The organism is Flintibacter faecis (assembly GCF_014287875.1).
GTDB classification, from domain to species: Bacteria; Bacillota; Clostridia; order Oscillospirales; family Oscillospiraceae; genus Lawsonibacter; species Lawsonibacter faecis_A.
On record NZ_JACOPN010000006.1, the window covers coordinates 1 to 57,085 of the forward strand.

Sequence of the window (57,085 nt, forward strand, 5' to 3'; positions counted from 1 at the left end):
AATAAGAAATACATGAACATGAAGCACTTGGAGGCGGTCATGGACGACGCCTCTATTGCCGGCTGACTTCATTCAGCCGGAGCCTGCAAACAATTTTGCGCATAAATCTTGACGGGACCAACAAAATTCATACTTTACTATATAATATCTTCATCTCCGTAAAGTTGCAAAGGAGTGTAAAGTATGTCAGTTTCTGTTGGGCAACGGGTCCAATCGATGATAGACCACATGTCAAAAGGTGAGATTGAATTGGCACTTTCTGATATTTGTATCGCAATAGATATAACATCTCAAAAGTATTACAACGAACCAAATTCTTCTGCCTCTTGTTACAAACGTTTTCTTAAAGAAAACATATGGATGATTGTTGTAACCGGAATGGGATCACTAATCACAGAAGCTGTTAAGCTTCCCTTTACGCATAAGGATATTAAATCTGATTACGAAGGGTATTGCACTTTGGAGCAGATTATTTATCATGTTATGCGTTGCGGTTTAATACACGGAACTGGTGAAGAAAGTAAAATTGTTTGGAACACTAATGTTCCGCTTGCCATAGATAAAGATCAAAATCTAAACATTTCTCCAAGCTTTATTTGGGGATTAGCCTTATGCGTTATTACATGCCCAGTTAATCTCCATGAACGGGTTGGGGACTATTGCTGGATATCTATGGCCACATTTAAGTATTTGATTAATGATCTGTGGGGAAAACGGGATAGCGTAAAAAATATGATCAAAAGTCAGTATGATGTAACAATCAAGGAATGCTAGGAAAAATAAAAGGACGAAACCTGCTATCAACCTGTATTGCATAATCTAAATGCAGAATGAATACCTCTTGCCGACTACCAGCAAACCATTGATATATTTGTATTTTCTGAGATCCTATAATTACACTCGGACCAAGGGTAGATCTTTATGGAATCTACCCTTTTCTTATATGCAAAATGCCGAATTTTCAAATTCGGCATTTTTTGTTGCATAGAAACGTGCAGCTATTGACCGTTTTCAGCCTATTAGCAGAAGGGCGTTTTGCTGATATGAGGAGGAAAACAATGTATATAAAGAAAACTTGCGGATATATTTTAGGCGAATCATCCGCAGAAATTACCACGCTCAAAGGCTATTAGACACATTTTTCCCGGCAACAACACAAAGTGTGATCTGGAAATACTGGCGGGCGATTCTTGACCCAAAACTGTGTGCAGACTGCCTGAGCCACCACGGCAAAATCTTTGCAATGGATGAAGTCCCGGAGATCGAACCACCGTTGCACGACAACTGCCGCTGTGCTATACTGCCGATGGATACGATCACACCCGGTGGAGCAACAAAAGACGAGGAAAACGGTGCGGATTTCTATCTTGCGAATTTTGGGAAACTTCCGGATTACGATATTTCAGATTCGGAGCTGCGGGCGCTGGGCTGGAAAAACGGAAAGCCGCCCAAGCGGTATGCTCCAGGGAAAATGTATACAAGGGATGTTTATGACAATGATGACGGGCATTTGCCCTCCGCGCCGGGACGCATTTGGTATGAACCGGACATCAATTACTATGAGGGGCGCCGCAACGGACATCGAATTCTGTATTCTGATGACGGCTTGATTTTTGTCACCTATGACCATTATCTGACTTTTTGCGAAATTCAAACTGGAGGTTGAACATGAACGAGCGAATTGCGGTCACACTTGATTTTACAGCCTGTAAATACATTCCCGAGCTGTACAAGGAAATGCGCACAAAGATGGAATGGGACGATGATTTCGGAGAAAACTTGAGTGCATTGTGGGATATTCTCACCGGAATGCCTTATAAGGGCGATGATTTTACGATCATCCGCCCGGTCAGATTTGAAAATATTCCCCATGGGCAAAATGACATCTTCACCGAATATGTGGACAAACTGTGTGCAATCTTCCAACGCGCACAGGATCGGTATGGGAATATTACGGCAACCATTCGTTATACTGACTCTGAGAAAAATAATTTATCAAATTATTTAATTTAACGGATAAAAGCTCTTGCTGACTGCCTGTGAACCATTGATATGACAGAACTTTTCCAAGTCCTATCATTACACAGCGACATTGAAAAGCTATCCCGCTACCGGGCCGTACTTTCCCCTGATTTCAGCATGTATCTGGAAATGGCTCCCGTGATGCAGCTTTACAATGTGTTTCGCAACCGCTGGTGCGGCGCATACTGGGCATCGAAAGGAATCCGTGTTGTTCCCACAGTCAACTGGGGTGATGACTCCACGTTTGATTTTTGCTTTGAGGGGATCGAAAAAGGCAGCGTTGTTGCTGTCTCCACCTATATGGCATCTGAGCATGATAACCGCTGCGACCAGAAAGAATGGTTCATGGCCGGCTACAATGAACTGCTGCGGCGGATTGAACCGGCGAGAATCATCTGCTACAACACGCCATTTCCCGAAATGCAAGGCAACATTATATACGTGGATCATGAGCGCAGTTCCTGGAAGTACATGAACTATGAGCGGAGTTTTCAAAAGGATGACTTGGAGGCATTCAAAATCGGTGGCGCATATCAAAAACCTTGTGATACAATAGAGCCGTACCTGATTGGAAAAGGCGGTGGAAGCGCCTATGGCGGAGAAATCAAACCGGCAAAACCAGAGGATGAGTGATTTTGGGGAGAGCCGGGCGAAACAAAATATTCTTATACAGCAAAAGGAGAGCTTATTGAAACGCTGATTGGTTCTGACGGAAAAGCATATATGGAAATTCACCATACAAACCACGGTTTCCCCAAGTACCATGAAGTTCCACACCAACATAGCATCATTTGGGACCAGTCAGGCTTTCACTTCGGCAAAGAACAGACTGCCAAAAGCATTTTGTGCGGGAGGAATAAGAATATGGCAACATGGGTTGGCACAAACAGCTTTGAAGATAATCGGTTTAAAACGATCAGCGATTTTAAGCAGTGTATGCGGCGTGGCGGTGAAGTCCAGTTCGAGTGGAAAGGCGTGATGTACTGCTGCTTTGGCTGCATTTCCTCCACAGCAGATACAGCGCCCAAAATGGTGATCTGTCAGGCTGGCTCTGTGGAAGTTAACACTCGTACAGAGAAGTGGTGTGATACTGCCGACGAAATTCTGGAGTACATGGTTGGGGAAGATCGTCTGCGCGATGTAATCACCAAAGTAAAGGTGTGGGAACGGACGATTTAAAGGATAAAACCTCTTGCCTGCTGCTTGTAAACCATTGATTTTACTGGATTTCTTCAGATCCTTTAATAACACTCCGACCATGGGTGAGTCCTTATGGGACTCACCCATTCAGCGTGTCGATAAACCCTTTTCTGTCATTCCGAGGAGCGCAGCGACGTGGGAATCCGTAACCAAAAAGTCGGGAATGTGCTGATACTCGTGAGTTTTAGGAACGGATTGCCACGTCGGCCCGTTGGGCCTCCTCGCAATGACAGGCTTTTTCGACAGTCTCTATGGGTGAGTCCTTATGGGACTCACCCATTAAAGTTGTACAGAAACGTACACCTTTCTTCCTTTTGTAGCCTATCTGTAGAAACCTAATTTTACATGATAGGAGGAAATATGATATACTACAAACGATATACGGGAAAGTTGCTGCCGCAGAAAACGGCAGAGCAGCCAAGGTGGGTCCAATGGACGCACCATTCAGAAGGCAAAACCCACTGTGAAGAGTGCTTGATGCTGGATGGATGTTTCTTTATGGCATCCAATCATCCACCTTATCCGCATCACCCATTCTGCCACTGTACTTTAGAGCCAGTTGATTATGCTGTAGTCCTGATAAATGCATCCGCATACAGTGACTATAGAAAATTTGATCCATATTTGTTTAACACAACCGGACTGCAAACACACAATAAAGAAAAACTCTTCAAAGAATGGGGATATACTATCGACGATGCAAGATGGCTGCAAGCAGAGATAGAACGGCAAGCGAGGGAACGTTATGTCTCTGGGCAATATGAGCTTGGAAAGCTAAATATGTTTGGACAAAGAATCAATATCAGAGTAACTATTCCAAAGAAAGATGGCTTTGGCGATGTTTCTTTTGTCACAGGTTGGATGGTAAAACCCAACGGGCAGATAAAACTGAATACGCCATACGGAGGTAAATAATATGACATACATGGACAATGTAGAAGTTATCATCGAAAAGGAAAAGTACACAAGAGATGGCGTTCATAAAGGTATGCAAGGGTGGATCACTGAACCAGAAAATATCAACGGATATTGGTTGGTTAATTTTCCTCAGTGCGGTGAAAAGAATGATATTGCTACAATTCCCGTCAGGGAAGAAGATATGAAAGTGGTGAAAATCCTTGATGCACGCATAAACGAGCAAATCAAGGCACAATTTGAAAAAGAAGCCGATCAGGCAAAAACATTTACCGAAAAGCTGGATGATCTTTCTAATTATCGTATCTAATGGGATAAAAACCTCTTGCTTGTCACTAGCAAACTATTGATATGACTGGATTTTTCCAAGTCCTATCATTACACTCCGACCATGGGAGAGTTCTACAAAGAGCTCTCCCATTTTTATTTATAGTTCCGATTTTTGATTTTTGCTGCACAAGAATATGCAGCTTTCTCTAATGGTGAAAATCATCTGCTACAACACGCCGCTTCCTGAAATGCGGGGAGACATCGTGTATGTGGACTATGAGCGCAGCTCGTGGAAATATATGAGCTATGAGAGAAATTATAAGGCAGAAGACCTCGACGCTTTCAAAATCGGCGAGACATATCGACCTGAACGTGATACAATAGAGCCATACCTGATCGACGGGGTATATAAGGGCGGCGGCAGCGCCTATGGTGGAAAGTGGCGTCCAAATCCAAATAAACCGCAAGATCAGCGTTTTTTAGGTAAACCGGGAGAAATAAAGACAACATATAAGAACGGGTACCGTGTTGACACCAAGATTGGTGAGGATGGACGTGCAGTAACAGAACGGCACTATACAGATCATAAGCAACCATGGGCACATACCAATCCGCACGATCATCCAATTTATTGGAATAATCCTGCGGGATATCCCGACCCACAGCCTGCAATCAATTATCCGAATGGAGCACCAGAATTTAAGCAATGGCGGGAGGCCTGCAATATGATCAAATACACAGTTTCTCCAGATAACACTTCAGAGCAGAATCGTTTTGTCAGCATCAGCGACTTCAAAACATGTATGAAATGGCATGGAGAGGTCGAATTCATGTGGAACGAAAATCTATATAGCATTACGCCTCGCAGCAACGGAAGAATCAGTATTTCCATGGCATACTGCGAAGATACTGAAAAACTCTGTGATACCTCCGATGAAGTTCTTGAATATATGGTTGGCCCTGACCGCCTGCGTGATGTGATCACACAGGTCACAGTGCTTGACCGTTCAATTTAGGAGGAATACCTCTTGCTGACCACCAGCAAACCATTGATATATCTGCATTTTCTGAAATCCTATCATTACACTCCCACCATCGGAGTATCCTTCGGGGTACTCCGATTTTTTATTTTCCAAATTGTTCTGTGATCGTTGCACGGAAACGTGCGACTGAGACTGTCGAAAAAGCCTGTCATTGCGAGGAGGCCCAACGGGCCGACGTGGCAATCCGTTCCTAAAACTCACGAGTATCAGCACATTCCCGACTTTTTGGTTACGGATTCCCACGTCGCTGCGCTCCTCGGAATGACAGAAAAGGGTTTATCGACACGCTGCGTGCAACTTTTTGCCTATTTCCCCTTATTTGTGAAGAATGTCTTTCTTGTACTTTCAAAAGGGGGAATAATTATTGTACTATAAGCAATGTTTCGGTACAATACAAAAGGGTGCCGGACTACCAAGTTGGGTCAAATGGACACATCATTCAGAAGGCAAAACTCACTGTGAAGCATGTCTGAAATTAGATGGTTGTTGGTTTCAGAAAGAAAAAGCCCCACCTTGCCCACATCATCCCTATTGCCATTGCACATTGGAGCCGATTGACTATGCTAATGGACTCTTGCAAATGACTACACCATATGGAGATGATTGATATGAAAGAATTGGATTGTGTTGAAGTTATTGTTGAGAAAAAAGTGTATGCCTGCGAAGGTGTACATATTGGTATGCAAGGGTGGATCTGCTTTGATGAAAGTGCCGATGGTTATTGGCTTGTAAACTTTCCACAGTATGGAGGGAAAAAAGATATTGCAACCATATCCGTGAAAGAAGTTGATATGAAGATAATCCCACGAATGGATGCACGAATCAACGAGAGAATTAAAGCTCAGTTCGATGAGACTGAAGATTCAGAAAAGAAATCTTTCGATGATAAGCCGGATGATCTTTCTGATTATATGATCTAAAAGGGCCGCTGCTTGTACCGCAGCGGCCCTTTTCTGATCTGATGCAGTTTTCTCAGCCCGGGGGCCAGGTCATATCCCGGCCGGACAGGACGTGGAAGTGCAGGTGGTGGACGCTCTGGCCCGCCTGCTCCCCGATGTTGGAGACCACACGGTAGCTGTCCAGGCCCAGCTGCTTTGTCACCTTGGCGATGACCTGGAAAATGTGGGCCACCACGGCGCTGTTGTCCCCGGTCACCTCGGCCACAGAACCGATGTGGGCCTTGGGGATGACCAGGAAGTGGGTGGGTGCCTGGGGATCGATGTCATAGAAGGCGTAGCACAGCTCGTCCTCATAGACCTTGTTGGAGGGGATCTCCCCGGCGCTGATCTTGCAGAACAGACAATCAGACATGAAATTCAGCTCCTTTCGGCTTCTTTGGTTTGGTTTGAGTATTTCCGGCGGTCAGACAAACTGATTCCGCTCCGGGTCGTAGTGATAATCGATGGCTGCCAGCTTGTTCGCCAGGGCCTGCCCGTCCGCCTGGAGGTCGTCGCACAGTGCGGCCAGGCTGGGATAGCAGTCCCGCAGCTTGGTGTTCACATAGCTGAGCAGGATCGCGGGGTCCTGAGGCAGCATCTTACACCCCCAGCTTCATGGACACCACGTTGTCCACCATGGCCAGGGCGTTGTCCACCATCAGGGGGTCCTTGCCGCCGCCCATGGCGGAGTCGGGCTTACCGCCGCCGGAGCCGCCGGCGATGGCGGACACCTGCTTGATGATGTCCCCGGCCTTCACGCCGGCCTTCACGGCATCCTTGCCGCACACGGCCAGGAAGGTGATCTTCTCCCCGTTGACGGCGGCCAGCACGGCCACCACCTTGGGCTCCTTGTCCCGCAGGAAGTCGCCCATCTTGCGCAGGCGGTTGGCATCGGCCTCGGGCACGGTGGCGGTGAGGACCTTCAGTCCGCCCACATCGTGGCCGGAGAACAGGAAGCGCTCGGCCTCGCTGACGGCCTCCCGGGCCTTGAACTTCTCCACGGACTGGCTGAGCTGGCGGACCTCGGCCATCACGGCCTCGGCCTTCTCCCGCAGCTCGCCGGGCTTGGCCTTCAGGATGGAGGCGGCCTGGAACAGCATCTCCTGGTTCCGGTTCATCACGGCCAGAGAGGCCTTGCCGGTGGTGGCCTCGATGCGGCGGACGCCGGAGGCCACGGAGAACTCGCTGGAGATGTGGAACACGCCCACCTTGGCGGTGTTGTCCAGGTGGGTGCCGCCGCAGAACTCCACGGAGTAGCCGCTGCCCATATCCACCACACGGACGGTGTCGCCATACTTCTCGCCGAACAGGGCGATGGCGCCCTTCTTCTTGGCCTCCTCGATGGGCAGCTCCTGGGTGACGATGTCATAGCCCTCCAGAACGGCCTCGTTGACGATGGCGCTCACCTTGCCAAGCTCCTGGGCGGTGAGGGCGGAGAAGTGGGTAAAGTCAAAGCGCAGGCGGTCGGGCTCCACCAGAGAACCGGCCTGATGGACGTGGTCGCCCAGCACGGTGCGCAGGGCCTTGTCCAGCAGGTGGGTGGCGGAGTGGGCGCGCATGATGGCCTTGCGGCGCTCCACGTCCAGGGCGGCGGTGACGGTGTCGCCCACCTTCAGGGTGCCCTGGGTCAGCTTGCCGTAGTGCATATACTTGCCGCCCTTGTTCTTCTGCACGTCGGTGACGGCGAAGGTCACGCCGTCGGCGGTGAGGGTGCCCTGGTCGCCGATCTGGCCGCCCATCTCGGCGTAGAAGGGGGTCTTATCCAGCACCACGATGGCCTCCACGCCGGGCATCAGCTCCTCGGCCTGCTCGTTCTCCACCACCAGGGCGACCACCTTGGCCCCCTCCACAGTGGTGTGATCATAGCCCACAAACTGGGTCTCGGGGATGTCCTTGCCGAACTCCACGCCGGCCCAGCCCAGATCGCCCAGGGCCTCACGGGCCTTGCGGGCCCGCTGGCGCTGCTCCTCCATCTGCTTGTGGAACTCCTCCTCGTCCAGGGTCATGCCCTGCTCCTCCACCATCTCCAGGGTCAGGTCGATGGGGAAGCCATAGGTGTCGTACAGCTTGAAGGCGTCGCCGCCGGAGAAGGTCTTCTCCCCCTTGGCCTTGTGGCCGGCGAGCATCTCGTTGAAGATCTTCAGGCCGCCGTCGATGGTCTTGGCGAAGTTCTCCTCCTCCACCCGGATGACCTTGGTGATATAGTCCTGGCGCTCCCGCAGCTCGGGGTAGTGGCCCTCGTTCTCATGGATGACGGTGTCGCACACCCGGTACAGGAAGGGCTCGTTCACGCCCAGCAGCTTGCCGTGGCGGGCGGCCCGGCGCAGCAGACGGCGCAGCACATAGCCCCGGCCCTCGTTGCTGGGCAGTACGCCGTCGCAGATCATAAAGGTGGCGGAGCGGATGTGGTCGGTGATGACACGCAGGGACACGTCGATGGCGTGGCTCTGGCCATACTTGGCCCCGGTGATCTCGGTGACCTTGTTGGTGATGTTCATCACGGTGTCCACGTCGAACAGGGAGTCCACGTTCTGGCACACCACGGCCAGACGCTCCAGGCCCATGCCGGTGTCGATGTTCTTCTGCTTCAGCTCGGTATAGTGGCCCTCGCCGTCGTTGTCGAACTGGGAGAACACCACGTTCCAGACCTCCATATACCGGTCGCAGTCGCAGCCCACGGTGCAGCCGGGCTTGCCGCAGCCATACTTGGGGCCCCGGTCATAGTAGATCTCAGAGCAGGGGCCGCAGGGGCCGGAGCCGTGCTCCCAGAAGTTGTCCTCCTTGCCGAACTTGAAGATGTGGTCGGCGGGGACGCCGATCTCCTCATTCCAGACGCGGAAGGCCTCGGTGTCGGCGGGGGTGGTCTCGTTGCCGGCAAAGACGGAGGGGAACAGGCGGTCGGGGTCCAGACCCACCCACTCCGGGCTGGTCAAAAACTCCCAGGCCCAGTGGATGGCCTCGTTCTTAAAGTAGTCGCCGAAGGAGAAGTTGCCCAGCATCTCGAAATAGGTGCCGTGGCGGGCGGTCTTGCCGATGTTCTCGATGTCGCCGGTGCGGATGCACTTCTGGCAGGTGGTCACCCGATGGCGGGGGGGCTCCTGCTCCCCGGTGAAGAAGGGCTTCATGGGGGCCATACCGCTGTTGATGAGCAGCAGGCTGGCGTCGTTCTGGGGGATCAGGGAGAAGCTGGGCAGGCGCAGATGTCCCTTGGTCTCAAAAAAGTGCAGGAACATCTCGCGCAGCTCGTTTACCCCAAAGGGCTTGGGATCTTTCATGGAAAATACCTCCGTTTATTGTTGCTTTCTTCTTTTTTATCGGATCTGTGCCGAAAAACCGATGAGCTGATAGCTGGGGTCGATGGAGAACTGATAGACCACTTTTTTCTTCTCGTGCTTGCAGTAGAGCACGGCCACGGCGTATTCGCCGTCGAAGCTCTCGTTCTCGCCGCCCACCACTGTGGAATCGGTGAGCTTGACATAGGCCCCCGCATCGGCCACGTTCTCCATGGCCTGGTCGATGGTGTCCGCCGTGATGTCATACTGCTCCCGCACGTCCTGGCGGAACTGGTCGGCCACTCCGGCATAGTCCCCGTCGGCCAGCAGGGCGAGGACCTCCTCGGCCTTGGCCTGGGCGGCGTCCTTGTCCATACCCTCGGGCAGGGGCTTTCCCTTGCACCCGGCCAGCAAAAACAGGCTCAGGGCCACCGTGACGGCCAGAGCCAGCGCTCCGGCCCGCTTTCTCCATTGTCTCATGACTTGTTCACCCCCTCGCCGGACCATGCCACGCCAGCGTATACCGCCACGAAAAAACCGCCCCTGACCCAGTGTCAGGGGCGGAGAAATTCCACGGTACCACCCTGATTAGCGCCGAAGACGGCGCTGTCTCAAGTCATCGGGTAACGGGGATGGGCCGTCCCGGTCGTCCCGGGCCGCTGGTGAAGTGGCGCTCCCGGTCCGTCTGCAAGGGCTTTCACTGTCCCCTCTCGCTGGCGGCACGTGGCCGGGTTTTGCTTCGTCATTACATTTTGCGTTGTTATTGTATCATGTTTTCGGGGATTGTCAAGGGGATGGGTCCGTTTCTTAGTGCTTTTTCTGATTAAAGCGGAAAAGAATTCGTAAAATTTTCGCAGTCCCATAAAATTTTCGTTGCATTTTCCCCCTGTGGGGGGTAGAATATTGATGGCATACGTCTCTTTGTTTTGTGCGGAGGCCGGGAGACGTATGTTTTCTTAACATACTTGCTGCATACAGCTTGTGGACGATTTGCTTTTTCTGTAATACAGCCATTCTACTTTAAGAGGTGAGACCCGACATCATGTTTGAAACAAAACGAAAGACCAACCTGTCCGAACAGGCCTATAACCAGATCAAAGACGCCATCTGTGCAGGGCGCATCGCCCCCGGCGATATTCTCAGCGAGAGCCGTCTGGCCGAGGACCTGGGCATGAGCCGCACTCCTGTACGGGAGGCCCTGCGCTCCCTGGCCTCCGAGGGCTTTTTAGAGATCAAAAACGGCGTTGGGGCCTATGTCAAGCCCCTGTCCTCCAAGGATATGGAAAACCTGTACGAGATCCGCTGCCTGCTGGAGATGCAGGCCATCAAAACCTCGATCTACCGCATCACCGACCAGGAGATCGACGACATGGAGCGCCGGTTCCAGGCCGTGTACGACGCCTGCGAGCGGGGCGAGCACCCCGAGCACGGGGAGTTCTCCACCCTGGACTGGGACCTGCACTGTATGCTGGTGGACCACTGCACCAACCCCTATATCAAGTCCATCGTGGCCAGTAACGACTCCAACCTGCGCCGCTATCTGAATCTGTCCGCCGAGGCGCTGAACAACGTGAAGGAGAGCGTCCGCCAGCACCTGGAGATCTTAAAGGTCCTGCGCACCCGGGACCTGGACAAGCTCACCGAAGTCCTGAAAACCCACCTGGATTGGTCGGAAAACTTTCTGCGTATCTGATGCGCATACACTCATTTTTTAGGAGGAGATCTTCGTGGAAAAGCCCCTGTTCTGGATCATTGACGACGAGTGGCCCGACTACTCCGTGGAGGAGGCCGCACTGAAGGCCGCCTGCCCCGACTGCGACATCCGCTATTCCGGCATCCCCTTCCAGAAGGATCTGGAGGACTTCGGCGATCAGGTGGACGTGGTCTTTGCCCAGGTGTCCGCCGACATCACCGCCCAGGTCATCGCCAAGCTCCCCCGCTGCAAGGGCATCGCCGTCTTTGGCAGCGGCTATAACAACGTGGACGTGCAGGCCGCCAAGGCCGCCGGTATCCCCGTGACCAATGTAAACGGCTATTGCACCGAGGACATCGCCGACTATGTGCTGGCCGCCATGTTCCACTTCTACAAGCCCATCGAGGCCCTGTACGGCCAGCTGAAAAACGGCGTGTGGGGGGTCACCGCCCTCAGCCAGCCCGTCCACCGGCTGAGCCGGCAGACCCTGCTGCTTATGGGCTTTGGCTACATCGGCAAGATCACCGCCCAGCGGGCCCACGCCCTGGGCATGACGGTCCTGGCCTATGACCCCTTCGTCACAGACGAGGCCGCCCGGGAATTCGGCGCAGAGAAGGTGGAGCTGGACGAGGGCCTGGCCCGGGCGGACTTCGTCTCCGTCCATGTACGCCTGATGCCCGAGACCACCGGCCTTGTCGATCTGGAGCTGATGAAAAAGATGAAGCCCTCCGCCGTGCTCATCAACGTGGCCCGGGGCGCCCTGGTAAAGGAACCCGACCTGATCGAAGCGGTGAAGACGGGGGTCATCCGGGGTGCGGTGCTGGATGTAGTCTGTCACGAGCCCATCACCATGGACGACCCCCTGCTGTCCGTCCCCGGCATCCTCATTACCCCCCATGTGTCCTACGCCTCGGAGGAGTCGGTGCTGGACCTGCGCCGCCGGGCGGTGGAAAACGCCCTGGCCATGTACCGGGGGGAGCGCCCTCTGGACCTGATCCCCATGTAAGCAGCACAGCGCATCCGGCACACTTGACCGCCGGATGCGCTTTTTTCATTGCCCCCGGCGGATTCCTGTGGTAAAATGGAACCATCCCGGGGGCTTCTTTGCCCCTTCTCCGGGGAGGAGATCATTTGAACAAGCGCCATTCCTGGCTTTTCAGGCGGCTGGCGATCCTGCTGGTCTGTTTCAGTCTGCTGATCCCGCCCCCTGCCGCCGCGGCGGAGGTGTGCTTCACCGCCGTCAACGACAATGTGCTGCCCCTCACGGCGGACACCATGCCCATCTGGTATAAAAGCCTCATCTATGTCCCGTATACCGTATTCGACAGCGGCTCCACCGGCGTGGACCTGGGGCTGAACAGCACCTACGACCCCTCTTCCGCCACGGTGAACATCTATAACCTGCGGCAGATCCTGGCCTTCGACCTGAACGCCGGCACCTGCCGGGACCCGTCCACCGACACCTATTACAACGTGCGGGCCGTCATACGCAACGGCCGGCCCTATGTACCGCTGAACACCGTGTGTACCTTCTTCGGACTCAGCCGGTCCTATAACTCCATCCGCCAGGGCTATCTGCTGCGCATCAAAAACGAGGCGGTGGTCCTGTCCGACTCCAAATTCATCGAGGCGGCGGAGAATCTGCTGAACATGCGCCTGCGGGAGTATAACCGCAGTCTGAACCCCGGCAGCGACACGCCCTCCACCCCCGGCACCGCCACGCCATCTGCGCCCAGCACCGCCCCGACGGAGGAGGAGCCCGTCACCGCCAGCGATGTGTCCGTCTATCTGGCCTTCCGCTGCACCGACGCAGGCAGCCTGTCCGACCTGCTGGATGCCCTGGATGCCAAGTCGGCCCGCGCCGTCTTCTTCCTCACCCCCCAGGTGCTGAAGGAGCACGGCGACCTGGTCCGCCGGACCCTGGGCCAGGGCCACAGCGTCGGACTGCTGGCCCAGGGGGACACCGCCGACCAGACCCGGCTGCTGCTGGAGCGGGGGAACGAGCTGCTGGCGGGCACGGCCCACAGCCGCACTACCCTGGCCATGGTGCCGGACGATCAGCGCGCCGCCCTCTCCGCCCAGGGCTGGGTGTGCTGGCAGCAGACCCTGGCCCTCTCCCCCACCCTGTCCTCCGGGGTGAACACCTTCGCCGCCAACACCCTGCGCCGGCTGAACCGGCTGAACCGGCAGACCGTCTATCTCACCATGGACGCAGACCCCGGAGCCGTCCGGGTACTGCCCACCCTGCTGCGCCAGCTGAAGAACAACCACTATCTCATCCGCATTCCTATGGAGACACGCCTATGAAGTACATCGACTTTACAACCTCTCTCCCCCAAAGCTATGACCCGGAGCAGCTGGCCCGGCGGGTCCGCCACCTGTCCGCCCGGCTCCGGGACTTCGGCCCTGGCGGCCCGGAGCTTCTCTCCGCCGACCAAACGACCGGCCAGGTTCGGGCCCGCTTCCCCGGCCACAGTGCCGATGATATCCGGCGGCAGCTGGAAGAACGCTTCGGCATCCGCACTCGCCTGGATGGGGATGCCCTTCTCTTCCAGCTCACCCCCCACATCGCCTTTGAAGAACTGGACCATGTGTGGGGCTGTCTGTTCGAGCTGTTGTTCTGAATCAGCAAACACCCTGGAAGCCCGGCATTTCCGCCGGTCTCCCAGGGTGTTTTTTCGTCTGAGCCGCTCTATCGTTCACTGCATCTCGAACTCCGTGGGCTGTTCCGTCATGCACAGGACGGTCTTTGTCTCCTCCGGCGGCCAGGGGGCCGTCCGGCGGGTACACCGGGCCACGGAGGTCACTTTGCCCCGCTTGACCACGTTCTCCATCCCGTAGGGCACCTTCACCCAGTCCCCCACGTTCAGCGAAAGTTCCCCGGCCAGGTAGGAATAGTCCCGGCGGACCCCGGGGATATGCACCTTGCAATAGACATATTCCGTGCCATCCCGGGGAAGTTCGCCCTCGGGCTCCTCCTCCGCCGTCAGGCCCAGCTTCTCCGCCAGCTCCTCAAGCTCCTCAGCGTCCAGGTCCCACCGGTCTCCGGGCAGGGGGGTTTTCATCAGCAGGGAGAACAGGTGCTCCGCCAGGGCAAATTTCCCGCAGTCCGCCGCCGCCATAATGATGCTCTGCTGATCATAACTGACATAGGCGCTCTGGCAGAGCTGCCGGGCAAAGCCGTCGTCCCGCTCAAGCTCGTCCAGCAAAGGCCGCAGCCGCTCTGCGTCGCCGTATTCATACTCCGACTGCCACAGCCACTCCATCTCGTCCAGAAAGCGCCTGGCCTGCTCCGGGTCGTCTATGGGCTCGTCCGTCCCGGCCATGGAGCGCCAGATGGCAATGACCAGCTCCGGCCGCCTGGAATACAGCTGCTCCAGCACCTCACCGCTGTACATATCCGCCAGTTCCTCCGCCTCAAACTCGTCATAGAGGGCCGGGTTCTGCTCCGCCATGCGCTTCACGCTGCTGTCAGAGAAATATACATAGGTTCCCCGTATCTGCTGCCAATGTCCGCAGAAGCAGTTCAGCATCCGGTTCCCCCGCAGGTCGTGGTCGGCGGACTCCGCATCCCCGAAGAACACCGTTAAGCGGATCATCTCCTGCAGCAGGTCGGTCAGGGCATCCTCTGCGGCATCGTTCTCCCCCTGCTCGTCCCACGGCAGGGTCAGGTAGAGGGAGCCGTCTTCAAACTCCGGCGGATACTCCTTGTCATAGGGGGGCAGCCGGAGGATGATCTCCCGCCAGAACGTCCCGCAGGGCCGTGCCTGGACCAGCTCCCCCACCTCCTGAAACAGCACCCTGCAGGGCAGGGCCATGCGCTCCGCCTCCTTGGGGGCAAACAGGCCGCTGACCTCCATCAGGTCCCGGGCCACCGCCTGGACGGGGTAGACCACGGAGTTGCTCACCATCTGGCCCACATGGGTCCTCCAGGCGATCTTCCACTCCTCCCCCTCCTTCAGGGCGGCGGTGATCTGGCAGAGCATGGCCTTCCAGGCCAGCTCTTTGGCATCCGCCCGGTCTGGCAGCAGTCTTTGGGCCGCACGGACCACTCTCTCCGCCGAGCTTCGGGCCGCATCCATCATCTGCCCCAGCTGGTCGTTCCACAGGGCCGTCTCCTGGGCCTTCTTCCGCTGCTCCTCCCGCTCCATGTCCACGCCGTAGGTGGCGAAATACCAGGACTGCCACTCCCCTGCGCTCAGTTTTCCGTCCTGATTCTTGTCGAACTTCTTCTGGCCGCCATGCAGCGCCATACGCTCATCTCCCATCCGCCCCAGCGGCTATTTTTGCACTTATCCCGCCACGATATTGGCCCGGCTCTGGCCGGTCCGGTCCTTCTTCACCACGATCTGGCGGTCGATCTTCTCCTTCAGCTCGGCCACATGGGAGATGACGCCCACCAGACGGTTGCCCTGGGTCAGGCCGGCCAGCGTGAGATAGGCCTTGTTCAGGGCCTCCGAGTCCAGAGAGCCGAAGCCCTCGTCCACGAACAGGGTGTCCAGGTGGATGCCGGTGGACATCTGCACCTCGTCCGACAGCCCTAATGCCAGGGCCAGCGACGCCAGAAAGGCCTCGCCGCCGGAGAGGGTGTTCACGCTGCGGCGGGTGGTGTTGATGTGATCCACGATGTCCAGCTCCAGGCCGCTCTGACTGCGCTGGTCGCTGGCGTTTTTCCGCCGCTCCAGATCATACTGCCCGCCGGACATCTTCCGCAGGCGGAGATTGGCCCGGTCTAAAATGCGGTCGAAATAGGCCGCCTGAATATAGGTCTCCAGCATGACCTTGTCCTTGCCGGACAGGGTGCCGTTGGCCGTGTCGGACAGGGCTTTCATCCAGGCATACTGGGCGTCCAGGGCCGACAGGGCCTGCGCCTTCTTTGCGATGCCCTCCCGGGCGGCGGCGTTGGCCGTCAGGCGGGCGTGGACCGTCTTGGACCGGGCATCCAGATCGCCCCGCCGCCGGAGCAGCTCCTCTCTCTGCCGGGTCAGCCCCTCCACGTCCGTCTCCTGGGTCTCCGCCAGCTGTTCTTTCAGCTGCGCTATGGCCGAGCGCACCGCCGCCAGCTGCTCTTTCCCGGCGTTATAGGCCGTCTCCGCTCGGGTCAGGGCGCTTTTCAGATCCTCCAGCTGCTGTCTGCGGGCCTGGATCTCCCGGTTCAAGGTCACCTTGTCGGGATAGACCAGCTTCTCCTCCATGGCGGCCACCTGATCGGCCAGCTCCCGGGCGGCGGCGGTGAGGGCGGCGAGCTGGCTCTGCGCCTGGGTCAGGGCTCCGTCCTCATCGCTCAGAGCCTTCTCCCGGTCGGGGAGGAGCCGGTCCAGCTGAATTTTTCTGGCCGTCTGTTCCTCCAACCGGGCCATCTGCCCCGCCAGAGTCTGCAGCTGGCCGTTCAGCTGCTCCGCCTCCGCCTCTCCGGCGGCGGGCACCTGTTCCAAGGGCATCTCTCCAAACAGGGCGGCGCTCTTCTCCCGGAAGGCGCTTTCCGCCGCCGCGACAGACCCCCGCTGGGCGCTGGCCTGGGCGCTGGTCTTCTCCGTCTGCTTCTGCGCCCCCTCATAGTCCCCCTTGGCCCGCTTCACGTCGGCCTCGGTGGGGGCCTGCTGGGAGATGACAGCCAGGCGGGGGTGATGCACAGAGCCGCACACTGGACAGGGCATATCCGGCTCCAGTCCGGCGGCCAGAATGCCCGCCTGCTCGTCCAGAAAGGCCCGCTGCATCCCGTCGTACTGCCGCCCCAGCTGGTCAGATCGCCGGGCGGCGGCCAGATAGGCCTGCTGCAGGCGCTCCAGCTCCTGCCGTGCCCGGTCCAGCGCCTTCCCGTCCCGCACCAGCAGGAGCACCTGCTCCCGGCGCTGGTTCAGGCGCTGGCGCTGATTTTCCAGCCGCTCCCGATCTGCGTCGGCACCCTCCAGCCCCTTCCGCTCCCGGGTCATGTCCTCCAGCTGTGCGGCCAGGGCAGCCCTGCGCCGTTCCAGGCTCTGCTTGGCCGTTTGGGCCTGGGTCAGACTCTGTTTCTTCTCCTGCAGCGCTCTGCGCTTCTGCTCCAGGGCGTCGTAGTCGGTCTGCACGGCTTCCAGCCCAGCGATCTGGCGGGCGAGCTGCTCCTGTTCCGGTACGGTGGCCCTGGCCTGCTCCGCCGCCGCCGTCAGTTGGGCCAGAACGGCAGTGCGCCGCTGCTCCTCCCCGGTTTTTTCCGCCAAGGACTGCTGCGCCCGCCGGCGGGCCTGGGCCTGGGTCAGCCCGGCCACCACCTGCTCCATCTCCCGGTCGGTCCGGCTGCTTTGGCCGGTCAGCTCCTCCTGCCGGGCCGTGTCCCGGGTCAGCAGCTCCTCCAGCAGACGGCTCACCTCCGCCGTGGGCAGCTCCCCGCTCCGGGCCCGCTCTGCTTCCGCCGCCAGGGGGTCCTCTGGATCCCAGACAATGCTCTCCACAAACTGACGGATGCCTGCGGCCGTCTGATCCCGCCGGAGCTTCACCTGGGCGGTGCGCTCTTTCAGCTCCTCCTGCAGGGACACATACAGCCCCGTACCGAAGATGTCCCGGAAGATCTTCTGCCGCTGCTTGGTGTCCGCCTGGAGCAGCTGGCGGAAGCTGCCCTGGGAGATCATGGCCACCTGGGCAAACTGCTCCCGGGACACGCCGATGACCTCCCGGACGGCTCGGTCCACCTCTTTCCATTTTGTCACCACCCGCCCGTCCGGGTAGGTGAGCTGGGCATCCGCCGCCTGGCGGGTGGTCCCTGCGCCCCGGGTCTTTTTCCGCTGGTACTCCGGGCTGCGGCGGACGGTGTACTCCTTCCCGTCATAGGCGAAGGTCAGCTCCACAAAGGTGGGGGCGTCCAGCCCGGCGTATTTGGAGCGGAGCATGTCCGCACTCCGGTCCCCGCCGCTGGCCTCCCCGAACAGGGCGAAGGTGATGGCGTCGAAGATCGTGGTCTTTCCCGCCCCGGTGTCCCCGGTGATGAGATAGAGTCCCCGCTGTCCAAGCTTTGTAAAGTCTAATTCCTGTACACCGGCATAGGGGCCGAAGCCGGCGATGGTCAATTTCAGCGGTCTCATAGCTCCTCCTCCCGCAGCTTCTTGATGAGCGTCTGGGTAAAGTCCCGCTGTTCCTTGCTCATGGGCTGGTTGTTCTGGGTCTCATACAGCGCTTCAAACAGCTCCAGCGGCGATTTTCGCTGTACGCTCTGTGCCCGGTCCACGCTCCGGCTGGTCCGGGTGCGGGTGTTGTCATAGCTGAGCTTTAAGAGGTTGGGGTAGATCTGCCGCAGGCGGCCCAATGCCTCGGGCACGTCCTCCTCGTCGGTGAGGATGATATGGAGATAGTCCTCCCGCTCCCCGGCGGTCTCCTTCCCCTCTCCGGTAAGCTGGGCGAAGGTCCCCCGCATGACCCGCATGTCGTGCCGGGGCAGGAGCGGGACGGTGTGCAGCTTCAGCTCCCCCTTCTCCCCCAGCTCCGCCACGGTGACGCTCTTGTAGTGCCCCGCCTCGGAGAAGCTGTATTTCAGGGGGGTGCCGCAGTAGCGGATGCGGCCGGAGCCCACGTTCTGGGGCCCGTGGAGGTGCCCCAGGGCCACATAGTCAAAGCCGTTGAACACAGCGGCATCCACGTTGTCCGTGCCGCCCACGGAGAGCTCCTCCGACTCGCAGGTGGCCGCCCCGGTGACGAACTGGTGGCACAGCAGCACGTTCCGTCGGCCGGGGTCGATGTCCATGTGGGCGATGGCCGTCTCCACGGCGTCGGTGCAGCTGTCGATGGTCTCCTCCGGGTAAAAGCGCCGCACATGGGCGGGCTTTAAAAAGGGCAGCAGCCAGAAGTCCACCGGGCCGTGTTCATCCGTCAGGGTGACGGGCGTGATATTCCCGTTGTACACGGGGGACAGATGCACCCCCGCCCCCTCCATCAGCCGGGCGCCGAAGGCCAGCCGCTCCGGGGAGTCGTGGTTGCCGCTGATGACCAGCACGGGTAGCTTCCGCCGGGCCAGACGGCAGAGAAAGCCGTCAAACAGGGTCACCGCCTCGGCAGAGGGCACGCTTTTGTCATACACGTCCCCGGCGATGAGCAGGGCATCCGGCCCCTCTCCGTCCACGATGTCCAATATCCGGTCCAGGATATAGGCCTGGTCCTCCAGCATAGAGACCTCGCCGACCCGCTTGCCCAGGTGCAGGTCGGATAAATGGATGAGCTTCATGTCTTGTTGCCTCCTTGCTGCGGCCTATCCCCTGCGCCGCAGGCTGTACGCCCGTCGGCCTCTGCGCGCTCTTCCGGTGGTGCAAAGACAATTTGGGCGAAAAAATCATAAACCGTTAAAAATACGGCGGTATCCCCGCTTCTGAATCTTGTAACCCAGTTTATCACAGCGCAATACCCTCGTCAAACCTGCCAGGCAGAGATCCAGCTGCCGTTTCACATTTCCTTGAATTTTCCCCCTGCGATGTTATAATACTTTTATCAATCATTCGGAGGGCTGGTGCAGACCCTTACCGATGCACCCACCCGCAGGTGGGCCAGCTGCTGGTGGATCGGGCCGGATGATCCGGGACGCTGCTGCTTTAGGAGGTTTTTCCATGAACATCAAGACGATCACCCTGGCTGTGGGGGATATTGTCCCCGCCCTGGGACAGGGCACCTGGTATCTGGGGGACGACCCGGCAAGGCGGGCGCAGGAGGTCTCTGCCCTGCGCACCGGCATGGGCGCAGGCATGCGCCTGATCGATACGGCGGAGATGTACGGCGACGGGCGCAGCGAAAAGCTGGTGGGCGAGGCCATCGCCGCAGCGCCCCGGGAGGAGCTGTTCCTGGTGTCCAAGGTCCTGCCGGAGAACGCCGGAGAAAACCACATCTTCCAGTGCTGCGACGCCACCATGAATCGCATGGGCGTGGACTACCTGGACCTGTACCTTCTCCACTGGCGGGGCAGCGTGCCCCTGGCAGAGACGGTCCGGTGTCTGGAGCAGCTGAAGGAACTGGGCAAGATCAAAAACTGGGGCGTGTCCAACTTCGATATCGGCGACATGGAGGAGCTGTGGCGCATCCCCGGCGGCCGGAACTGCCAGGTGAACCAGGTGCTCTATCACATGGGCTCCCGGGGCATCGAATATAGCCTGCTGCCCTGGATGCGGGAGCACCGGGTGGCCCTGATGGCCTACTGTCCCCTGGCTCAGGGCGGCGCTCTCCGCCGGGGGCTGCTGACCGACCCGGCAGTGCTGGCCGTGGCCGAAAAGCACCGGGCCACCCCCATCCAGGTGCTGCTGGCCTGGTGCATCCGGGACGGGCACACCATCGCCATCCCCCGCACCGGCCACCCGGATCACACCCTGGAAAACGCCGGGGCCAACGCCCTGCTCTTAGACGAGGAGGACCTGGCCCTCATCGACCGGCAATATGCGCCCCCCACCCGCAAAATGCCGCTGGACGAACAGTGATCTCACAACAAAAGCCGCTCCCCGGTCTGTGCCGGAGAGCGGCTTTTCTATCAGGTTATTTTACTTTACAGCTGCAGCAGTATCTCGCTCAACCGCTTGCCAGCCGAGCCGCCGAAGTCCTCCGCCCGGCGGATGCGCAGGAAGGCCGAGCCATAGATCATCCGCTCGTTTTCCAGCTCGTCGTCATCCCCCAGGAAGACGCCCAGCACATAGGCCCCGGCCCTGCGGAGCTTGCGCACCTGAAAACAGGTGTCCCGCACGGCCTCCTCCCCCACATACTTTTTGGGCTTACCTGCCCGGACCCGCCCGCTGACCATGTCGTTGGGCAGGCCGTCGCTGAAGGCGATGACGATCTTGTGGTCCTCCCGCCGCCGCATCAGGTCCACCCCGGCAGCGGCCAGCGCCAGACCGTCCCGGTTGTTGGACGTGGCCCGGTACTCCAGTATCCTCCGGTCCGCCGCCGGGCTGTCGTCATAGTCCCGGAAGCGGCGCAGCACCGTGTGGTCCCCATAGGTGCAGTAGCTCATCACCCGGTGGGGGATATGGATGGCGCTGAGGGCGGCGCTGAACATATAGCTCTGCATGGCCACCATGGCCTGACGGACGGACTGGGAGCCGCTGGCGTCGATGAGCAGCTCCACCACCACGGTGGAGTCGTCCTGGCGAAAAACCTTCTCGAACAGCTTGGGGTCTTTGCATCGCCCCGCCTTCCACAGGTCCCGGCTCACCAGTACGCCCCGGTCGGCCCGATAGACCTCCGGCTCGTTTTTCAGGTTCAGGGCGTTGCGGAAGGCCTGGGCAATGCTGCTGATGCCCTGATGGACGGCGCTGGCGTGCTCCTCCATCATCTTCTGATTCCCCGCCCGGCTGGCCCGCAGGTTCTCCGCCCGGGCGGACACCCCCTCATAGGCGCTCTCGGGCAGGCCGTCGGTGAGGAGCAGCCTTCGGTTTTCGTGGATGTCTACGCACACCGTCCGCTCCAGCTCCTCCCGGGCCTGGGCCGTCTGATAGCTGGGGCCGAAGTTTTTCTCCAGGCTCTCCGGGATGGCCGCCAGAGCGTCCTCCGGCAGCTCGATGCCGTCGGTGAGTACGGCCCCCGCCTTCTCATAGCTCAGCTCCGCCTGGGCGGGGTCGGGCTCCGGGGGCTCCCCCTCGTCCAGGGGCTGGGCCATGGGGTCGGGGGTCTCGTGGTTGTCCGGCACCGGGTCCTTGTCGTGGTCGGGGGCAAAAAAGCGGGTGAATATCTTGTGATACAGCAGCACTGCCTGCTCCACCAGGTCCCGGGCATTTTCACACCGGGCGCTGGCCTCCACCAGCTGGACAAACAGCTCCACCATGGTGTCAAAGCCGCTGAGGTGGCGGAGAATACGCAGGCTCTCCGGGTCCGCCGCCTGGGGGAACTGCCGGACCATCCAATAGATATACATCCAGTTCCGGGAGGTGACCCGCAGATTCAGGGGGTCGGTCTCCAGCAGCTCCCGGGCGGCCTGCTGGGCCATGGTCTGGATGCCGGGGCGCTCCTCCCGGATGCGCAGCCGCACGGCATATTCCAGACACATATGGGCGATAGGCAGCAGCAGTTCCATGTCATAGGCGGCAAAGCGATACCGCCGCAGCCACAGATTCAGCTCGTCCAGCCCGAACACTTTATCCGCACCGCCCAAGACCACGCCCTCATAGGCCGCCGCCATACCGCCCAGTTGACGCACCGGCTCCCCCATGGTCTTTACAAATTCCGGGATGGGCCGCTGGCTGTGGTCCTCTGACACCGTCAGAAACAGGCTTTCCTCTCTGTCAATGCTCACGATGCACTCCCGTCACGCAAATCTGGTCATGACCACGTCCTGGACCAGCTGATGCTCATACTCGTCAAAGCACTTGTTGGTGATGCCCAGGGCGATGGCGTCCTTGGCCGCCATGCCGTCGGCCATCATGCGCAGGGCGGCCACCATGCCCCGCATATCCACAGGCCGGGTGGAGATCTCCCCGTTCACCGCCTTCTCGTTCAGATCCAGGAACAGGCCCACGCAGCGCTTCACGTCCTCCTCCGAGGCCCCGGGGGCGTCGGCCAACAGCAGGCGGCGCAGCTGCCCCTCCTCCAGGGTGGGCATACGGATGACCACAAAGCGGGAGACCAGGGCCTCGTTCAGCTCCCGGGTGCCCGCATAGCCATAGTTCATGGTGGCGATAAACCGGGTGGCCGGGTGCATGGGGATGGGCTGATAGCCGGGCACGTCGATGAGACGGCGATAGTCCAGCACCGAGTGCATCACGGCCATGGCCTCGTTTTTTGCCATGTTGATCTCGTCCAGGATGCAGAAGCCGCCCTCCTGGGCCGCCTGGGCCACCGGGCCCCGGCGCAGCCGCACCTCGCCGCCGGTAAACGTATCCGTGCCGATCAGGGTGCTGCTGTCCGTGTTCACATGGAAGGAGATGTTATAGCTGGGCCGTCCGAACAGCCAGGCCAGATTGTCCGCCAGAATATTCTTGCCCGTGGCCTTCTCGCCGCACAGCAGGACGTTTTCCCCCTGTAAAAGGGCGGACACGGCCAGGTTCAGGATCTCCTCGCCGATAAACTCCACCGGCGGCTTGGAAATGCGCCCCTGGGCCGCCGGGTCCACAGGATAGCGCGCCTTGAATCGTTCCAGTTCTGTCTTTAATTCTTCTCTCATAACGCACTCCGTCTCTGCCCTGTCAAGGCAGCTGTTTTGCAAGTTCGATTATACCTTTGGGGCAAATGGTTGTCAATGGCGCAGAAAATATGCCCTCCCCTCTTGACAATTATCTTCTACGTCTGTAGAATATAATCAAACTACAACTGTAGAAGATATTCACAGAAGGGAGGATAGCGCTATGACCCGTGACGTGAAACGCCTGCCGGATGCGGAGCTGGCGGTGATGCAGGCCCTTTGGGCCTGTGAGGCTCCGGCGGGACGGAGCGACCTGGAGGGCGTTTTGCAGAGCACCCACCCCATGGCCGCCACCACCCTGCTCACCCTGCTGTCCCGGCTGGGGGACAAGGGCTTTGTCCGCAGCGAGAAGGTCGGGCGCAGCGCCCGATACACCCCCCTGGTCTCTCAGGAGGACTATCTGGCCGGGCAGAGCCGCCGGTTTTTGGACCAGCTGTGCGGCGGCAGCCTGTCCACCTTTGCCAACGCCCTGTGCAGCAGCGGGCTCACCCGCCGGGAGCTGGATGAGCTGCGCGACCTGTTGAATGGAGGGAAGTTATGAGCCTCACCGATAACCACAGCTTTCGCCTTTTCACTTTCGTGTTTCTCAGCCTGTTTGTGGGCTTTCTTTTGCTCTACCGGTGCAATGACGACGGGCCCCGCTCCCGCCAGGACTCCACCCACCGCTATCAGCCGCTGATGAACGCCGATCTGCTGCCCCTTATGGTCTTCTTTTTGCTGCCCCTGGGGCTGCTGTTCGTGGGGCCGGGCCGCATGGCACAGCTTGCGCTGTCCGTGCTCTTCCAGTGCTTTCTTCACCTGGCCGTATACTATGCCCTGCTCCTGCCCCTCACGCCCCTGCTCCGCCGGTTCATCAGCGCCCGGGGCTGCGCCATGCTGTGGCTCCTCCCCAATTTTCTCTATCTGTGCTTCAATTCCGGTCTGATGCCCGACGCCCCCGCTTTCGTCCTGCGCACCCGGGGAAACTGGATCTGGCTGGTCCTGGGGCTGTGGCTGGTGGGGACCATTTCCGTGTTCGGGTGGAACACCCTGTCCCACCTGCGCTTCCGGCGGCAGCTGCTGGAAGGAGCATGGCCCATCACGGACGAGGAAGTCTTGGACATCTGGCAGGAGGAGATGGACCAGGCCCAGATGGAGCCTCTCTCCTGCCCCCTGGTGATCTCCCCCCACACCTCCACCCCCCTGACGGTTGGCCTGTTCCGCTGGACCTTGCAGGTGGTGCTGCCCCTGCGGGCCTATACCCCCGACGAGCTGCACCTGGTCTTCCGCCACGAGATCGTCCATATCTGCCGCCGGGACAGCTGGAACAAGTTCTTTCTCATGTTCTGCACCGCCCTGTGCTGGTTCGACCCCCTCATGTGGATGGCCATGCGCCGCAGCGCCGAGGACACGGAGCTCAGCTGTGACGAGACCGTCCTCCTGGACGCGGACGAGGCCACCCGGCGGCAGTATGCCCAGCTGCTGCTCACCACCGCCGGGGACGGACGGGGATACACCACCTGTCTCTCCCCCGTAGCCGCCTCCCTGCGCTATCGCCTGCGCAGCGTGGTCGCCCCCCGCCGCCGGGTGGCGGGCGGCATTCTGGTGGGGCTGACCCTGTTTCTCCTTATGTCCTCCTTCGGCTATGTGGCCCTGTCCTTTGACGAGCGCCCGGGGGCTGAAGTTCTCTTCGGCGGCGACCCGGCGGGCTATACCCTCCACTCCGTCCGGCGGGACGGGGAGCTGCTGGACTGCTCTGACCCGGAGGCCCTGATGGACTACCTCTCCGCCCTGCCCCTGGCCCACCTCACCGGGGACTATGACTATGAGGACCAGGACCAGGCCACCTATGTGCTCTACTTTGACGCCCCCAAAGAAGTGACCAGGAACCTGTGCGTGGTTCTCTCCGGCCGGCAGTGCAAGATGGACCCCTCCAATGGCCGCGCCTTCCAGCCCTACTATCTGCCGGAGGGTGTGGATATTGAACAGCTGGATAGTCTGTTGACGTCTTAAATAAATATCTTTACAAAATGGCATCTGCAGACCGATATTCCGTCTGCGGATGCCATCTTCCATTCTTATTCCTTTCCCCGATATCCATATCGCTCTGCATTTCCCAGCAAATACAGAAAGGCAAAAGCCGGAATGCGGATCAGTTCTTTTCCATTTGGCGCATGATGTGTTCCGTAATCATCTGGCCGCTTTGTCACAATGATGGCGGCGCTGGCCTCGTCACTCAGGGTACAAATCGCAGAGTCGTCTGGAATGGGAGCCTGTTCCCGGTATTTCACTTCGATCAGAATGTTCTTGATGTTTGGGTAGTCCACCACCACATCAATTTCTTTATTCTTGCGTCCGCCCCGGTAATACCCTACCCTGGTCGCCTGTTGATAATAAAACGCCGCGACGTGCTTATAGACGGCCGTTTCTACCATTTTTCCAAGCTCAATGGGGTTTGTCAGCACGTCATCATCCATCAAAACGGCATTTCGGATCGCCGCATCCGCAATATAGATTTTCGGCTGAGCCTTCAGCACCTTGCGTCCGCCCATCTCCACCGGCCAGCTCTGATAGATCAAATTTGCGCTCTCCAAATAATTGATATAGCTCTCCACCGTCGGCCTGCTGACGCCGCTCAGTTCCTTTGCTATGGCTGTGAAGGAAACGATCTCAGAAGAGACATTGCAGAGGTATAAGAATATCCGCTCCAGCTCTGTCGCGCTGCGTATTTTGTAAAGAGAAGGCAGGTCCCGCTTCAGAACCTTATCTACCACATCCTCCCGCATGATCTGCTGGGCCATCAGGTCGTTCGAAGCCAGCGCCAATTCAGGGAAACCGCCCACTTGCAGATAGCGGGAAAAGTGGTTCTGTATTCCGTCCAGCTTCATCATCACACTGGTGCGCTCCTGCTGCGTCATTTTCAAGAACGCGGTGGGCCGTATATCCGGGCCAAGCTCCGGGGTGTCGACGCCAATCAGCGCGCAATATTCAAAAAAGGACAAGGTCGGGACCTGGATAACGCTCCACCGCCCCGCGCCGCTCTCTGTGCTTCCCTTTATCAGCGCCGGACTGGCCGACCCCGTTGCGACCATCTGCGTGGATGGCTGCAAATCATAAATCGTTTTCATCCACTTGTCCCACTCGCTGGCATACTGCACTTCGTCGAAGAAGTAATAGCAGTCTTTATCTGCCCACACGTTGGCGTGGTAGCAATCCAGAATATCATCCAGGCCGCTGAGCTTGAGCATGGGGTGGTCCAGGGAAATGAACACGATGCGCTGTGGCGGCACCCCTCGCTTCAACAGGGTGTCGATCATCTGATATTGAATGGTGGTCTTTCCCACACGCCGGGTCCCAGTCAGGACGACTGTTCGCCGCAGATCCCGCTGCTCCAGGCGTTTCATCGCTTCATAATAGGCAAAACGGCGATAGTGCTTTGTAAAGTCAGGGTGGACCGCGCCTGTGACCCACCAGGGATTAAACGCCTTTAAAACCTTTAATATCTGCGTCTGCGTCGCAATGGCCATCTCCATCACCTCGTCAATATTTTATTGCCTATTTTCCATTTTGTCAATATGATATTAAAGTATACTTATATTATTTGCTTCATGATATGATATTTTCGTAAAATAAAGCACACGCGCATACCGTTTTCGATATGCGCGTGTGCTGTTTCATCAGAACTTAACCCGCCACAAAGCGGATGACCATGCCGTTTTCTTTGCAGAAGGTCTGGAAGCGCTCGGTGCTGTTCTCGCCGCCGAACTCCTCCAGCAGCAGCTCGCCCAGGTCCTTGTCCAGGCCGTGCTTCCGGCGCAGCTGGACCAGCAGGTGCCGTCCGGCCTCCTCGCCCAGGTTGCAGCGGAAGGAATAGGGGTCCTTGCCGTGGGCGCTCTGGCTGGCGGGGCCCCGGTCCTCGCCCACAAAGACCACGCTGTCGTCGGTCAGGCGAATGGCCCGGCTGCCCGCCTCGGATGCAAACAGGCCGTACTCCCCGTCCTCCAGATCCCGGTCGATCTGCTTCCAGAAGGGGGCGCTCCACCGGTCCTCCAGGCGCTCGGCCTCCTTCCGGGGCATGGCCCGGACCTGCTGGGGCATATCCTCCCGCATGGGCACCCACTGGGGGTCGCCCTTGGTCAGCACGGTGCGGCTTCCGTCTGCGCCCATCTGATACAGGTGCTGCTCGCCCTCGTCCATGGCATAATTGACGAACAGGTCCTTCACCAGGCCGTTCATCTCCTGATAGGCGTTGGCCGTCTCGGTGTGGCCCTTCATGGGGGCCAGAGCGGCCAGCAGGCGGCCATAGTACCAGGCCTGCATGGCCTTGGGGGCGTTAAAGCGCTGCCACAGCTTGTCCCCCACCTTCCGGCGGTCATTGTACATGCTGTGCAGGTTGGCCAGCTTGTCGGCCAGGATCAGCTTCTTCTCCCGCAGCCCGGCATCCGTGGCCTGGGCAATGGCCTGGAGCTTGCGCTGATACCACACCCGGCGTTTGTCCTCGGTGTGGGCGTTGACCAGAGCCGCCACATCCACGCCGAACTGCTCATAGACATCCAGCAGCGTAGCCTGGGTATCCTCCAGCACGTCGTGGAGGGCTCCGGCGGCCAGCAGATCGAAATCGGCATCCATGCCGTCCAGGGCGGCCACCGTGGCCACCGGGTGGAGAATATAGGGCTGATCCGTCCCCTTGCGGCTGGCTCCGCTGTGGCAGGCGGCGGCAAACCGGATGGCCCGCTCCACCACGTCCGCCTGACCCTGCTGCCCGGCCTGGGCCTTCCACTCCTCCTGGCTGCCGTTCCAGGTGGACTGATACCGGGCGGTGGTCTCCTGGTCAAAGCAGGCGAACAGGATGCGCATGCCATACTTGGGGTTGATCTGCATCCAGTCGAAGGCGGTTTTCAGGGCGATCCGGGTGGCCTCCTCCTTGGGATAGCCATAGGCCCCGGTGGAGATGGCGGGGAAGGCGATGCTGTGCAGGCCGTTCTGCCGGGCCAGCTCCAGGCTGTTCCAATAGCACCGGCGCAGCAGGACGGCGTCCTCCTCCTTGCCGGAGTAGACGGGGCCCACGGTGTGGATGACGTGCTTGGCCTTTAAGTGATACCCCCCTGTGAGCTTGGCCTGGCCGGTGGGGCAGCCGTTCAGCTTGCGGCACTCCTCCAGCAGCTCATGCCCGGCGGCACGGTGGATGGCCCCGTCTACGCCGCCCCCGCCCAGCAGGGTCTCGTTGGCGGCGTTGACGATGCAGTCGGTCTCCGCCTGGGTGATGTCCATGGTGGCAAAGCCCACGGTGTTCTCCCCGGGCTGGGGCAGGTCCTTGATGAAAATGCCCTGGATCAGGGGCTTGGACAGGAAAAAGGACTGGCCCCAGGGGTTGAGCAGGATACCCGCGACCTGGGGGTTCATCAGGGCCTTCTGCAGATAGGTGTCGATGGCCTCGGTGACGGTGGAGCTGCGCTGGCCCTTGTCCGCCTCCTCCGGGCTGGTAAAGGCGGCGTATACCATGGCACCGCTTTTCAGATTCAGGGTGCGGATCTTGCACTGGAAGTTGGCCGGGAAGGGGACAGTGTCCCCGGTCTTGGTGCCCTCGGACACCAGCTTGTCCGCCGCCTCCTTGGGGATCTCCACCGGCACGGTGATCCGGTCTCCCCGGGCCATGGCGTTCTGAACGGCCTCCAGCACGCCGGCGGCCAGCTTCTCCTTGGGCTGCTCCTTGTTGTCGTACACCTGGGAGACGGCCTGCTCCACGCCCTCCATGGCCTGGGTCCGCTCCTGGCGGTTGATGTGAATGATAAAGTCTTGGTCCATTGGGTTTTTCCTCCTTCAATGGGTCCTCCGCCGGGGCGGATGATCGTTGGGTCCCCGGGGGGACAGTATCAGTTTACCAGATACAAAAGAAAAAATCTACTGCTTCCGGCGAAAGGATTCCATAAAGTATAAAAAACATCGCCCCCACCCGCCAAACCGAGGCCCGGGGAAGCGGGTCAGCTTTGGAGAAAGATGGGACCATGCGGCACACAGAATATACATACTGACCAAAGGACCCTTGTCAGGGGGCCGCCACTTATGATATGATAACGGCAAAGGCAGGAGGTGCAATCCAATGAGCAGAGAGACAGAAAAGATCATGAAGGAGCTGCAGCAGTTCCTTGCGCTCCACGGCGATGAGGCCACAGACGAGGAAAGCGTGGACCGTTTGACGCGCCAGTTCCTTTTGGAATGCAGCAGCTATCCTCACAGCCGCAAGGACGCGGCTCCAGAAACTGCAGACGACTATTTAGACCTTGCGGAACAGGCATCCTCAAAGAAAAAACGTCTGGAATATCTCCGTAAAGCATTGGAACTGGAACCGGAACATGTGGATGCACAGCTGGAGATGATCGTCCACACCATGGAGAAAACGCCAGAGGAGCAGCTCCCGGCGCTCCAAAAGCTCATGGCGGCAGCAGCCGAGCCGCTGGAACAGGAGGGCTGTTTCAAGAGAGATATGGGTGACTTCTGGGCTGTCCTCGAAACCAGGCCGTATATGCGCGTCCGCCATACCTACTTCGATGCGCTGATCTCCTGCGGCATGATCCACTGTGCCATCAATGAGGGCGAGGAGCTTCTGAAGCTGTGTGAGAACGACAATCTGGGCGTTCGCTATCAGTTGATGCACCTGTACGCCTGTACGGAAGACGAGCTGCACGCGCTGGCCCTTCACAAGAGATTTGATTCCTGTGAGGAAACACAGATGCTCCTGCCGCTGGCGGTCCTGTACTATAAACTGAACCAGTTCGACCGTGCGAAAGACTATCTCAAGCGGCTGGCCGCAGTGAACAAGGATACGAAAAAGTTTTTCCGGGCCGCCGCAGGCGACCGGTTGGAGGAGTTCTTCATGGATATGAGCCCCTATGGATACCGGCCCTTTACCATCGATGAACTGCTGGAGGACCTGCTGCTATCTCCCTACCTGTTTGCGTCGGTTCCGCACTTTTTCCAGTGGGCCAGCAGCTGCCTGCGCACACAGACAACCTCCCGAAAAAGAAAGCAGCCCTGACACGCAGCATGATAAGCCATAAGAAAAGAGCCGCGCCAGTCAGCTGGTCATCCTCTGCCATACACGCCCGCAATAGGACGAGTCCCGCCGCCGCTGTCAGAGTCATCATGAATCTTGCGCCGCGTTTCGGTGGTGTGGGTGTAGCGGTCGTACTGCTTCGTCAGCGTCAGGCCGCCTGCGGCGACATACTCGTTGGCCTCCACCTTCTTATGGACGGTCTGCATCTTCCACTTCAGCATGAGGCATTTATAAAACAACAGGCACTCTGCCCCCAAAGAAGCAGAGTGCCTGTTGTTGTTTTTTGATTTCCTGACTTTTTTATGCCGCACGGTCCAGCGGATTTGTGCGGTATCCCTCCATAAGGCTGTCGTTTTCCATGATGAATGGGCGCGTCGTGTCCTGACTCCAAGCGGTATCATACTGTTCCATCAGATAGTCGCTCAGTTCCGTCCTGTTCTGAAGCTTCACCAGCCGATACGGCTCCTGAAAGGCCACCTTTTCCATAAACCAGAGGCCGCCGTCCTCTGCCGGCAGCAGCACGCCCACATGCCCGATGAACAGCGTGTTGTCTGTGTCCGAGAACCGGTCATGGAGGACGACAGAGATCAGACGGGCGGTGCTCTCCTCAAAAGAAATGCCGCGCTCCGACCAGCCCGCCTGAAGGGCTTTGACCTGTTTCTCCGTCTCTGTGCTGTCTGCGGCGGTCACCGGTGCGAACAACGCGCAGAATTTGGACGTGCTGTCCCCGCAGAGGACATCGGGATCCGCGGCCAGTGTCTCCAGGTCCAGAAAGAGGGTGTCCTCGCCCTGCGTCTCCGGCTGGTCCGCTCCGGCAGTGACAAATTCGCTGAACAGGCCGAATGCCGTGATACGGCAGTTATAGCCGGGGAAGCTCCCGTTTTTCTCTGTCCACAGGTCCTGCATCTCGTAGGGGTCATACTTGGTATCCGTCGGCGCGGTGTGCTCAAAGCCCCCCGTCAGCCATTCGCCCTTGACGCTGGCATTGAACCGGTCCACACGGTCCAGGAGACTGCTGATCCTGTTCTCCCCTATCCCGGCATCCGCAAGCGATTTGGAGAGCAGGCTTTGGGTGTCCGCATCTGTCAGATTGGAGTACGCCGCCGTCTCCAGCGGCGGCTGGACGGCGTTCGGCTCCGCGGGTCCGCCGCAGCCCGAGAGGGCTGTGAGCATGAGGCCGCCTGTCAAAAGCATTGGCAGAAGCCTTCTTTTCAGCGCTGTCATTGATGCTTCCCCCTTCCTGCGGGAGGGACCCGCGCGCTGCCCGTGTTCCGACACGGTACATGCGTTGGCAGAAAGGATCCATCCCGAGCCATGGTACCTCCTCCGCAGAGGCACCGTTAGGTTGTGCTTGTCCGGCTTATGATATGCGAAAGCGCCCCGTCCGGCTAAGAAGCCACGCCGCAAGGCGGGGATTCGTGCCAAAAGGGGCTCACGCTTCGCTGTGCCGATGAAAAAGACGCAATCAGTGAATTCCGACTTTTTGAAAAAAATCGGAGCAAGCGATATGAAGCTTGCTCCGACGTGGTGCCGGTGACCGGACTCGAACCGGTACGGTGTCGCCACCGGTGGATTTTGAGTCCACTACGTCTACCAATTCCATCACACCGGCAAAACTAAAGTTATTATATCTGATTGCGGACACATTTGCAAGAGGGAATTTTCTGCATACAACTACTCTCAAGTGCAGTCTCGAAACTTTCTTTTTTTCGAGTGCCTACCCTATGGGTAAGCATATCAGATAACTATCCAGAAAAGCTTTCATTGCTCCAATATTTCGATATTCTCTAACGCAAAATCAATACACATCTGTATCAATTCATTTCTTGTGCGCCCTGTCTGTTTTGCTACATCATCGAGCCTTTCAATCATAGTATCCGGTAATCTAGCGGACACGACTGAGGTCTTCCCGAAAGCCGGTTTACGTGGGCGGACTACAAATTTATTTTCCATATCTATCACCTTGTATTGATATTACCCTAACATTTGTAATTTTAATATACTACAAGTGTTTACATTTTGTAATTTTTATGGTAATGTAAAGATACCGAGCACAACAGCAATGATATTTCAGGAGGAAAAGTATTATGAAAAAGAGGTTTGTAAAACGTTTCTCGGGCACCATGACCAAATTTGCTGAAGATGAACTCAACAAATATCTGGATGCCAATCCCAGCTATCGCATTATGTGCATGACTTATGCCAACCATAGTGCACTCTATTCCGGCATAATCGTATATTTTGAAGAAATTGAATAATTTGAATCGGAGGATATGACCATGAAGAAAGTCGCCATTCCTATTTTGGCCATTTTAATTGTTATCTCTCTTTTCGTCGCAACCGATAAAGACAATAGGCCAGCAACATCAAATAGCTATAATTACACAAATAGTACAAAAAAAGATTCTACTTACTCTCAGACTTCTGAAATAACCACACCCTCTTCAAACAATAATTCTACCAGCAATAGCTTCTCCTCAAATAACAACAAAAACGCCACGATTGGAGAAACGAATGCTCTTGCGTCCGCAAAAATCTATTTGAATTCTATGGCTTTTTCATATTCTGGCTTGATTGAACAATTAGAATTTGAAGGATACACTAATAGCGATGCTACATACGCCGCTAATAACTGTGGAGCAGATTGGTATGAACAGGCCGCGTTGTCCGCAAAAACGTACCTGAATGTTATGCCGTTCTCTCGTGATGGGTTAATTGAACAACTGCAATATGAGGGGTTCACTTACGAACAAGCGGCTTACGGTGCTGAGCAAAACGGATATTAAGTTTTACCTTTGATCCTAACTAGTATCCAAATAATTCCACTCCGCTAACATTTATTGAAAGGAAAGCCGCTCTCCCGGCTTTCCTTTTCCTTCTTTTTCGGTTATAATAGGCCCATATATACATTGCTCCGCCGGATGCCCGGGCGGGGCTTGGTTTGCTTTACGCGGAAAGGACATGTGAGGATGGAAGGATTTGACCGCAACTTTGGCTTTGGCTTTATGCGCCTGCCCATGGACGGGGAACAGGTGGACATTCCCCAGACCACCCAGATGGTGGACGAGTATCTGAACGCCGGATTTACTTATTTTGACACCGCCCACGGCTATCTCCAGGGCAAGAGCGAGCAAGTTTTAAAGACCTGTCTCACCAGCCGCTATCCCCGGGAGCGGTTTGTGCTCACCGACAAGCTGACCAACTTTTTCTTTCAGTCGGAGGCGGACATCCGCCCCTTCTTTCAGAGTCAGCTGGAGGCCTGCGGCGTGGACTACTTTGACTTTTATCTCATGCACGCCCAGAGCGAGGAAAAGTTCGCCTATTTCAAAACGCACAGGGCCTATGAGACCGCCTTTGCCCTGAAGGCCGAGGGCAAGATCCGCCATGTGGGCATCTCCTTCCACGACCGGGCGGAGGTATTGGACCGCATCCTGACGGAGTACCCCCAGATCGAGGTGGTGCAGATCCAGTTCAACTATGTGGACTACGATGACCCCGCCGTGCAGAGCCGACTGTGCTACGAGGTCTGCCGCAAGCATAACAAGCCCGTCATCGTCATGGAGCCCGTAAAGGGCGGCAATCTGGTGAACCTGCCCCAGCAGGCCCGGGACGTGCTGGATGCCCTCCACGGCGGCAGTCCCGCCAGCTATGCCATCCGCTTTGCCGCCGGCTTTCCCGGCATCGTCATGGTCCTGTCCGGCATGAGCGATCTGGCGCAGCTGCGGGAAAACGTCAGCCTTATGCAAAACTTCAAGCCCCTGAACGAGCAGGAGCTGGCCGCCATAGCACAGGTGCAGCAGATCTTCCGCAGTATGCATCTGATCCCCTGCACCGCCTGCCGCTACTGCGTGGACGGCTGCCCCCAACGCATCGCCATCCCCGACCTGTTCTCCCTGATGAACACCTGGAAGCTCCACCACAACCACAACGCCGTCTATTACTACGACAGCGTATATACCGCTCCCGGCAGCCGGGCCTCCGACTGCGTCAGGTGCGGCAAATGTGAGGCCGCCTGCCCCCAGCACCTGCCCATCCGGGAGCTGCTGGAACAGGTGGCTGCCGAACTGGAGCAGGAGGACTGACCCGCTCCCCCATCTAACGTCCAAACGGCCCTGACGCATATGGGGGCCGTTTGGATGTTTTTTCTCTTTACTCTCAGGTGGTTTTCCCGTATAATATGGTTGGGTTGGAGAGCGCTTCTCCGGCCCCTTCGCAGACAGGGAAAGGAGGTCCCGGGTCTTTCCCCACGACAGCGCCAGCGCCCGGCTTGGCCGGGACGACGAGGTGAGGGGAGTATCGAACATTCGGCGGATGCCCCTCCACGCCCCTTCGGGCGTGTCACTCAGACCGTAAAATATGCGGGCGACCGCAAAACAAAGCGGCTGAGACCGAAGGACGAGGCACAAATGGCTGCGCATTTGTTCCTCTTGAAGCGCAAAACACCAAATCAGGAGGAAATTTAGAATATGTGTGGAATCGTAGGCTTTATTGGCCGGGAGCAGGCCGCTCCCATTCTGTTGGACGGACTGGCCCGGCTGGAGTACCGCGGGTATGACTCCGCCGGCGTGGCCGTCTATTCCGAGAAAAATCATGCCCTCACCGTGCGCAAGGCCAAGGGCCGGCTGCAGGTGCTGTCTGACCTCATTCAGGGCGGGGCCGCCGTAGACGGCACCGTGGGCATCGGTCACACCCGCTGGGCCACCCACGGGGCCCCCAGCGACGCCAACTCCCACCCCCAGGTCAGCCAGAACGGCAAGATCGCCGTGGTCCACAACGGCATCATCGAAAACTATGTGGAGCTCAAGCAGTTTCTCATCTCCAACGGTGTCACCTTCACCTCTGACACGGATACCGAGGTGGTGGCCCAGCTCATCGAGTATTTCTATCAGGGCGACATTCTGGAGGCCGTGGGCCGGGTCCTGCGCCGCATCGAGGGGGCCTATGCCCTTGGCATCCTGTGCGCCGACTTCCCCGACCAGCTCATCGCCGTGCGCAAGGACAGTCCCCTGATCCTGGGCTATGGCGACGGCTGCAACTTCCTGGCCAGCGATGTCACCGCCATCATCCGCCACACCCGGAAGGTGGGCTATATGGAGGACGGCGAGGTGGCCGTGCTCACCCGGGACGGCATCCAGTGCTACAATCACCTGATGCAGCCCATTGAGAAAAAAATCAGCCAGGTGGACTGGGAGATCGATGCCGCCGAGAAGGGCGGCTATGAGCACTTCATGTTCAAGGAGATCATGGAGCAGCCCGAGGCCCTGCGCCGGTGCATCTTCCCCCGCATCAAGGATAACCAGGTCTATTTTGAGGACTTCGGTCTCAGCGAGGACTATATCCGCTCCATCAGCAAAATTTATATCGTGGCCTGCGGCTCCAGCTACCATGTAGGCATGGTGGGCAAGTATAACATCGAGCGGCTGACCCGCAAGCCGGTGGAGGTGGCCCTGGCCTCCGAATTCCGGTACATGTCCCCCATTGTAGACGAGAACACCCTGGTGGTGGCCATCAGCCAGTCCGGCGAGACCCTGGACACCATGGCCGCCCTGCGGGAGGCCAAGCGCCTGGGGGCCAAGGTCCTGTCCATCGTCAACGTGGTGGGCAGCTCCATCGCCCGGGAGTCTGACGAGGTGCTGTACACCTGGGCCGGGCCGGAGATCGCCGTGGCCACCACCAAGGCATACTCCACCCAGATGGCCGTCATCGACCTGCTGGCCCTGTATTTTGCCCGCATCCTGGGTACGGTGGAGCAGACGGAGTATGAGACCGTCCTCCAGGAGATGCTCCTGCTCCCCGGAAAGATGGAGACCATCCTCAGCCACACCGACACGGTGCAGTATCTGGCCTCCCAGTACTTCAACCACGACTCCGTCTTCTTCATCGGCCGGAACGTGGACTACGCCCTGGGCCTGGAGGGCTCTTTGAAGCTGAAAGAGATCTCCTACATCCACTCCGAGGCCTACGCCTCCGGCGAGCTGAAGCACGGCACCATCAGCCTCATTGAAAACGGCACTCTGGTCGTCGCCCTGGGCACCTACAGCAAGCTCTTCGACAAGGCCATGAGCAACGTGGTGGAGGTCAAGGCCCGGGGTGCCGACGTGCTGGCCCTGACCACCCAGTCCCACCGGGACGAGATGGCCCAGACGGCCAACGCCGTCATGACCATCCCCGACACCCACGACCTGCTCCTCCCCTCCCTGGGCGTGGTCCCCCTGCAGCTGTTCGCCTATTACGTCGCCCTCATGCGGGGCTGCGACATCGACAAGCCCCGCAACCTGGCCAAAAGCGTGACGGTGGAGTAAAAAAATGAAAGCCTTCCCCTCGGGGGAAGGTGGCATGGCGCAGCACCCGCAAGGGGTACGCCGCATTCGTAAGGCAGCAAAGCTGCCAACGACTGCGCAGCCGTGACGGATGAGGGGAACGCCAGAGTGTTTGCCGCAACGACGTTAAAACGGTCATAGCCTTCGCCCCGCAGGGGAGAAGGTGGCATGGCCGCAGGCCATGACGGATGAGGGGGACCACGGGGGTGCACCCGTTATCGAGGGGCCGCTGAGGACAGCGGCCCCTACAAGGGGACATCCGTAGGGGCGGATGTCCCCATCCGCCCGTTCGATGGCCTCCGCACCCACGATACCCACCCTCATCCGGCCCTACGGGCCACCTTCCCCCTGGCAGGGGGAAGGCTATATCTGTTCTGACGCAAGGGTTCCCAACCCTTTGGCGTTCCCCTCATCCGCCCCCTTCGGGGGCACCTTCCCCCAGGGGAAGGCTTGGGACGTGGGGATGATCCGCCCGGGGCCCTCATCGTCGGCGATCCGTGGGGGCCGCTGTCCTCAGCGGCCCGATGGGCCTCCCTATCCCTTTTGTCCCTTCGGGACATTTCCCCTTGACAAGGGGAATCGGCCTCGCAATGACAGGTTTTTTTGACAGTCTTGGCTCCCCCTCTGGGGGAGCTGACAGCGAAGCTGACTGAGAGGGCTTTCTCACACCAATCCCAGCTGCTTTAGCGCAAATATCCACAGGAACAGGGTCAGCGTGCAGATCAGGGAGGTGGTCACCACCATCTGGGCGGTGAATTCGTGGTCGCTGTCATAGGCCAGGGCCATGGGGTAGGCAGTGGAGGCCACGGGGGAGGCGATGCACACCAGCACCACGCCAAGGGCGTCCCCCCGAAAGCCCAGGAGGATGGCGGGGACCAGGGCGCACAATGGGGCCAGCACCAGCCGGACGGCGGAGCAGCGGACGATGGCCGCCAGGTTGTGCCGCATCCCGCCCAGCTTGAGCGAAGCACCCAGGGCCACCAGGGTGGTCACACTGCCTGCATTGCCCACGCTGGACACGGCCTTGACCACGGAGCCGGGCAGGGGGATGTGCAGCCCCAGGCACAGCCCGCCCAGGGCGCAGCCGATGATCAGGGGGTTGCGCAGGATGCTCTTGACGATATGCGCCGGGTCGGCCCGCCTGCCCCGGCAGCTCTCCAGGGTGATGACGGCCAGGGTGTTATAGGTGGGCACCACCAGCCCCACCGCCATGGACATGATGGCCACGCCGCTGCTGCCCATCATGGACTGGGCCAGGGACACGCCCACCACGGCGATGTTGGTGCGGTAGCCGCTTTGGATATAGGCCCCCCGGCGGCGCAGGTCGGGCTCCAGCTTATTGCACACGGCGGTACACAGCAGGAACCACACCACCACCCAGGCCAGCAGATAGACGAAAATGCTGGCGTGGCCCGTGCCGGACAGGTCGGCGCTGTACAGGTTGGAGAACATCAGGCAGGGCAGAAAAGCGTGGAAGCTGATCTGGCTCAGGTGGTGAAAGGCCTCCTCCGGGACGATCTTACTGGCCCGAAGCAAAATGCCCACGCACAGCGTCAAAAACATGGGCGTGACGCAGTTGAGGGCGATGAGAAAGTTTACAAACATAACAGGGCTCCATACAACTCAAATCGATCTCTCTGACAAAGCGAACTGCCGCACGTTTTTTGTGCGGCAGTTCGCTGCTTTCTCCGGGCGCAGGCCCGGTCGTTGTTCTTACAGGATCGCTTTCACCCGCTCCACGGCCTCCTTCGTGGCCTCGGCGTCGCCGAAGGCGGTGAGCCGGGCAAAGCCCTCGCCGCTGGGGCCAAAGCCCACGCCGGGGGTGGTGGCCACGTTGGCCTTGGCCAGCACCAGGTCGAAGAAGTCCCAGGATGGCATCCCGTTGGGGGTCTTGATCCAGATGTAGGGGGCGTTCACGCCGCCGAAGCACTCCAGGCCAGCGGCGGTCAGCCCCTCCCGGATGACCTTGGCGTTGTTCTGGTAATAGGCGATGGACTCCATGATCTGGCGGCGGCCCTCGGGAGTATAGACGGCCTCGGCGCCCCGCTGGACGATGTAGGGCACGCCGTTGAACTTGGTGGTCTGGCGGCGGTTCCACATGGTGTTCAGCTTGGCCCCGTCCCGCTCCAGCTCCATGGGCACCACAGTATAGGCGCAGCGGGTGCCGGTGAAGCCGGCGGTCTTGGAGAAGGACCGGAACTCGATGGCGCAGGTGCGGGCCCCCTCGATCTCGAAGATGGTGTGGGGGATGTCGGGGTCAGAGATAAACGCCTCATAGGCGGAGTCATACAGGATGATGGAGCCGTTCTTGTTGGCATAGTCCACCCACATCTTCAGCTGCTCCCGGGTGGCCATAGAGCCGGTGGGGTTGTTGGGGAAGCAGAGATAGATGATATCCACCTTCTCCTTGGGGGGCTCGGGCATAAAGCCGTTGGACTCCACGCAGGGCATATACACCAGGCGGCTCCACCGGCCCAGCTCGGGCATAAAGTCCCCGGCCCGGCCCGCCATGGCGTTGGTGTCTACATACACGGGATAGACGGGGTCGCACACGGCCACCACGTTGTCCACGTCGAAGATGTCCCCGATGTTGCCGCAGTCGCTCTTGGCGCCGTCGGAGATGAAGATCTCCTGGGGCTGGATGTCCACCCCCCGCTTCTGATAGTCGAACTGGGCGATGGCCTCCCGCAGGAAGGGATAGCCCTGCTCCGGGCCATAGCCATGGAAGCCCGCATAGGTCCCCTGCTCGTCCACCGCCTTGTGCATGGCCTCCACCACAGCGGGGACCAGGGGGCGGGTCACGTCGCCGATGGACAGCTTGATGATCTTGGCCTCAGGATGGGCGGCGGAGTGGGCGGCGATACGCCGGGCCACCTCGGAAAACAGATAGCTGCCGGGCAGCTTTAAATAGTTCTGATTGACTTTTACCATGGTGAACAGCTCCTTACTTCTGGGCGGGCGCGAAATGCGTCATATGTGATTATTATCCTATATCGGCTGTGGGTTGTCAAGAAAAACCGGGCGGACCGGCGGCCTGAAAGCGCCTTCGGTCCGCCCGGAGATTTACATGGCGGTCAGCTGGATGCGGCCGTCCGCTGCGGTGGCCTGCATCTGGCTTACGGGGTGGGCATAGCCCTCGATGAGCCGGACGGCGATGGTATCCTCCAGCTCCTTCTGGATCAGGCGGCGCAGGTTCCGTGCGCCGTATACGGCGGAGTAGGACTTCTCCACCAGATACTCCAGCAGGGCGTCGTCCCAAGAGAAGGCGATCTGCTTCTCCCCCATGGCCTGGGCCAGCTCCCCCAGCATCAGGGCGGCGATGCCCTTGAAGTCCTCCCGGGTGAGCTGGTTGAAGTAGACGATCTCGTCCACCCGGTTGATAAACTCCGGCCGCAGGAAGTCCTGCAGGGCCTTCATGGCCCGGTCCTTTCCCTGCTCGTTGGCGGTGCGGCCAAAGCCCACCGAGCCCACCTTGGTGTTGCTGCCGGCATTGGTGGTCATGACAATGACGGTGTTTTCAAAGTTCACCGTGCGGCCGTGGGAGTCGGTGACCCGGCCGTCGTCCAGCACCTGGAGCAGGATATTCAGCACGTCGGGGTGGGCCTTTTCGATCTCGTCGAACAGGACCACGGAATAGGGCTTTCTGCGGATCTTCTCCGTCAGCTGCCCCGCCTCGTCATAGCCCACATAGCCCGGAGGGGAGCCGATGATGCGGGAGACGGCGTGTTTCTCCATGAACTCGGACATGTCCAGACGGATGAGGGCATCGGGGCTGTCGAACAGGTCGGCGGCCAGCTGCTTCACCAGCTCTGTCTTGCCCACGCCGGTGGAGCCCACAAAGATGAAGGACACGGGCTTGTGCTTGGGGCTGATGCCCACCCGGCCCCGGCGGATGGCGGCGGACACCGCCTCCACGGCCTCGTTCTGGCCGATGACGTGGCCCTCCAGCCTCTGCTCCAGCTGGGCCAGACGCTGATACTCCGTCTCCTGGATGCGGCTGGCGGGGATGTTGGTCCAAAGCTCGATGACGTTGGCCAGATTCTCCTCGGTGAGCTGAGGCTGGGGCTGCTCCTCCAGGCCCTGACGTTCCCCCTCCAGCTTCAGCTGCTGGCTTTTGATCTCGGCCAGGCGGCGATAGGCATCCTCCGTCCCGGCGGCGGACATGACCTCCTGCTCCTTGGCCAGATCGGCCAGCTCCTTGTTGATGGCCGCCACCCGGGCCAGGGCCTGGTTGTGCAGGTTCACATTGGAGCAGGCCTCGTCGATGAGGTCGATGGCCTTGTCGGGCAGATAGCGGTCGGTGATATACCGCTCGCTCATCACCACCGCCCGGCGGCACATCTCCGGGGAGACGGTGACCTGGTGATAGGCTTCGTAATAGGGGGCGATGCCCTCCATGATCTTCACGCTGTCCTCCACGGAGGGCTCCTCCACCATGACTGGCTGGAAGCGCCGCTCCAGGGCGGTGTCCTTTTCAATATGCTTGCGGTACTCGTTCAGGGTAGTGGCGCCGATGACCTGGATCTCCCCCCGGGACAGGGCGGGCTTCAGGATGTTGGCGGCATTCATGGACCCCTCGGCATCTCCGGCCCCCACGATGCTGTGGACCTCGTCGATGACCAGGATGATGTTGCCCAGCTTGCGGATCTCCTCGATCAGGCCCTTCATCCGGCTCTCGAACTGGCCCCGGAACTGGGTACCCGCCACCAGGGCGGTGAGGTCCAGCAGATAGACCTCCTTATCCAGCAGTTTATAGGGCACCTCCCCCTGGGCGATCTTCTGGGCCAGGCCCTCGGCGATGGCCGTTTTGCCCACGCCGGGCTCACCGATGAGACAGGGGTTGTTTTTCTGGCGGCGGTTCAGGATCTGGATGACCCGGTCCAGCTCCCGGTCACGGCCAATGAGCCGGTCCAGCTTGCCCTCCTTCGCCTTGCGGGACAGGGAGATGCAGTAGCTGTCCAAAAACTTCCGCTTGGGGTGCTTGGGGCCGGCCTTTTTGCCCTCCTCGCCCTCCTTCTTGGGGCCGCTCTCGCCGGCGGGCTGCTGGGGGGCGGCTCCGCCGCTGAACAGCTGGTTCAGGAAGGGGAAGGTGGCGGTGCGCCCGTCGTCCTCCTCCCCGTCCCCGTCCTCGCTCTGGGGCTGGTTCATCAGGCCCTCCAGGCCCTCCGCCCCACCGAAGGCAGACATCATCTCTGTGGTCAGGTTGTCCAGGTCCTCGTCGCTGATGCCCATCTTCTTCATCATATCGTCAATGGGCTTGATGCCCAGCTCTCTGGCGCATTTCAGGCACAGACCTTCGTTCTTGGTGGTGCCGTTTTCCATTTTGGTAATAAAGATCACCGCGACATTTTTGCCGCAGCGACTGCACATCATATTCGGCTGCATACACAACATTCCTTTCGGGAAAAGGGGTTTCCAGATGATACTATAGCGCACAATTATGAACGTGTCATGAATGAGCGCCGGAAAAGGCAGGGGATAAGCTTTCATTTTGTGCGCCCAGGGGCAGCTGCCCCACCGGCGCTTCGGGCGATCACAGCAGCTTCAGCAGATAGGAGTGCTCCACGACCTCCTCGGGCAATACGCCGCCTTTTAGCAGCATCCCCACGATCACCACCAGCACCACGCCCTCGCACAGGCCCAGCACCCCGCCGCTCCATCGGTTCAGGGTGGACAGCACCGGCAGCTTGAAGGCCAGGTCCAGCACCCGGCTGAGGATGGTCCACAGCACCAGGATCAGCACAAAGGCCACGACATACAGCACCGTCCTGGCGATCTGCCGGGCCACATAGTCCGAGATGGCCCGGGCGGCGTTGGTGGTGGCGGCCACGATGCCGTCGTTCAGGGCCTTTTGAAAGCCCTCCACAAAGCCCTGATAGATTTTAGAGTCCTTCAGAATACGCACCGCCTCCTCCATGGTGGGGTTTGCGGCGCTGTGTCCGTTGTCTATGGCGGACTGGGCCGTCTGGTCCGCCTTCTGCTGAAAGGCGCTCTGGATCTGATGCTCCACCGCCGGGCGGATGGCCTGGCTCACCGGTCCGGCCAAGGCGTTGGAAACGATGTTGGCCCCGGCCAGGGCCACAAAGATGGCCAGAAAACCGCACAGAGTCATGACCAGGCCCCTGCGATAGCCCCGCCAGGCCGCCACAGCCACCACTGCGATGATGATAATATCTAATACATTGCTCATAAAGAATGCTTACCTCCATTCAAACTGCGGCACCGTTTTGGGCTCGATCAGCCCGGGATATACAGCCAGGCCCGCTGGCTGTCAGCCAGAACAGCGGTGCCGTCGGCCCCCATATCCACCCGCCGGGCCCCCAGGGTGGACTGCATGGACGATGCCTGCTCCATGTCCGGGGTATATACGGTCAGGCCCGTACCGGTGAGCACGGCGCAATAGCTGCCCCCGGCGGAGAAATCCAGCACCTGGCCGCCCAAGCTCAGCACGGCCTGCTGCTCCCCCTGGGCATTCACGGTCACCGCCTGGTCGGCAGAACCCGCCCGATAGCGGCCCAGCAGCACAAGGGCAAAGCCGTCGCCGCTTAAATCACAGCCCTTTAAGTAGGAGCGGCCAAAGGAAAAGGTCTTCACGCTTCCGTCTTTGGGGGAAACGATCATCAGGCTGCTCTCCCCCAGCACCCACAGGCCGCTGTCAGTATAGCGCATGTCCAGCACCGACGAGCCGTTCAGCGATACCTCCAGGCTGGGCTCTTTCTGGTTCACCTGGTAAAACAGTACCCTGCTGCGAAAACTCCCCCCGTCAGAATCGATAGCCACAGCAGCCACTGTCCGCCCATCGGGGGATGGGGCCGCATCCACCAGAAAGGTGGAGGACAGGTTGATCTGGATGACCTTCTCTCCCCCGGTATTATACAGGGTCACCGCACCCTTATAGCCGCTCTGCTGGGCAGTGACGGCCAGATAGCCGCTGTCGTTGATCCGGGCGGACAGCAGCTCGCCGCTGTCCAGGGACAGATCGGCCGTCTCGCTCTTCCCCCGCAGCACGAACAGGGACCGGCCCCCCACGTCATAGGCCACGGCGGCCCGGCTCCCGGCGCACAGCACCGGGTTTTCCATGGTAAGTACCTCCTCGGCATAGGGCTCGCCGGAGAAGGAGTAGTAGTGGACGCCGGAGGCGGAGGTCATCACCACTCCGTCCTCCAGATATTCCACAGACAGCTTGTCGCCCCCGGCGTGGGTAAAGGGGGCGGCCTCGCCGGTGTCCCCGGTCTCCACCTTGCGGAAGGACAGCCAGCGCTTCAACGCATCCAGATTCAGCCGGTCCCGATAGACCACCACAGCCAGCGCCCCCAGCACCAGGGCCAGCGTGACCAGAAAGGCCAGCAGACGCAGAAAAATATTCGGTTTTTTCTCCTGCTGATCGCTCATACCTCTCGCTCCTGTCTGTTACAGCACGTCCTCGTCATACCACAGCTGGGTCATATAAAGCCCCCCCGGGGGCACGGTGGGCCCGGCCAGGGTGCGGTTGCCCGAGTCCAGAATGGCGGGGATGTCCTCCGGGGCCAGCTTGCCTTCGGCGGCATAGACGATGGTGCCCACCATGGCCCGGACCATGTTATACAAAAATCCGTTGGCACATACCCGGCTCTCGATCAGATCGCCCCGGCGCTCCACATTGAAATAGTACACCGTGCGCACGGTGGTCCGGGTCTCGGTACCCACGGAGCGGACGGCCCGGAAGTCGTGGGTGCCCACAAACTGGTCCGCCGCCTGCTGCATAATACCCTCGTCCAAATGCTTGGGATAGAACCAGGCCCGGTCCACATAGAAGGGGTTGCCCAGGCGGGAGTTATAGATGCGGTAGGTATACTCCTTCCTGTGGCAGGAGCCGATGGCGTTGAACTCCGGGGGGACCTGGGTGGCCCGCACCACCACGATGTCCTTGGGCAGGCGGGTGTTCACCGCCAGCGGGATGCGGTCGCAGGGGATGGTGGAGGTGGTGCGGAAGTTGGCCACATAGGTCTCTGCATGGACATGGGCATCGGTGCGCCCCGCTCCGGTACACTTCACCGGGTGGCACACCACTGTGGCCAGTGCCTTTTCCAGGGTCTCCGCCACGGAGACAGCGTTCTTCTGCACCTGCCAGCCGTGGTAGGCCGTACCGTTATACATCAGTTTCAGGGCGATATTCCGTTCCATAGTCCCTCCTAAATTGGGTGAAATTATAAGCCGAACCGTCCCAGCACGCCCACCGCTGCGGTGATGACCAGAAACAGGATCAGGGCGATCCAGTCGTTCCCGCCGTATTTCAGCTGGCGCAGACGGGTCCGGCCCTCTCCCCCGTGGTAGCAGCGGCACTCCATGGCCACCGCCAGCTCGTCGGCCCGGCGGAAGGCGGAGATGAACAGGGGCACCAGCAGGGGGATCATGGCCTTGGCCCGCTGCATCAGGTTGCCGCTCTCAAAGTCGGCCCCCCGGGCCCGCTGGGCGGACATGATCTTGTCCGTCTCCTCGATGAGGGTGGGGATAAAGCGCAGGGCGATGGACATCATCATGGCCAGCTCGTGCACGGGCACCTTGAGCTTCTTCAGCGGCCCCAGCAGGGACTCCAGCCCGTCGGTGAGCAGGATGGGCGAGGTGGTATAGGTCAGCAAAAAGGTCCCCGCGATCAGCATCATAATGCGGATGACCATAAAGAATGCGGTAAACACGCCCTCCAGCGTGATGGTGAAGATCCAGAATTTTGCCAGCACATGCTCTCCCGGGGTGTACAGCAGGTTTAAGACCGCCGTGAACACTGCGATGAACAGCACGGGCTTCAGCCCTCTGAGGATGGACTTCACCGGCACCTTGGACAGGGCGATGGAGGCGCACAGCACCAGGAACATGATGCCATAGGTCACAAAGGACTTGGCCAGGAACAGGGCGGTGATATACAGCACCACCGTCAGGATCTTTGTCCGGGGGTCCAGCCGGTGTACGGGGGAATTGCCCGGGAAGTACTGCCCCAGGGTGATATCCTTCAGCGCCACTTACACCGCCCCCTTTCCGTTTTTGCCCAGCTTGGCCAGCAGAGCGGCCTTGGCCTGCTCCAGGGTATACACCGAGGGGTCCACATCGGCCCCCATGGCCCGCAGTCTGTGGAACACGCGGGTCAGCTGGGGAACGCCCAGGCCCATATGTTCCAGCTCGTCCCCGTGCTGGAACACCTGTCGGGGCGTGCCCTGAAAAGGGATCTTCCCGTCGTTCACCACCACCAGGCGGTCCACCGTCCGGGCCACCTCCTCCATGGAGTGGGACACCAGGATGACGGTGGCGTTGTGGGCCCGATGATAGTCCCGGATGTTGCCCAGGATGGACTCCACGCCCACCGGGTCCAGCCCGGCGGTAGGCTCATCCAGGATAAGCACCTTGGGCTCCATGGCGATCACGCCGGCTATGGCCACCCGGCGCTTCTGGCCGCCGGAGAGCTCGAAGGGGGACTTCTCCAGCTGGTCGTCCCGCAGGCCCACAAAGGCTGCGGCCTCCCGCACCCGGCGGTCCACCTCCTTCTCGTCCAGGCCCATGTTCTTGGGCCCGAAGGAGATATCTTTATATACAGTCTCTTCAAACAGCTGATACTCGGGATACTGGAACACCAGCCCCACCTGAAACCGGGTCTGGCGGGTGCGGGCGGGGTCGGCCCACACGTCCTGACCCTGGAAGAGCACCTGGCCGGAGGTGGGCTTCAGCAGGGCGTTCAGATGCTGGATCAGGGTGGACTTGCCCGAGCCGGTGTGGCCGATGATGCCCAGGTACTCCCCCTCCATGGCGGAGAAGTCCACCTCCAGCAGGGCCCCCCGCTCGAAGGGGGTGCCGGCGGAATAGATATGGGTCAGCTGCTTTGTCTCAATAATGGCGTTCAAAATAGCGTCAGTCCTTTTATCTCTCGTGGTGCATGTCTCACTGGGAGATCACGCCCAGGGTCAGGGCGGATCTCAGCCCGCCTGTTGATGCTGCTTGAGCAGGTCGAACAGCGCTGCGGCGCACTCCTCATCGCTGAGGGCATCCAGGGGCACGTCATACCCCGCCTGGCGCAGCTCCCACAAAAGCTGGGTGGTATAGGGCACGGTGAGCCCCACAGAGCGCAGCCCCTCCACATCGGAGAACACCTGCTTGGGGCTGCCGTCGGCCACCACCTTGCCCTTGGCCATGACCACCAGGCGGTCTGCCTGGGCGGCCTCGTCCATGTGGTGGGTGATGAGCACCACCGTCACTCCCCGCTCCCGGTTGAGCTGTTTGATGGTGCGGACAACATCCGCCCGTCCGATGGGGTCCAGCATGGCCGTCGGCTCGTCCAGCACGATGCACCTGGGCTGCATGGCGATGACCCCGGCGATGGCGATGCGCTGCTTCTGGCCGCCGGAGAGCAGATGGGGGGCGTGCTCCCGGAACTCATACATGCCTACGGCCTTCAATGCGTCGTCCACCCGGCGGCGGATCTCCTCCGGGGGGACCCCCAGGTTCTCCGGGGCGAAGGCCACGTCCTCCTCCACCACATTTGCCACGATCTGGTTGTCCGGGTTCTGGAACACCATGCCCACGGTGCGGCGCACATCCAGCAGCCGGGCCTCGTCGGCGGTGTCCATGCCGTCCACATACACTTTGCCGCCGGAGGGCAGCAGGATGGCGTTCATGTGCTTGGCCAGGGTGGACTTTCCGCTGCCGTTGTGACCCAGCACGGCCACAAAGGTCCCCTCCTGAATGTCCAGGTCCACGCCGTCCAGCACCACCGGGGACACGCCCTCCGCCGTGGTATAGGAAAAGCGCAGGTCCTCTGTTTTGATAATCGGCTTATCCATATCTATCATTTCCTTGTTTTATGCCCCGGTGGGCAATGTCTGCGCCCCTTCAGTCAGCCCCGGACCCAACGTCCGGTGGCCCCGCAGGGCAGGAACAGTCCGCTTTCGGTGACGGGCAGCCCCAGTTCGTCCGCCTGGGTGTGTCCGCCGAAGCGCTTGGAGACGATGCTCTCCAGAATGTAGGTGGCTACGCTGGGGGCAAGGCCGGTGGTATAGGAGTTGAGAATGACGAACAGCGGGTCGTCAGACAGCACCCCGGACACCAGCTCCACAAAGGGATACAGGTTGTCCTCCAGCTTCCACACCTCGCCGGTGGGGCCCCGGCCATAGGAGGGCGGGTCCATGATGATGGCATCATAGCGTCTGCCCCGGCGGATCTCCCGCTCCACAAACTTGGCGCAGTCGTCCACGATCCAGCGGATGGGGGCCTGCTCCAGGCCGGAGCTCTTGGCATTCTCTCTGGCCCACTGGACCATGCCCTTGGCCGCATCCACATGGCACACGCTGGCCCCGGCGGCGGCGCAGGCCACGGTGGCCCCGCCAGTGTAGGCGAACAGGTTCAGCACGCTGATGGGCCGCCCGGCCTTTTCGATCTGCTCCCTGGCAAAGTCCCAGTTGGCCGCCTGCTCGGGGAACAGGCCGGTGTGTTTAAAGTTCATGGGTTTTACATTAAAGGTAAGGTCCCGATAGGACACGGTCCACCGGTCGGGCATGGACTTGTTCTGCCACTGGCCACCCCCGGTGGAGGAGCGGGCATAGCGCCCGGAGTTGTGCTTCCACCCCCGGTTGGTCCTGGGGGTGTTCCAGATGGCCTGAGGGTCGGGCCGGACCAGCAGCTGGTCGCCCCAGCGCTCCAGCTTCTCCCCCCGGCCGCAGTCGATGAGTTCATAGTCCTTCCAGTCTTTGGAGTACCACATATGCGCACCTCGCCGTAAAAAACAATTTCAAACTAAGTTAGTATATCATCCCCGCCGTTGTTCCGTCAATCCATTGGAGGAGAAGTTCCGAAATTGGATGCAAAAATGTAAAACAAACGCCGGCAGCAGTGGTCCTGTCTGCCCCCTCTCCCGCATATCCTTTCGGGAGAGGGGGCGGTTTTATGCTGGGACAGCTGGTGTTTGACGGGGGGCGGGGCGGGCCACGGCGGGCTTTGCTATACGGTCTGCCAGTGCTGCGGTGTCACACCGACCCGGAGGGCTTTTGGGGGGAGCGGCGGCTGAAAAAAGCAGGCCGCAGCCTGTGCACCGGGGGCGCGGTCCGGGCGCTGGTCCCTACGGGCTTTGACCGCTGGCCCCTTCTGCTGGCCCTGGGACTGCGGCCCATGGACCCGGGGCCCTTTCTCCGCGCTCATGCCGCCCCGCTGACGGCCTCTCTGCTGGAGCGGCAGGGGCTGGCCCCAGACCGGGCCACGGTGGCCCTGCGGGGACAGCGGGCAGACGGAGCCATGCTCCGGGCTGCCCTGGCCCTGTGTCCCCGGGTGCGGCGGCTGACCATCTCCGCCCCCCGGGGCGGGGAGCGGCTGGCGGCCTGGCTGCGGCAGGAATATGGCCTGCCCATTTTACCGGCGGATGCCCCCGCCCAGGCAGCCCTTTTGCTCCAGCCGGGAGCGGAGCCGGACGCTGCGGACGGTTCCGCCCTCTGCCCCGCCCTCACCCTGTTCGGCCCCGCCCCTGACCTGGCGGGGCTGCGCCTGTCCGCCCCTGATCTGGCCCAGGAGGACCGGGAGGCTCTTCCCCTGCTGTCCGCCCTGTGGGAGGGTGGTCGGCTGACAGCCGATCAGTTAAAAATCACTTGACATCCCGGCCGGAAACTTCTATACTAATTGATACTGCGTTATTATGCCCAAAATTTTTGGGTCATCTGCCGCCGGGGGCACTCCCGGCGGCCATATAGAAAGGTGTGCGACGAACATGGCGAAGGAATACAAACTCAGCCCTCAGCGTCTGAAGGCTCTTCAGGACGAGATGAACTATCTGAAGACCGTCCGGGAGAAGGAGGTGGCCGAGCTCATCAAGGAGGCCCGCTCCTTCGGCGACCTGTCTGAGAACAGCGAGTATGACGAGGCCAAGAACGAGCAGGGCAAGCTGTACTCCCGCATGGCCGAGCTGGAGGACATCCTCTCCAACTATGTGGTCATCGAGGAGGAGGAGGAGAAGGACGGCGACTTCATCCGTCTGGGCTCCACCGTCACCGTGCTGGACAAGGAGTTCAACGAGGAGGAGACCTATAAGCTGGTGGGCTCTCAGGAGGCCGACCCCGCCAAGGGCACCATCTCCGAGGACTCCCCCTTCGGCAAGGCCCTGCTGGGCCACAACGAGGGCGAGGACATCACTGTGGATGCCCCCGGCGGCCCCGTGGAGTATAAGATCCTCAAGGTGGAGCGATAATTTTACCCAACGCGGCCATTGTGGCCGAGACACGATATAGATAGGAGTGGCAACATGGCCGAAAAGAATCAGGAGAAGCAGGAAAACCTGTCCCAGCTGCTGCAGATCCGCCGGGATAAGCTGAAGGAACTGCAGCAGAGCGGAAACGACCCCTTCCAGATCACCAAATACGACGTGGACAACACCGCCGCCAACATCAAAGAGAACTTCGATGCCCTGGAGGGCCAGGAGGTCTCTGTGGCTGGCCGTCTGATGAGCAAGCGGGGCATGGGCAAGGTGTCCTTCTGCGACATGCAGGACAAGTCCGGCCGCATCCAGCTCTATGCCCGCAAGGACGAGATGGACGAGGCGGAGTATGCCCGCTTTAAAAAGTACGACATCGGCGACATCGTGGGCGTGAAGGGCGTTGTGTTCCGCACCCAGCGGGGCGAGATGTCCGTGCGGGTGGTCACCTGCACCCTGCTGAGCAAGTCCCTCCTCCCCCTGCCTGAGAAGTTCCACGGCCTGACCAGCACCGAGCTGCGCTATCGCCAGCGCTATGTGGACCTGATCGTCAACCCCGAGGTGAAGCGGAACTTTGTCATCCGCTCTCAGTTCATCAAGTTCATGCGCCGCTATCTGGACGACATGGACTATATCGAGGTGGAGACCCCCGTCCTGAACACCATCGCCGGCGGTGCCGCCGCCCGGCCCTTCATCACCCACCACAACACCCTGGACATCGACATGTATATGCGCATCGCCACCGAGCTGCCCCTGAAGCGGCTGATCGTGGGCGGCATGGACCGGGTGTATGAGATCGGCCGCATCTTCCGCAACGAGGGCATGGACCCCAAGCACAACCCCGAGTTCACCACCGTGGAGATGTATCAGGCCTACGCCGACTTCCACGACATGATGGACATCGCCGAGGGCATCCTGTCCGGCGCTGCCAAGGAGATCCTGGGCACCTACGAGGTGGAGTGGATGGGCGAGAAGATCGACCTGACTCCCGGCTGGCGCCGCCTGACCATGGTGGATGCCGTGAAGGAGTATGTGGGCATCGACTTCGACGCCATCTCTGACGATGCCCAGGCCGTGGCCGCCGCCAAGGCCAAGGGCGTGGAGTTGGCCGACGCCGCCGAAAAGACCTGGGGCAACGCCCTGTACGCCTGCTTTGACCAGAAGGTGGAGGAGCAGCTCATTCAGCCCACCTTCATCACCATGTATCCCGTGGAGGTCAGCCCCCTGACCAAGCGCAGCCCCAAGGACCCCCGGCTCACCGAGCGGTTCGAGCTGTTCATCTGCCACAGCGAGCTGGCCAACGCCTATTCCGAGCTGAACGACCCCATCGACCAGCGCCAGCGCTTTGAGAAGCAGGTGGAGCAGCGGGAGCGGGGCGACGACGAGACCGAGATGATGGACGAGGACTTCCTCACCGCCCTGGAGTATGGCCTGCCCCCCACGGGCGGCATGGGCATGGGCATCGACCGCTGCGTCATGCTGCTCACCGGGGCCGACACCATCCGCGAGGTCATCCTCTTCCCCACCATGAAGCCCCTGGATATGCCCAAGAAGGAGGAGAAGCCCGCCGCTGCCCCCGCCGCCCAGGCGGAGGAGAAGATCGACTTCTCCAAGGTGAAGATCGAGCCCATCTTCAAGGACATGGTGGATTTTGAGACCTTTGCAAAATCCGACTTCCGTGCGGTGAAGATCCTGGCCTGCGAAGCCGTGAAGAAGTCCAAGAAGCTGCTGAAGTTCACCCTGGACGACGGCGAGCGCAGCGACCGTGTGATCCTCAGCGGCATCCACGAGTATTACGAGCCGGAAGAGCTGGTGGGCAAAACCGCCATCGCCATCGTGAATCTGCCCCCCAGAAAGATGATGGGCATCGATTCCGAGGGCATGCTGATCTCTGCCGTCCACGAGGAGGACGGTCACGAGGGGCTCCATCTCCTGATGGTCGACCCCCACATCCCCGCTGGCGCCAAGCTGTACTGAGAATAATAAAATGATAAATGGGCAGTCCCGATCATAATGGGGCTGCCCTTTTTTGAAGCATACAGGAGGGAACTGGATGACATTAAGCGAATATCGAGACCTGGTCAGAAAAGGCGAAGTCGACGTAACTTATAAGGACTATCAGCTCTTAATGAAAGAGCAGATCGAATCCGCAGATGTAAGAGAAATATGCTTTCAGGAAAATGTATTCCGTCCATTTTTAGAGATTTTATTTCCTGAATATGACGTTGTCCCTGTGGACACGAAAATTTCAACCGGAATTCACGATTATGCGCAATATTGCGGCACTTATATAAACAGCGCGGGGAAAGAAATCCCTACGACCCCTGATCTGTGCATTGCGAAACAGTGGAATTGGGACAACAATCATCATGAAGTCGATTATAAATGTGTGATAGAAGTAAAGTCTCCTTTTCTGAAAAAACTGACTGGATTTGAGCCGGAAGAGTGGCCAAAAGAAATGCAAGACCAAATTCAACGGCATTTAAACGCGAAGAAAAATCACAAGGTCATCTTAACAGACGGCATCACCTGGGCCTTCTACGATAATACCGATAAGGCCGCAGACGTAACGAAACCAAACGCTATGATCTGTTTAGGAAAATTAGAATACAAAATGCAGAAAGGGCAGCGGAAAAAAGAGATTCCTGAAAGAGCCGCGGATGGTGATCCAATTGTGAAAGATATCCGTTGGAACGATGATGAGGGAAAAGCATTTGAATCATTAAAAGAGAAACTTTATTTCGTGATTCGCTGAATATCCCCCACGTGTCCATTTCCTTTTCGTTGCTGCTGTTTTCAGGATTTCCATTGACATTCCCCCCATCTTATTGCATCATGAAGTCAGAGAAGCGTCCGCCGCCCTGCCGTTTGACAAGGAGGTTCGGTCTATGAAAACTGCGTTGAACCGTTTTGGCCTTTTGTGCGTGATCCTCCTCTCTCCCCTGCTGCTCTATGCCGTGGGGGCATGGGGACTGATGCTGCTCCCCGGCCCGGTGGGCCATCCGCCGGAGGACGTACTGCTGACCTTTGACTCTGACCAGGAGATGGCGGACCGGTGCGGCTGTCTCACCTATGATATGGCGGGATTGACCGTGGACAGCGCCAGCCGCACCCTGCGCTGCCTTTCCGGCGGCGAGGAGGACCCGGACCGCTGGATTCAGCTGGATGCGGACTATACGTTCTCCGGCGAAAACCAGCCTCTCTCCTCCCTGTCCGTCCATGTCTATTTTGAGAACCGCACCAGCACAGAGACGTTTCCCGATAAAAATTTCCCCCAGCAGCGCCAGAAGATCGACGGCACCCTGGTCTTCTGGCAGCAGCCCCAGGTCAGCCCTCCGGTGTACGACATTCTGTTCCAGTATAACGACTATACCTATCAGCTCCGGCTGGAACTGGCGGATGGAGCCGACGAGAGTCTGGAAGCCTGCCTCTCCCCCATCCTCCCATAGCCCTGTCATTGCGAGGCCGATTCCCCTTGTCAAGGGGAAATGTCCCGAAGGGACAAAAGGGATAGGGAGGCCCAACGGGCCGACGTGGCGATCCGTTCTTTCTCTATACTTGACGTACCCCCGGTTGAATGCTATACTTTCTTTATAAAATCTTAACATGCCAAAGCCCGCCGCCGTTTTTCCCGGCGGCGGGCTTTGACGGATAGACAGATAGGAGAGAAACCCATGCAACCTGCCCCTTCTGACGAGCGGACTTCTATGTCCGTACTGCAATATCTGGTCTTTGTGAAATGGCTCCTCTATTCCTGCCTCATCGGCATCGTGGTAGGTGGGGTGGCCATTTCCTTCCACTATGGCATCGACTGGGCCACCCAGCTGCGGGGGGCCCACCCCAACGCGATCTTTTTTCTGCCCCTGGGCGGCGTGGCCATCGTGCTGTTCTATCGGGCCTGTCACATGGAAAAGGACCGGGGCACCAATCTGGTGCTGGTGGCCGTGCGGGAGGCCGAGCCTTTAAAGCTGCGCACCACTCCCCTGATCTACTTCTCCACCATCCTCACCCACCTGGTGGGCGGCTCCGCCGGACGCGAGGGGGCAGCCCTGCAGCTGGGCGGCTCGCTGGCCGCGTGGCTGGGCCGCCAGATCAGGCTGGACGCCAAGGACAGCCGGGTGATGGTCATGTGCGGCATGGCCGCCGCCTTCTCCGCCCTGTTCGGCACTCCCCTCACCGCCGCCATCTTCGCCATGGAGGTAGTCAGCGTGGGGGTGATGTACTACGCGGCTATGGTACCCTGCGTGTTGTCCTCCCTCATCGCCTTTCAGTTTGCCCGGGTGTGCGGGCTCCACGCCACGGTGGGCTACTCCATTCCCGACGCGGCGGTCCTGTCCCCTCTGACCATGGTCCAGGCGGCGGGGCTGGGTGTATTGTGTGCCCTGGTCTCCATCCTGTTCTGCGAGGTCATACACACCGCCCCCAAGCTCTATGCCAAGGCCGCTCCAAATCCTCTGGTGCGGGCGGCCCTGGGCGGTATACTGGTGTTGGGCCTGACTCTGCTGGTGGGCAGCCAGGATTATAACGGCGCGGGAGACTTTGTTATCCGCCGCCTGCTGGCCGGAGAGACCATCCCCCAGGCCTTCCTGCTGAAGATCCTCTTCACCGCCGTCACATTGGGCGCTGGCTTCCGGGGGGGCGAGATCGTCCCCGTACTGTTCACCGGCTGCGCCTTCGGCACCCTGGCCGGGCCCATTTTGGGACTGCCCCACGCCTTTTCCGGGGCCATGGGCATGGCCGCCGTGTTCTGCGGGGCCACCAACTGCCCCATCACCTCTATCCTGCTGTCTTACGAGCTCTTCGGCGGTGAGAGCCTGCCCCTGTACGCCCTGTGCTGTGTGGTCTCCTATCTCCTTTCCGGCTACTATGGCCTGTACAGCGAGCAGAAGATCGTCTATTCCAAATACCGCCCCGAGTGGATCGACCAGAAGGCACAGTAAGGCTCCAGACAAAAAAATACCGGGAACCGAACATTCGGTTCCCGGTATTTTTATGCGATTGGAGAAGAGGGATTACTCCTCGCCGTACATCTTGACCATGCGGGTCAGCTTGTCATAGCGCTTCTTGGCGGTCTCCTCGTTCAGGGCGAAGAGCTCCTTGGCGCGCTCGGGGAAGGAACGGGTCAGGCTGGAGTAGCGGGCCTCGTTCATCAGGAACTCCTGATAGCCGCCGGCGGGAGCCTTGGAGTCCAGGGTGAAGGGATTCTTGCCCTGGGCCTTCAGGTCGGGGTTGAAGCGGAACAGGTTCCAGTAGCCGCAATCCACAGCCTTCTTCATCTCGGCCTGGCAGTTGGCCATGCCGCCCTTGATGGAGTGCATCTCGCAGGGGGCGTAGCCGATGACCAGGGAGGGACCGTGATAGGCCTCGGCCTCGGCAATGGCCTTCAGGGTCTGGTTGGGGTTGGCACCCATGGACACCTGGGCCACATACACGTAGCCATAGGTCATGGCGATCTCGGCCAGAGACTTCTTGGGCATCACCTTACCGGCAGCGGCGAACTGAGCCACCTGGCCGATGTTGGAGGCCTTGGAGGCCTGTCCGCCGGTGTTGGAGTACACCTCGGTGTCGAACACGAAGATGTTCACGTCCTCGCCGGAGGCCAGCACGTGGTCCACGCCGCCGAAGCCGATGTCATAGGCCCAGCCGTCGCCGCCGAAGATCCACACGGACTTCTTGCCCAGATATTCCTTCTCGTCCAGGATATCCTTGACCAGCTTGCAGGCATCGCAGTCGCAGAACTTCTCGCCCTTGGCCTTCAGCTCGGCGGCGTGATCCTTCATCTGGGGAATGGCGGCCAGCTCGTCCACGGTGCAGATGCCCTGCTCCAGAGCGGCCACATACTCCTTGGCGGCCTTCTGGTTGGCGTCGCCGTCCTCCATGGTATCCAGCCACTTCTGAGCGGCCTCCTTCAGGGCGGGCTGAGCCCACTCCACGGCGATCAGGGCGCGGGTCTTGGCGGCCAGGCGCTCACGGATGGACTTCTGGCCCAGATACAGGCCCAGGCCGTGCTCGGCGTTATCCTCGAACAGGGAGTTGGCCCAAGCGGGACCGTGGCCCTGGGCATCGGTGGCGTAGGGGGAGGTCGCAGCGGGGCCGCCCCAGATGGAGGAACAGCCGGTGGCGTTGGACACATACATCCGGTCGCCGAACAGCTGGGTGATGAGACGGGCATAGGCGGTCTCGGCGCAGCCGGCGCAGGAGCCGGAGAACTCCAGCAGCGGCTTCTTGAACTGGCTGCCCTTCACGGTCAGGTCGGCCACGTCCTCCTTCACGGTGACGTTCTCCACCATGTAGTTGAACACGTCCTGCTGGGCCAGCTCCTCCTCCTGGTTGACCATGGTCAGAGCCTTGGTGGGGCAGATGTTGGCGCAGACGGTGCAGCCCATACAATCCAGGGGGCTGATGGCCATGGCGTACTTGTAAACGCCCTTGCCCTTGCCGGCCTTCACGTCCACGATCTTGGCGGCGGCAGGAGCCTTGGCGGCCTCCTCCTCGGTCAGAGCGAAGGGACGGATGGTGGCGTGGGGGCAGACATAGGCGCACTGGTTGCACTGGATACACTTGGCGGAATCCCAGGTGGGCACGGACACGGCCACGCCGCGCTTCTCATAGGCGGCAGCGCCCAGCTCGAAGGTGCCGTCGGCGTGATCCACAAAGGCGGACACGGGCAGGCTGTCGCCGTCCATGCGGTCCACGGGCTCCAGAATGCTCTCCACCATCTTCACCAGCTTGGCGGGGCCGGACAGCTTGCTGTCCTTGGGCCCGTCCACGGCGTTCTTCCAGTCGGCGGGCACGTCGTACTTCTTGAAGGCGGTGGCACCGGCGTCGATGGCCTTGTGGTTCATGTCCACGATGTCCTGGCCCTTCTTCAGGTAGGAGTGGGTGGCGGCATCCTTCATATACTGGATGGCCTCTGCCTCGGGCATGACCTTGGCCAGGGCGAAGAAGGCGGACTGCAGGATGGTGTTGGTGCGCTTGCCCATGCCGATCTCACGGGCCAGGTCGATGGCGTTGATGGTATACAGCTGGATGTTGTTCTCCGCGATATACCGCTTGGCGTTGGCGGACA

The 57,085-nt window shown here is 59.5% G+C and carries 52 protein-coding genes and 1 tRNA gene (1 of these 53 cut by a window edge); 26 read left to right on the forward strand and 27 right to left on the reverse strand.

Annotation, left to right across the window (positions count from 1 at the left end):
* Positions 1-183: 183 nt before the first annotated feature.
* The 4 genes from H8S55_RS09035 to H8S55_RS09050 all read left to right on the forward strand — a co-directional run bounded on the left by H8S55_RS09035 (position 184) and on the right by H8S55_RS09050 (position 2,655).
* The gene (locus H8S55_RS09035; RefSeq protein ID WP_186878705.1) at positions 184-774 is read left to right on the forward strand and encodes an Rv1289 family protein; all 591 of its coding nucleotides are present in this window, start codon (positions 184-186) and stop codon (positions 772-774) included.
* Between the two features lie 388 nt (positions 775-1,162).
* Positions 1,163-1,666, forward strand: a complete 504-nt coding sequence (locus tag H8S55_RS09040; RefSeq protein ID WP_366467725.1) for a phage minor head protein — start codon at positions 1,163-1,165, stop codon at positions 1,664-1,666.
* Between the two features lie 2 nt (positions 1,667-1,668).
* Positions 1,669-2,013, forward strand: coding sequence for a barstar family protein (locus H8S55_RS09045; RefSeq protein WP_186878706.1), 345 nt, complete (start codon positions 1,669-1,671; stop codon positions 2,011-2,013).
* 39 nt (positions 2,014-2,052) lie between these two features.
* Entirely contained in the window at positions 2,053-2,655 is a 603-nt protein-coding gene (locus H8S55_RS09050) for a DUF4417 domain-containing protein (protein WP_186878707.1), read from the forward strand.
* Positions 2,656-2,823: 168 nt separating this feature from the next.
* Here the strand turns inward: H8S55_RS09050 and H8S55_RS09055 are convergent, their stop codons facing one another.
* Complete coding sequence (locus H8S55_RS09055) at positions 2,824-3,282, reverse strand: hypothetical protein (protein ID WP_186878708.1); 459 nt, start codon at positions 3,280-3,282, stop codon at positions 2,824-2,826.
* A 300-nt stretch (positions 3,283-3,582) separates the two neighbouring features.
* Here H8S55_RS09055 and H8S55_RS09060 point away from each other — a divergent pair, with 300 nt between their 5' ends.
* The 4 genes from H8S55_RS09060 (at position 3,583) to H8S55_RS09075 (ending at position 6,370) form a co-directional block, all read left to right on the forward strand.
* A complete protein-coding gene (locus tag H8S55_RS09060) occupies positions 3,583-4,137 on the forward strand; it encodes a DUF6883 domain-containing protein (protein ID WP_227144155.1) in 555 nt (184 codons plus the stop codon).
* A 1-nt stretch (position 4,138) separates the two neighbouring features.
* Positions 4,139-4,447, forward strand: coding sequence for a hypothetical protein (locus H8S55_RS09065; protein WP_186878709.1), 309 nt, complete (start codon positions 4,139-4,141; stop codon positions 4,445-4,447).
* Between the two features lie 169 nt (positions 4,448-4,616).
* On the forward strand, positions 4,617-5,423 hold the full coding sequence (locus H8S55_RS09070) for a hypothetical protein (RefSeq protein ID WP_186878710.1): 807 nt from the start codon (positions 4,617-4,619) through the stop codon (positions 5,421-5,423).
* Between the two features lie 635 nt (positions 5,424-6,058).
* Complete coding sequence (locus H8S55_RS09075; RefSeq protein WP_186878711.1) at positions 6,059-6,370, forward strand: hypothetical protein; 312 nt, start codon at positions 6,059-6,061, stop codon at positions 6,368-6,370.
* A gap of 52 nt (positions 6,371-6,422) precedes the next feature.
* Here H8S55_RS09075 and H8S55_RS09080 read toward each other — a convergent pair whose 3' ends face one another.
* The 4 genes from H8S55_RS09080 to H8S55_RS09095 are packed head-to-tail and all read right to left on the reverse strand — an operon-like array spanning position 6,423 to position 10,140.
* Positions 6,423-6,761 carry a histidine triad nucleotide-binding protein gene (locus tag H8S55_RS09080; RefSeq protein ID WP_186878712.1) on the reverse strand — a complete coding sequence of 113 codons (339 nt, stop codon included), beginning with the start codon at positions 6,759-6,761 and terminating at the stop codon, positions 6,423-6,425.
* Positions 6,762-6,812: 51 nt separating this feature from the next.
* Positions 6,813-6,986 carry a DUF4250 domain-containing protein gene (locus tag H8S55_RS09085; protein WP_186878713.1) on the reverse strand — a complete coding sequence of 58 codons (174 nt, stop codon included), beginning with the start codon at positions 6,984-6,986 and terminating at the stop codon, positions 6,813-6,815.
* A 1-nt stretch (position 6,987) separates the two neighbouring features.
* On the reverse strand, positions 6,988-9,663 hold the full coding sequence (gene alaS, locus H8S55_RS09090; protein WP_186878714.1) for an alanine--tRNA ligase: 2,676 nt from the start codon (positions 9,661-9,663) through the stop codon (positions 6,988-6,990).
* 36 nt (positions 9,664-9,699) lie between these two features.
* Complete coding sequence (locus H8S55_RS09095; RefSeq protein ID WP_186878715.1) at positions 9,700-10,140, reverse strand: DUF3887 domain-containing protein; 441 nt, start codon at positions 10,138-10,140, stop codon at positions 9,700-9,702.
* Between the two features lie 562 nt (positions 10,141-10,702).
* Between H8S55_RS09095 and H8S55_RS09100 the strand changes: the two genes are divergently transcribed.
* The 4 genes from H8S55_RS09100 (at position 10,703) to H8S55_RS09115 (ending at position 13,977) form a co-directional block, all read left to right on the forward strand.
* Positions 10,703-11,353 (forward strand): GntR family transcriptional regulator, encoded by a 651-nt coding sequence (locus H8S55_RS09100; RefSeq protein ID WP_186878716.1) that lies wholly within the window; start codon positions 10,703-10,705, stop codon positions 11,351-11,353.
* Positions 11,354-11,387: 34 nt separating this feature from the next.
* Entirely contained in the window at positions 11,388-12,359 is a 972-nt protein-coding gene (locus H8S55_RS09105) for a C-terminal binding protein (RefSeq protein WP_186878717.1), read from the forward strand.
* Between the two features lie 125 nt (positions 12,360-12,484).
* Entirely contained in the window at positions 12,485-13,660 is a 1,176-nt protein-coding gene (locus H8S55_RS09110; protein WP_186878718.1) for a polysaccharide deacetylase family protein, read from the forward strand.
* Positions 13,657-13,977 carry a hypothetical protein gene (locus H8S55_RS09115; RefSeq protein ID WP_186878719.1) on the forward strand — a complete coding sequence of 107 codons (321 nt, stop codon included), beginning with the start codon at positions 13,657-13,659 and terminating at the stop codon, positions 13,975-13,977. The genes H8S55_RS09110 and H8S55_RS09115 overlap by 4 nt, the downstream gene beginning before the upstream one ends.
* A gap of 75 nt (positions 13,978-14,052) precedes the next feature.
* On the opposite strand, the gene H8S55_RS09120 is transcribed toward H8S55_RS09115, so the two are convergent.
* From H8S55_RS09120 to H8S55_RS09130, 3 genes are read right to left on the reverse strand one after another with little or no spacing between them, the layout of a single operon-like run.
* Positions 14,053-15,606 (reverse strand): hypothetical protein, encoded by a 1,554-nt coding sequence (locus H8S55_RS09120; RefSeq protein ID WP_186878720.1) that lies wholly within the window; start codon positions 15,604-15,606, stop codon positions 14,053-14,055.
* A 39-nt stretch (positions 15,607-15,645) separates the two neighbouring features.
* Positions 15,646-18,411 carry an AAA family ATPase gene (locus H8S55_RS14365; protein ID WP_186878721.1) on the reverse strand — a complete coding sequence of 922 codons (2,766 nt, stop codon included), beginning with the start codon at positions 18,409-18,411 and terminating at the stop codon, positions 15,646-15,648.
* The gene (locus H8S55_RS09130) at positions 18,408-19,544 is read right to left on the reverse strand and encodes an exonuclease SbcCD subunit D (RefSeq protein ID WP_186878722.1); all 1,137 of its coding nucleotides are present in this window, start codon (positions 19,542-19,544) and stop codon (positions 18,408-18,410) included. Before H8S55_RS09130 ends, H8S55_RS14365 begins: the two co-directional genes overlap by 4 nt.
* Positions 19,545-19,920: 376 nt before the next feature.
* Here H8S55_RS09130 and H8S55_RS09135 point away from each other — a divergent pair, with 376 nt between their 5' ends.
* Positions 19,921-20,778 (forward strand): aldo/keto reductase, encoded by an 858-nt coding sequence (locus tag H8S55_RS09135; RefSeq protein WP_186878723.1) that lies wholly within the window; start codon positions 19,921-19,923, stop codon positions 20,776-20,778.
* A gap of 65 nt (positions 20,779-20,843) precedes the next feature.
* On the opposite strand, the gene H8S55_RS14515 is transcribed toward H8S55_RS09135, so the two are convergent.
* Both H8S55_RS14515 and H8S55_RS09145 read right to left on the reverse strand, forming a co-directional pair.
* Positions 20,844-22,583: a cobaltochelatase CobT-related protein gene (locus H8S55_RS14515; RefSeq protein ID WP_186878724.1), complete on the reverse strand. Its 1,740-nt coding sequence runs from the start codon at positions 22,581-22,583 to the stop codon at positions 20,844-20,846.
* Positions 22,584-22,595: 12 nt separating this feature from the next.
* The gene (locus H8S55_RS09145) at positions 22,596-23,450 is read right to left on the reverse strand and encodes an AAA family ATPase (protein ID WP_147563055.1); all 855 of its coding nucleotides are present in this window, start codon (positions 23,448-23,450) and stop codon (positions 22,596-22,598) included.
* 181 nt (positions 23,451-23,631) lie between these two features.
* On the opposite strand from H8S55_RS09145, the gene H8S55_RS09150 reads away from it, so the two are divergent.
* Positions 23,632-24,009 (forward strand): BlaI/MecI/CopY family transcriptional regulator, encoded by a 378-nt coding sequence (locus H8S55_RS09150; protein WP_186878725.1) that lies wholly within the window; start codon positions 23,632-23,634, stop codon positions 24,007-24,009.
* A complete protein-coding gene (locus H8S55_RS09155) occupies positions 24,006-25,460 on the forward strand; it encodes a M56 family metallopeptidase (protein WP_186878726.1) in 1,455 nt (484 codons plus the stop codon). The genes H8S55_RS09150 and H8S55_RS09155 overlap by 4 nt, the downstream gene beginning before the upstream one ends.
* A 65-nt stretch (positions 25,461-25,525) precedes the next feature.
* On the opposite strand, the gene H8S55_RS09160 is transcribed toward H8S55_RS09155, so the two are convergent.
* Together H8S55_RS09160 and H8S55_RS14625 are read right to left on the reverse strand one after the other, a co-directional pair.
* The gene (locus H8S55_RS09160) at positions 25,526-26,974 is read right to left on the reverse strand and encodes an ATP-binding protein (RefSeq protein WP_186878859.1); all 1,449 of its coding nucleotides are present in this window, start codon (positions 26,972-26,974) and stop codon (positions 25,526-25,528) included.
* A gap of 157 nt (positions 26,975-27,131) precedes the next feature.
* Complete coding sequence (locus tag H8S55_RS14625) at positions 27,132-29,252, reverse strand: O-acetyl-ADP-ribose deacetylase (RefSeq protein ID WP_186878727.1); 2,121 nt, start codon at positions 29,250-29,252, stop codon at positions 27,132-27,134.
* Positions 29,253-29,547: 295 nt separating this feature from the next.
* On the opposite strand from H8S55_RS14625, the gene H8S55_RS09170 reads away from it, so the two are divergent.
* Positions 29,548-30,483 carry a tetratricopeptide repeat protein gene (locus H8S55_RS09170; protein ID WP_186878728.1) on the forward strand — a complete coding sequence of 312 codons (936 nt, stop codon included), beginning with the start codon at positions 29,548-29,550 and terminating at the stop codon, positions 30,481-30,483.
* 47 nt (positions 30,484-30,530) lie between these two features.
* Here H8S55_RS09170 and H8S55_RS09175 read toward each other — a convergent pair whose 3' ends face one another.
* The 4 genes from H8S55_RS09175 to H8S55_RS14520 all read right to left on the reverse strand — a co-directional run bounded on the left by H8S55_RS09175 (position 30,531) and on the right by H8S55_RS14520 (position 32,454).
* Positions 30,531-30,740 (reverse strand): hypothetical protein, encoded by a 210-nt coding sequence (locus H8S55_RS09175; RefSeq protein ID WP_186878729.1) that lies wholly within the window; start codon positions 30,738-30,740, stop codon positions 30,531-30,533.
* Between the two features lie 61 nt (positions 30,741-30,801).
* Complete coding sequence (locus H8S55_RS09180; protein ID WP_243200545.1) at positions 30,802-31,695, reverse strand: DUF4300 family protein; 894 nt, start codon at positions 31,693-31,695, stop codon at positions 30,802-30,804.
* A 331-nt stretch (positions 31,696-32,026) separates the two neighbouring features.
* Positions 32,027-32,113, reverse strand: a tRNA-Leu gene (locus H8S55_RS09185).
* Positions 32,114-32,262: 149 nt separating this feature from the next.
* On the reverse strand, positions 32,263-32,454 hold the full coding sequence (locus H8S55_RS14520; protein ID WP_186878730.1) for a ribbon-helix-helix protein, CopG family: 192 nt from the start codon (positions 32,452-32,454) through the stop codon (positions 32,263-32,265).
* Between the two features lie 134 nt (positions 32,455-32,588).
* On the opposite strand from H8S55_RS14520, the gene H8S55_RS09195 reads away from it, so the two are divergent.
* From H8S55_RS09195 to glmS, 4 genes are all read left to right on the forward strand, one after another.
* On the forward strand, positions 32,589-32,759 hold the full coding sequence (locus tag H8S55_RS09195; RefSeq protein WP_186878731.1) for a hypothetical protein: 171 nt from the start codon (positions 32,589-32,591) through the stop codon (positions 32,757-32,759).
* A 21-nt stretch (positions 32,760-32,780) separates the two neighbouring features.
* Complete coding sequence (locus H8S55_RS09200) at positions 32,781-33,287, forward strand: Ltp family lipoprotein (RefSeq protein WP_243200546.1); 507 nt, start codon at positions 32,781-32,783, stop codon at positions 33,285-33,287.
* A 183-nt stretch (positions 33,288-33,470) separates the two neighbouring features.
* The gene (locus H8S55_RS09205; protein ID WP_186878733.1) at positions 33,471-34,583 is read left to right on the forward strand and encodes an aldo/keto reductase; all 1,113 of its coding nucleotides are present in this window, start codon (positions 33,471-33,473) and stop codon (positions 34,581-34,583) included.
* Positions 34,584-34,967: 384 nt separating this feature from the next.
* Positions 34,968-36,803 (forward strand): glutamine--fructose-6-phosphate transaminase (isomerizing), encoded by a 1,836-nt coding sequence (gene glmS, locus H8S55_RS09210; RefSeq protein ID WP_186878734.1) that lies wholly within the window; start codon positions 34,968-34,970, stop codon positions 36,801-36,803.
* Between the two features lie 681 nt (positions 36,804-37,484).
* Here glmS and H8S55_RS09215 read toward each other — a convergent pair.
* The 10 genes from H8S55_RS09215 to H8S55_RS09260 all read right to left on the reverse strand — a co-directional run bounded on the left by H8S55_RS09215 (position 37,485) and on the right by H8S55_RS09260 (position 48,543).
* Positions 37,485-38,426 (reverse strand): AEC family transporter, encoded by a 942-nt coding sequence (locus H8S55_RS09215; RefSeq protein WP_186878735.1) that lies wholly within the window; start codon positions 38,424-38,426, stop codon positions 37,485-37,487.
* 108 nt (positions 38,427-38,534) lie between these two features.
* The gene (locus H8S55_RS09220) at positions 38,535-39,752 is read right to left on the reverse strand and encodes an LL-diaminopimelate aminotransferase (RefSeq protein ID WP_147562908.1); all 1,218 of its coding nucleotides are present in this window, start codon (positions 39,750-39,752) and stop codon (positions 38,535-38,537) included.
* 132 nt (positions 39,753-39,884) lie between these two features.
* On the reverse strand, positions 39,885-42,206 hold the full coding sequence (locus tag H8S55_RS09225) for an ATP-dependent Clp protease ATP-binding subunit (RefSeq protein ID WP_186878736.1): 2,322 nt from the start codon (positions 42,204-42,206) through the stop codon (positions 39,885-39,887).
* A gap of 148 nt (positions 42,207-42,354) precedes the next feature.
* Entirely contained in the window at positions 42,355-43,011 is a 657-nt protein-coding gene (locus H8S55_RS09230; RefSeq protein WP_186878737.1) for a CvpA family protein, read from the reverse strand.
* Between the two features lie 47 nt (positions 43,012-43,058).
* Positions 43,059-44,213 carry a DUF5711 family protein gene (locus tag H8S55_RS09235; RefSeq protein ID WP_186878738.1) on the reverse strand — a complete coding sequence of 385 codons (1,155 nt, stop codon included), beginning with the start codon at positions 44,211-44,213 and terminating at the stop codon, positions 43,059-43,061.
* A gap of 18 nt (positions 44,214-44,231) precedes the next feature.
* A complete protein-coding gene (gene truA, locus H8S55_RS09240) occupies positions 44,232-44,984 on the reverse strand; it encodes a tRNA pseudouridine(38-40) synthase TruA (RefSeq protein ID WP_186878739.1) in 753 nt (250 codons plus the stop codon).
* Positions 44,985-45,007: 23 nt separating this feature from the next.
* Positions 45,008-45,817, reverse strand: a complete 810-nt coding sequence (locus H8S55_RS09245; RefSeq protein ID WP_186878740.1) for an energy-coupling factor transporter transmembrane component T family protein — start codon at positions 45,815-45,817, stop codon at positions 45,008-45,010.
* Complete coding sequence (locus H8S55_RS09250) at positions 45,818-46,690, reverse strand: energy-coupling factor transporter ATPase (RefSeq protein WP_147562914.1); 873 nt, start codon at positions 46,688-46,690, stop codon at positions 45,818-45,820.
* A 72-nt stretch (positions 46,691-46,762) separates the two neighbouring features.
* Positions 46,763-47,626: an energy-coupling factor transporter ATPase gene (locus tag H8S55_RS09255; protein WP_186878741.1), complete on the reverse strand. Its 864-nt coding sequence runs from the start codon at positions 47,624-47,626 to the stop codon at positions 46,763-46,765.
* A 53-nt stretch (positions 47,627-47,679) separates the two neighbouring features.
* Positions 47,680-48,543, reverse strand: a complete 864-nt coding sequence (locus tag H8S55_RS09260; protein ID WP_147562916.1) for a class I SAM-dependent methyltransferase — start codon at positions 48,541-48,543, stop codon at positions 47,680-47,682.
* A gap of 182 nt (positions 48,544-48,725) precedes the next feature.
* Between H8S55_RS09260 and H8S55_RS09265 the strand changes: the two genes are divergently transcribed.
* The 6 genes from H8S55_RS09265 (at position 48,726) to H8S55_RS09290 (ending at position 54,956) form a co-directional block, all read left to right on the forward strand.
* On the forward strand, positions 48,726-49,421 hold the full coding sequence (locus H8S55_RS09265) for a hypothetical protein (RefSeq protein WP_186878742.1): 696 nt from the start codon (positions 48,726-48,728) through the stop codon (positions 49,419-49,421).
* A gap of 115 nt (positions 49,422-49,536) precedes the next feature.
* Positions 49,537-50,013 carry a transcription elongation factor GreA gene (gene greA, locus H8S55_RS09270; protein ID WP_186878743.1) on the forward strand — a complete coding sequence of 159 codons (477 nt, stop codon included), beginning with the start codon at positions 49,537-49,539 and terminating at the stop codon, positions 50,011-50,013.
* A 54-nt stretch (positions 50,014-50,067) separates the two neighbouring features.
* Entirely contained in the window at positions 50,068-51,993 is a 1,926-nt protein-coding gene (lysS, locus tag H8S55_RS09275; RefSeq protein WP_186878744.1) for a lysine--tRNA ligase, read from the forward strand.
* A gap of 76 nt (positions 51,994-52,069) precedes the next feature.
* A complete protein-coding gene (locus H8S55_RS09280) occupies positions 52,070-52,771 on the forward strand; it encodes a hypothetical protein (RefSeq protein ID WP_186878745.1) in 702 nt (233 codons plus the stop codon).
* Between the two features lie 133 nt (positions 52,772-52,904).
* Positions 52,905-53,465, forward strand: coding sequence for a hypothetical protein (locus tag H8S55_RS09285; RefSeq protein ID WP_147562921.1), 561 nt, complete (start codon positions 52,905-52,907; stop codon positions 53,463-53,465).
* 225 nt (positions 53,466-53,690) lie between these two features.
* Positions 53,691-54,956, forward strand: coding sequence for a chloride channel protein (locus tag H8S55_RS09290; protein WP_243200547.1), 1,266 nt, complete (start codon positions 53,691-53,693; stop codon positions 54,954-54,956).
* A gap of 72 nt (positions 54,957-55,028) precedes the next feature.
* On the opposite strand, the gene nifJ is transcribed toward H8S55_RS09290, so the two are convergent.
* On the reverse strand, positions 55,029-57,085 hold the 3' portion of the coding sequence (gene nifJ, locus H8S55_RS09295) for a pyruvate:ferredoxin (flavodoxin) oxidoreductase (RefSeq protein WP_186878746.1). The gene runs 1,576 nt beyond the window's last position; 2,057 of the gene's 3,633 nt are visible here — the last part of the coding sequence; its start codon lies off the right edge, out of view; it ends in the stop codon at positions 55,029-55,031.

Excerpts from the sequence above, each read along its gene's own strand:
- H8S55_RS09215 (WP_186878735.1), bottom strand. The coding sequence starts at position 38,426 with ATGTTTGTAAACTTTCTCATCGCCCTCAACTGCGTCACGCCCATGTTT.
- H8S55_RS09095 (WP_186878715.1), bottom strand. The coding sequence starts at position 10,140 with ATGAGACAATGGAGAAAGCGGGCCGGAGCGCTGGCTCTGGCCGTCACG.
- H8S55_RS09145 (WP_147563055.1), bottom strand. The coding sequence starts at position 23,450 with ATGAGAGAAGAATTAAAGACAGAACTGGAACGATTCAAGGCGCGCTAT.
- H8S55_RS09225 (WP_186878736.1), bottom strand. The coding sequence starts at position 42,206 with ATGCAGCCGAATATGATGTGCAGTCGCTGCGGCAAAAATGTCGCGGTG.
- H8S55_RS09060 (WP_227144155.1), top strand. The coding sequence starts at position 3,583 with ATGATATACTACAAACGATATACGGGAAAGTTGCTGCCGCAGAAAACG.
- H8S55_RS09150 (WP_186878725.1), top strand. The coding sequence starts at position 23,632 with ATGACCCGTGACGTGAAACGCCTGCCGGATGCGGAGCTGGCGGTGATG.
- H8S55_RS09065 (WP_186878709.1), top strand. The coding sequence starts at position 4,139 with ATGACATACATGGACAATGTAGAAGTTATCATCGAAAAGGAAAAGTAC.
- H8S55_RS09285 (WP_147562921.1), top strand. The coding sequence starts at position 52,905 with ATGAAAACTGCGTTGAACCGTTTTGGCCTTTTGTGCGTGATCCTCCTC.
- H8S55_RS09080 (WP_186878712.1), bottom strand. The coding sequence starts at position 6,761 with ATGTCTGATTGTCTGTTCTGCAAGATCAGCGCCGGGGAGATCCCCTCC.
- H8S55_RS09200 (WP_243200546.1), top strand. The coding sequence starts at position 32,781 with ATGAAGAAAGTCGCCATTCCTATTTTGGCCATTTTAATTGTTATCTCT.
- H8S55_RS14625 (WP_186878727.1), bottom strand. The coding sequence starts at position 29,252 with ATGGACCAAGACTTTATCATTCACATCAACCGCCAGGAGCGGACCCAG.
- H8S55_RS09045 (WP_186878706.1), top strand. The coding sequence starts at position 1,669 with ATGAACGAGCGAATTGCGGTCACACTTGATTTTACAGCCTGTAAATAC.
- truA (WP_186878739.1), bottom strand. The coding sequence starts at position 44,984 with ATGGAACGGAATATCGCCCTGAAACTGATGTATAACGGTACGGCCTAC.
- H8S55_RS09180 (WP_243200545.1), bottom strand. The coding sequence starts at position 31,695 with ATGCTTTTGACAGGCGGCCTCATGCTCACAGCCCTCTCGGGCTGCGGC.
- H8S55_RS14520 (WP_186878730.1), bottom strand. The coding sequence starts at position 32,454 with ATGGAAAATAAATTTGTAGTCCGCCCACGTAAACCGGCTTTCGGGAAG.
- H8S55_RS09260 (WP_147562916.1), bottom strand. The coding sequence starts at position 48,543 with ATGTGGTACTCCAAAGACTGGAAGGACTATGAACTCATCGACTGCGGC.
- H8S55_RS09255 (WP_186878741.1), bottom strand. The coding sequence starts at position 47,626 with ATGGATAAGCCGATTATCAAAACAGAGGACCTGCGCTTTTCCTATACC.
- H8S55_RS09050 (WP_186878707.1), top strand. The coding sequence starts at position 2,053 with ATGACAGAACTTTTCCAAGTCCTATCATTACACAGCGACATTGAAAAG.
- glmS (WP_186878734.1), top strand. The coding sequence starts at position 34,968 with ATGTGTGGAATCGTAGGCTTTATTGGCCGGGAGCAGGCCGCTCCCATT.
- H8S55_RS09170 (WP_186878728.1), top strand. The coding sequence starts at position 29,548 with ATGAGCAGAGAGACAGAAAAGATCATGAAGGAGCTGCAGCAGTTCCTT.
- lysS (WP_186878744.1), top strand. The coding sequence starts at position 50,068 with ATGGCCGAAAAGAATCAGGAGAAGCAGGAAAACCTGTCCCAGCTGCTG.
- H8S55_RS09115 (WP_186878719.1), top strand. The coding sequence starts at position 13,657 with ATGAAGTACATCGACTTTACAACCTCTCTCCCCCAAAGCTATGACCCG.
- H8S55_RS09035 (WP_186878705.1), top strand. The coding sequence starts at position 184 with ATGTCAGTTTCTGTTGGGCAACGGGTCCAATCGATGATAGACCACATG.
- H8S55_RS09205 (WP_186878733.1), top strand. The coding sequence starts at position 33,471 with ATGGAAGGATTTGACCGCAACTTTGGCTTTGGCTTTATGCGCCTGCCC.
- H8S55_RS09220 (WP_147562908.1), bottom strand. The coding sequence starts at position 39,752 with ATGGTAAAAGTCAATCAGAACTATTTAAAGCTGCCCGGCAGCTATCTG.
- H8S55_RS09230 (WP_186878737.1), bottom strand. The coding sequence starts at position 43,011 with ATGAGCAATGTATTAGATATTATCATCATCGCAGTGGTGGCTGTGGCG.
- H8S55_RS09075 (WP_186878711.1), top strand. The coding sequence starts at position 6,059 with ATGAAAGAATTGGATTGTGTTGAAGTTATTGTTGAGAAAAAAGTGTAT.
- H8S55_RS09160 (WP_186878859.1), bottom strand. The coding sequence starts at position 26,974 with ATGGCCATTGCGACGCAGACGCAGATATTAAAGGTTTTAAAGGCGTTT.
- greA (WP_186878743.1), top strand. The coding sequence starts at position 49,537 with ATGGCGAAGGAATACAAACTCAGCCCTCAGCGTCTGAAGGCTCTTCAG.
- H8S55_RS09235 (WP_186878738.1), bottom strand. The coding sequence starts at position 44,213 with ATGAGCGATCAGCAGGAGAAAAAACCGAATATTTTTCTGCGTCTGCTG.
- H8S55_RS14365 (WP_186878721.1), bottom strand. The coding sequence starts at position 18,411 with ATGAGACCGCTGAAATTGACCATCGCCGGCTTCGGCCCCTATGCCGGT.
- H8S55_RS09120 (WP_186878720.1), bottom strand. The coding sequence starts at position 15,606 with ATGGCGCTGCATGGCGGCCAGAAGAAGTTCGACAAGAATCAGGACGGA.
- H8S55_RS09155 (WP_186878726.1), top strand. The coding sequence starts at position 24,006 with ATGAGCCTCACCGATAACCACAGCTTTCGCCTTTTCACTTTCGTGTTT.
- alaS (WP_186878714.1), bottom strand. The coding sequence starts at position 9,663 with ATGAAAGATCCCAAGCCCTTTGGGGTAAACGAGCTGCGCGAGATGTTC.
- H8S55_RS09280 (WP_186878745.1), top strand. The coding sequence starts at position 52,070 with ATGACATTAAGCGAATATCGAGACCTGGTCAGAAAAGGCGAAGTCGAC.
- H8S55_RS09135 (WP_186878723.1), top strand. The coding sequence starts at position 19,921 with ATGAACATCAAGACGATCACCCTGGCTGTGGGGGATATTGTCCCCGCC.
- H8S55_RS09195 (WP_186878731.1), top strand. The coding sequence starts at position 32,589 with ATGAAAAAGAGGTTTGTAAAACGTTTCTCGGGCACCATGACCAAATTT.
- H8S55_RS09265 (WP_186878742.1), top strand. The coding sequence starts at position 48,726 with ATGCTGGGACAGCTGGTGTTTGACGGGGGGCGGGGCGGGCCACGGCGG.
- H8S55_RS09100 (WP_186878716.1), top strand. The coding sequence starts at position 10,703 with ATGTTTGAAACAAAACGAAAGACCAACCTGTCCGAACAGGCCTATAAC.
- H8S55_RS09085 (WP_186878713.1), bottom strand. The coding sequence starts at position 6,986 with ATGCTGCCTCAGGACCCCGCGATCCTGCTCAGCTATGTGAACACCAAG.
- H8S55_RS09130 (WP_186878722.1), bottom strand. The coding sequence starts at position 19,544 with ATGAAGCTCATCCATTTATCCGACCTGCACCTGGGCAAGCGGGTCGGC.
- H8S55_RS09055 (WP_186878708.1), bottom strand. The coding sequence starts at position 3,282 with ATGGTCGGAGTGTTATTAAAGGATCTGAAGAAATCCAGTAAAATCAAT.
- H8S55_RS09070 (WP_186878710.1), top strand. The coding sequence starts at position 4,617 with ATGGTGAAAATCATCTGCTACAACACGCCGCTTCCTGAAATGCGGGGA.
- H8S55_RS09290 (WP_243200547.1), top strand. The coding sequence starts at position 53,691 with ATGCAACCTGCCCCTTCTGACGAGCGGACTTCTATGTCCGTACTGCAA.